Annotated in this window: 48 protein-coding genes (1 of these 48 running past the window's edge); 25 read left to right on the forward strand and 23 right to left on the reverse strand. The window is 70.9% G+C overall.

All coding sequences use genetic code 11. The features are described 5' to 3' along the window. Positions 1-131 precede the first annotated feature (131 nt). On the reverse strand, positions 132-977 hold the full coding sequence (locus ACIHFD_RS12860) for a glutamate ABC transporter substrate-binding protein (protein WP_363967561.1): 846 nt from the start codon (positions 975-977) through the stop codon (positions 132-134). A gap of 33 nt (positions 978-1,010) precedes the next feature. Next, positions 1,011-1,766, reverse strand: a complete 756-nt coding sequence (locus tag ACIHFD_RS12865; protein WP_192791054.1) for an amino acid ABC transporter ATP-binding protein — start codon at positions 1,764-1,766, stop codon at positions 1,011-1,013. A gap of 137 nt (positions 1,767-1,903) precedes the next feature. Between ACIHFD_RS12865 and miaB the strand changes: the two genes are divergently transcribed. The 5 genes from miaB to ACIHFD_RS12890 all read left to right on the forward strand — a co-directional run bounded on the left by miaB (position 1,904) and on the right by ACIHFD_RS12890 (position 6,225). After that, positions 1,904-3,400, forward strand: a complete 1,497-nt coding sequence (miaB, locus tag ACIHFD_RS12870; RefSeq protein WP_397366970.1) for a tRNA (N6-isopentenyl adenosine(37)-C2)-methylthiotransferase MiaB — start codon at positions 1,904-1,906, stop codon at positions 3,398-3,400. A gap of 76 nt (positions 3,401-3,476) precedes the next feature. Next, a complete protein-coding gene (locus ACIHFD_RS12875) occupies positions 3,477-3,740 on the forward strand; it encodes a hypothetical protein (RefSeq protein WP_397366971.1) in 264 nt (87 codons plus the stop codon). Positions 3,741-4,196: 456 nt separating this feature from the next. Further along, positions 4,197-4,733 (forward strand): hypothetical protein, encoded by a 537-nt coding sequence (locus ACIHFD_RS12880; RefSeq protein WP_397366973.1) that lies wholly within the window; start codon positions 4,197-4,199, stop codon positions 4,731-4,733. A gap of 81 nt (positions 4,734-4,814) precedes the next feature. After that, positions 4,815-5,549: an isocitrate lyase/phosphoenolpyruvate mutase family protein gene (locus ACIHFD_RS12885; RefSeq protein ID WP_355201727.1), complete on the forward strand. Its 735-nt coding sequence runs from the start codon at positions 4,815-4,817 to the stop codon at positions 5,547-5,549. Positions 5,550-5,574: 25 nt separating this feature from the next. After that, positions 5,575-6,225 (forward strand): hypothetical protein, encoded by a 651-nt coding sequence (locus tag ACIHFD_RS12890; RefSeq protein ID WP_397366974.1) that lies wholly within the window; start codon positions 5,575-5,577, stop codon positions 6,223-6,225. On the opposite strand, the gene ACIHFD_RS12895 is transcribed toward ACIHFD_RS12890, so the two are convergent. Continuing rightward, positions 6,201-7,115 carry a ribonuclease Z gene (locus tag ACIHFD_RS12895; RefSeq protein WP_355201731.1) on the reverse strand — a complete coding sequence of 305 codons (915 nt, stop codon included), beginning with the start codon at positions 7,113-7,115 and terminating at the stop codon, positions 6,201-6,203. The genes ACIHFD_RS12890 and ACIHFD_RS12895 overlap by 25 nt on opposite strands. Between ACIHFD_RS12895 and ACIHFD_RS12900 the strand changes: the two genes are divergently transcribed. The 6 genes from ACIHFD_RS12900 to ACIHFD_RS12925 all read left to right on the forward strand — a co-directional run bounded on the left by ACIHFD_RS12900 (position 7,114) and on the right by ACIHFD_RS12925 (position 13,322). Continuing rightward, the gene (locus ACIHFD_RS12900; protein ID WP_397366975.1) at positions 7,114-7,626 is read left to right on the forward strand and encodes a methylated-DNA--[protein]-cysteine S-methyltransferase; all 513 of its coding nucleotides are present in this window, start codon (positions 7,114-7,116) and stop codon (positions 7,624-7,626) included. The two genes, ACIHFD_RS12895 and ACIHFD_RS12900, sit on opposite strands and share 2 nt — an antisense overlap. A 13-nt stretch (positions 7,627-7,639) precedes the next feature. Continuing rightward, positions 7,640-8,545 (forward strand): tRNA (adenosine(37)-N6)-dimethylallyltransferase MiaA, encoded by a 906-nt coding sequence (gene miaA, locus ACIHFD_RS12905; RefSeq protein ID WP_397366976.1) that lies wholly within the window; start codon positions 7,640-7,642, stop codon positions 8,543-8,545. Positions 8,546-8,554: 9 nt separating this feature from the next. Continuing rightward, positions 8,555-9,367, forward strand: coding sequence for a diaminopimelate epimerase (gene dapF, locus ACIHFD_RS12910; protein ID WP_397366977.1), 813 nt, complete (start codon positions 8,555-8,557; stop codon positions 9,365-9,367). A gap of 49 nt (positions 9,368-9,416) precedes the next feature. Continuing rightward, positions 9,417-10,172 (forward strand): hypothetical protein, encoded by a 756-nt coding sequence (locus ACIHFD_RS12915; protein ID WP_397366978.1) that lies wholly within the window; start codon positions 9,417-9,419, stop codon positions 10,170-10,172. Between the two features lie 19 nt (positions 10,173-10,191). Further along, complete coding sequence (locus ACIHFD_RS12920; RefSeq protein WP_397366979.1) at positions 10,192-12,468, forward strand: tetratricopeptide repeat protein; 2,277 nt, start codon at positions 10,192-10,194, stop codon at positions 12,466-12,468. A gap of 95 nt (positions 12,469-12,563) precedes the next feature. Then, entirely contained in the window at positions 12,564-13,322 is a 759-nt protein-coding gene (locus ACIHFD_RS12925; protein ID WP_363967538.1) for a glucose 1-dehydrogenase, read from the forward strand. 9 nt (positions 13,323-13,331) lie between these two features. On the opposite strand, the gene ACIHFD_RS12930 is transcribed toward ACIHFD_RS12925, so the two are convergent. Further along, positions 13,332-13,775, reverse strand: a complete 444-nt coding sequence (locus tag ACIHFD_RS12930) for a hypothetical protein (RefSeq protein WP_397366981.1) — start codon at positions 13,773-13,775, stop codon at positions 13,332-13,334. A 94-nt stretch (positions 13,776-13,869) separates the two neighbouring features. Here ACIHFD_RS12930 and ACIHFD_RS12935 point away from each other — a divergent pair, with 94 nt between their 5' ends. From ACIHFD_RS12935 to ACIHFD_RS12945, 3 genes are read left to right on the forward strand one after another with little or no spacing between them, the layout of a single operon-like run. Further along, on the forward strand, positions 13,870-14,550 hold the full coding sequence (locus ACIHFD_RS12935) for a response regulator transcription factor (RefSeq protein ID WP_397366982.1): 681 nt from the start codon (positions 13,870-13,872) through the stop codon (positions 14,548-14,550). Positions 14,551-14,590: 40 nt separating this feature from the next. Further along, positions 14,591-15,829 carry an ATP-binding protein gene (locus ACIHFD_RS12940; protein ID WP_397366983.1) on the forward strand — a complete coding sequence of 413 codons (1,239 nt, stop codon included), beginning with the start codon at positions 14,591-14,593 and terminating at the stop codon, positions 15,827-15,829. Positions 15,830-15,864: 35 nt separating this feature from the next. Continuing rightward, complete coding sequence (locus ACIHFD_RS12945; protein ID WP_397366984.1) at positions 15,865-16,191, forward strand: PepSY domain-containing protein; 327 nt, start codon at positions 15,865-15,867, stop codon at positions 16,189-16,191. A gap of 55 nt (positions 16,192-16,246) precedes the next feature. Here ACIHFD_RS12945 and ACIHFD_RS12950 read toward each other — a convergent pair whose 3' ends face one another. Continuing rightward, positions 16,247-17,035, reverse strand: coding sequence for an endonuclease/exonuclease/phosphatase family protein (locus ACIHFD_RS12950; RefSeq protein WP_397366985.1), 789 nt, complete (start codon positions 17,033-17,035; stop codon positions 16,247-16,249). 42 nt (positions 17,036-17,077) lie between these two features. After that, positions 17,078-17,758: an HNH endonuclease family protein gene (locus ACIHFD_RS12955; RefSeq protein ID WP_397366986.1), complete on the reverse strand. Its 681-nt coding sequence runs from the start codon at positions 17,756-17,758 to the stop codon at positions 17,078-17,080. 176 nt (positions 17,759-17,934) lie between these two features. Here ACIHFD_RS12955 and ACIHFD_RS12960 point away from each other — a divergent pair, with 176 nt between their 5' ends. Then, entirely contained in the window at positions 17,935-18,921 is a 987-nt protein-coding gene (locus ACIHFD_RS12960) for a helix-turn-helix domain-containing protein (RefSeq protein WP_350724860.1), read from the forward strand. A gap of 1 nt (position 18,922) precedes the next feature. On the opposite strand, the gene ACIHFD_RS12965 is transcribed toward ACIHFD_RS12960, so the two are convergent. From ACIHFD_RS12965 to aceB, 7 genes are read right to left on the reverse strand one after another with little or no spacing between them, the layout of a single operon-like run. Continuing rightward, entirely contained in the window at positions 18,923-20,824 is a 1,902-nt protein-coding gene (locus tag ACIHFD_RS12965) for a hypothetical protein (protein ID WP_397366988.1), read from the reverse strand. 58 nt (positions 20,825-20,882) lie between these two features. Beyond that, entirely contained in the window at positions 20,883-21,095 is a 213-nt protein-coding gene (locus tag ACIHFD_RS12970) for a DUF2277 domain-containing protein (RefSeq protein WP_350724864.1), read from the reverse strand. A gap of 19 nt (positions 21,096-21,114) precedes the next feature. Next, entirely contained in the window at positions 21,115-21,867 is a 753-nt protein-coding gene (locus ACIHFD_RS12975) for an IclR family transcriptional regulator (RefSeq protein ID WP_397366989.1), read from the reverse strand. Beyond that, complete coding sequence (locus ACIHFD_RS12980) at positions 21,864-23,066, reverse strand: (Fe-S)-binding protein (protein ID WP_397366990.1); 1,203 nt, start codon at positions 23,064-23,066, stop codon at positions 21,864-21,866. The genes ACIHFD_RS12975 and ACIHFD_RS12980 overlap by 4 nt, the downstream gene beginning before the upstream one ends. A gap of 1 nt (position 23,067) precedes the next feature. Then, complete coding sequence (locus tag ACIHFD_RS12985) at positions 23,068-24,243, reverse strand: FAD-binding oxidoreductase (RefSeq protein WP_397366991.1); 1,176 nt, start codon at positions 24,241-24,243, stop codon at positions 23,068-23,070. Beyond that, entirely contained in the window at positions 24,243-25,679 is a 1,437-nt protein-coding gene (locus tag ACIHFD_RS12990) for an FAD-linked oxidase C-terminal domain-containing protein (RefSeq protein WP_397367212.1), read from the reverse strand. The genes ACIHFD_RS12985 and ACIHFD_RS12990 overlap by 1 nt, the downstream gene beginning before the upstream one ends. A gap of 27 nt (positions 25,680-25,706) precedes the next feature. After that, the gene (gene aceB, locus ACIHFD_RS12995) at positions 25,707-27,284 is read right to left on the reverse strand and encodes a malate synthase A (protein ID WP_397366992.1); all 1,578 of its coding nucleotides are present in this window, start codon (positions 27,282-27,284) and stop codon (positions 25,707-25,709) included. A gap of 153 nt (positions 27,285-27,437) precedes the next feature. Here aceB and ACIHFD_RS13000 point away from each other — a divergent pair, with 153 nt between their 5' ends. The 7 genes from ACIHFD_RS13000 (at position 27,438) to holA (ending at position 38,607) form a co-directional block, all read left to right on the forward strand. Then, entirely contained in the window at positions 27,438-28,130 is a 693-nt protein-coding gene (locus tag ACIHFD_RS13000) for a DUF4097 family beta strand repeat-containing protein (protein ID WP_397366993.1), read from the forward strand. Between the two features lie 84 nt (positions 28,131-28,214). Then, complete coding sequence (gene hflX, locus ACIHFD_RS13005; RefSeq protein WP_397366994.1) at positions 28,215-29,633, forward strand: GTPase HflX; 1,419 nt, start codon at positions 28,215-28,217, stop codon at positions 29,631-29,633. Positions 29,634-30,259: 626 nt separating this feature from the next. Continuing rightward, positions 30,260-31,468 carry an imidazolonepropionase gene (gene hutI, locus ACIHFD_RS13010; RefSeq protein WP_350724877.1) on the forward strand — a complete coding sequence of 403 codons (1,209 nt, stop codon included), beginning with the start codon at positions 30,260-30,262 and terminating at the stop codon, positions 31,466-31,468. Between the two features lie 14 nt (positions 31,469-31,482). Beyond that, positions 31,483-32,295: a DegV family protein gene (locus ACIHFD_RS13015; protein WP_397366996.1), complete on the forward strand. Its 813-nt coding sequence runs from the start codon at positions 31,483-31,485 to the stop codon at positions 32,293-32,295. 1,353 nt (positions 32,296-33,648) lie between these two features. Next, on the forward strand, positions 33,649-34,062 hold the full coding sequence (locus tag ACIHFD_RS13020; RefSeq protein WP_397366997.1) for a helix-hairpin-helix domain-containing protein: 414 nt from the start codon (positions 33,649-33,651) through the stop codon (positions 34,060-34,062). Between the two features lie 838 nt (positions 34,063-34,900). Continuing rightward, positions 34,901-37,321: a ComEC/Rec2 family competence protein gene (locus ACIHFD_RS13025; protein ID WP_397366998.1), complete on the forward strand. Its 2,421-nt coding sequence runs from the start codon at positions 34,901-34,903 to the stop codon at positions 37,319-37,321. Positions 37,322-37,635: 314 nt separating this feature from the next. Beyond that, on the forward strand, positions 37,636-38,607 hold the full coding sequence (gene holA / locus ACIHFD_RS13030) for a DNA polymerase III subunit delta (protein ID WP_397366999.1): 972 nt from the start codon (positions 37,636-37,638) through the stop codon (positions 38,605-38,607). A 430-nt stretch (positions 38,608-39,037) separates the two neighbouring features. On the opposite strand, the gene ACIHFD_RS13035 is transcribed toward holA, so the two are convergent. After that, positions 39,038-40,582 carry a serine hydrolase domain-containing protein gene (locus ACIHFD_RS13035; protein ID WP_397367000.1) on the reverse strand — a complete coding sequence of 515 codons (1,545 nt, stop codon included), beginning with the start codon at positions 40,580-40,582 and terminating at the stop codon, positions 39,038-39,040. 215 nt (positions 40,583-40,797) lie between these two features. Further along, a complete protein-coding gene (locus ACIHFD_RS13040; protein ID WP_397367002.1) occupies positions 40,798-41,847 on the reverse strand; it encodes an FAD-dependent monooxygenase in 1,050 nt (349 codons plus the stop codon). Positions 41,848-41,908: 61 nt separating this feature from the next. On the opposite strand from ACIHFD_RS13040, the gene ACIHFD_RS13045 reads away from it, so the two are divergent. Continuing rightward, a complete protein-coding gene (locus ACIHFD_RS13045) occupies positions 41,909-44,698 on the forward strand; it encodes a tetratricopeptide repeat protein (RefSeq protein ID WP_397367003.1) in 2,790 nt (929 codons plus the stop codon). 175 nt (positions 44,699-44,873) lie between these two features. Here ACIHFD_RS13045 and ACIHFD_RS13050 read toward each other — a convergent pair whose 3' ends face one another. The 7 genes from ACIHFD_RS13050 to ACIHFD_RS13080 form a co-directional block, all read right to left on the reverse strand. Then, positions 44,874-46,004 (reverse strand): epoxide hydrolase family protein, encoded by a 1,131-nt coding sequence (locus ACIHFD_RS13050; RefSeq protein ID WP_397367005.1) that lies wholly within the window; start codon positions 46,002-46,004, stop codon positions 44,874-44,876. Positions 46,005-46,091: 87 nt separating this feature from the next. Next, entirely contained in the window at positions 46,092-46,784 is a 693-nt protein-coding gene (locus ACIHFD_RS13055; protein WP_350724889.1) for an ABC transporter ATP-binding protein, read from the reverse strand. Next, the gene (locus tag ACIHFD_RS13060; RefSeq protein WP_192791084.1) at positions 46,777-47,694 is read right to left on the reverse strand and encodes an ABC transporter ATP-binding protein; all 918 of its coding nucleotides are present in this window, start codon (positions 47,692-47,694) and stop codon (positions 46,777-46,779) included. The genes ACIHFD_RS13055 and ACIHFD_RS13060 overlap by 8 nt, the downstream gene beginning before the upstream one ends. Next, positions 47,691-50,255, reverse strand: a complete 2,565-nt coding sequence (locus ACIHFD_RS13065; protein WP_397367006.1) for an FtsX-like permease family protein — start codon at positions 50,253-50,255, stop codon at positions 47,691-47,693. Before ACIHFD_RS13065 ends, ACIHFD_RS13060 begins: the two co-directional genes overlap by 4 nt. After that, positions 50,252-53,305: an FtsX-like permease family protein gene (locus ACIHFD_RS13070; protein WP_397367008.1), complete on the reverse strand. Its 3,054-nt coding sequence runs from the start codon at positions 53,303-53,305 to the stop codon at positions 50,252-50,254. Before ACIHFD_RS13070 ends, ACIHFD_RS13065 begins: the two co-directional genes overlap by 4 nt. A gap of 195 nt (positions 53,306-53,500) precedes the next feature. Continuing rightward, on the reverse strand, positions 53,501-53,773 hold the full coding sequence (rpsT, locus tag ACIHFD_RS13075; protein WP_364240069.1) for a 30S ribosomal protein S20: 273 nt from the start codon (positions 53,771-53,773) through the stop codon (positions 53,501-53,503). Between the two features lie 172 nt (positions 53,774-53,945). Further along, complete coding sequence (locus ACIHFD_RS13080) at positions 53,946-54,938, reverse strand: hypothetical protein (RefSeq protein ID WP_397367009.1); 993 nt, start codon at positions 54,936-54,938, stop codon at positions 53,946-53,948. 56 nt (positions 54,939-54,994) lie between these two features. On the opposite strand from ACIHFD_RS13080, the gene lepA reads away from it, so the two are divergent. Both lepA and ACIHFD_RS13090 read left to right on the forward strand, forming a co-directional pair. Beyond that, complete coding sequence (lepA, locus tag ACIHFD_RS13085) at positions 54,995-56,821, forward strand: translation elongation factor 4 (RefSeq protein WP_397367011.1); 1,827 nt, start codon at positions 54,995-54,997, stop codon at positions 56,819-56,821. A gap of 31 nt (positions 56,822-56,852) precedes the next feature. After that, positions 56,853-57,344, forward strand: coding sequence for a GNAT family N-acetyltransferase (locus ACIHFD_RS13090; protein WP_397367012.1), 492 nt, complete (start codon positions 56,853-56,855; stop codon positions 57,342-57,344). 5 nt (positions 57,345-57,349) lie between these two features. Here the strand turns inward: ACIHFD_RS13090 and ACIHFD_RS13095 are convergent, their stop codons facing one another. Next, positions 57,350-57,671, reverse strand: partial view of a DUF6297 family protein gene (locus ACIHFD_RS13095; protein WP_397367013.1) — the 3' portion only. Its footprint extends 1,160 nt past the window's final position; 322 of the gene's 1,482 nt are visible here — the last part of the coding sequence; the start codon falls outside the window, past its right edge — the gene reads right to left on this strand; it ends in the stop codon at positions 57,350-57,352.

Genomic DNA, 57,671 nt, shown 5'->3' on the forward strand with positions numbered 1-57,671 from the left:
TATGTTTTTTTTTGTTTTTTGACTCTCTTCAGCCGGTGGGGGGGGGGGTCTTTTAATATATCTGCTGGTGCTTCGTGCACGCGGTCGTGGGGGGGGGGGGGGGGGGCCCCCCCCCCCCGCCTCTGGCATGATCAGCTGCAACCCTCGGCGGGCGGTGCCGCCTCCGACAACTTCAGGCCCTGAATGCCGCCGAACCACTTCTCCAGCAGCTGCTTCATGGTGCCGTTGTCCCAGAGCGCCTTCACGGCGGTGTTGACGGCCTCACACGTCTTGGTGTCGCCCTTCTTCAGGCCGACGCCGTACTTCTCGTCCGTGAAGCCCTGGCCGAGCACCTTGAAGTTGCCGCCGGCCTGCTTGGCGAAGCCCGCCAGGATCAGGTCGTCGGTGGTGACGGCGTCGAGGTTGCTGCCGGTCAGCTTCTGCACGCACTCGGAGTAGTTGGCCGCGTCGACGGTGGTGGCGTCGATGTCGAGCTTGCCGTCCGGGGGCGGGTCGGTGATCCGCTTGTACGAGTTGGAGCCGGCCGCCTTGCAGATCTTCTTGCCCTTGAGGTCCTGCGGCGCGTTGATCGCGGTGTCGTCCTTGCGGACCATCACGTCCTGGTGGGCGACGACGTAGGGGCCGCCGAAGGTGACCTTGCCCTTGCGCTCCTCGGTGATGGAGTACGTGGCGAAGATGATGTCGACCGTGCCGTTCTGGAGGAACGGCTCGCGGTTGGACGAGGCCGACTCCTTCCAGTTGATCTGCGGGTCCTTGCCACCGTTGATCTGCTTCAGCACGGCCTTGGCCACGTCGACGTCGAAGCCCTCGGGCCCGTTGGCCGCCTTCAGGCCCAGGCTCGGCTGGTCCCACTTGGTGCCGACGACGATCGTGCCGCCGTCCTTGACCTTGTCCACCACGCTGGCGTAAGTCTTGCTCCCGCCGCCGCAAGCGGTCAGACCGGCGGCGAGTGCCGCAATTGAGAGCACTGCTCCCATATGACGCATGTGCATGTATACCTGCCTCAATGATCAGTGCGTGAGGATCTTGGAAAGAAAGTCACGCGCCCGGTCGGTCTGCGCGTTGGTGAAGAACTCGTCGGGGGTGTTCTCCTCCACGATCTGGCCGTCGGCCATGAAAACCACCCTATTGGCGGCCCTCCGGGCGAAGCCCATCTCGTGGGTGACGACCATCATGGTCATCCCGTCGCGAGCCAGCCCGATCATGACATCGAGCACCTCCTGCACCATCTCGGGGTCCAGAGCGGAGGTCGGCTCGTCGAACAGGATCATCTTCGGCTCCATGGCCAGCGCCCTGGCGATGGCGACACGCTGCTGCTGCCCGCCGGAGAGCTGGGCCGGATACTTGTCCGCCTGCGCCGCGATGCCCACGCGCTCGAGCAGTTCCATCGCCCGCTTGTTGGCCGCGTCCTTCGAGACGCCGCGCACCTTGAGGGGGCCGAGCGTGACGTTGTCACGGATGGTCTTGTGAGCGAACAGGTTGAACGACTGGAAGACCATGCCGACTTCGGAGCGCAGCTTCGCCAGCCCCTTGCCCTCCTGGGGGAGCACCTGGCCGTCAAAGATGATCTGCCCCTCGCTGATCGTCTCCAGACGGTTGATCGTGCGGCAGAGCGTGGACTTGCCGCCGCCCGAGGGACCGATAACGACCAGCACCTCGCCGCGGGAGACGGTCAGGTTTATGTCCTTCAGGACGTGCAACGCCCCAAAGTGTTTGTTGACGTTCTCCAACCGTACGAGTGGAGCGTCGTTACCGTTCTCCGTCATGGGTCAAACCGTAGAGTGTTCCAGAGCGCTGGTTACTAACCAAGCGGTACCGATCCGATCACATCATGCCACCAAGCTGGCCTTTTAGCCCAGCCGGGACTATGCGGAGCCGGACAGCGACTACCCTTGAACGTGCCATGACTGTGACCCAGGAGGGCGCCCGCACATACGAAGTGCGCACATACGGGTGCCAGATGAACGTGCACGACTCCGAGCGGCTGTCCGGTCTGCTGGAGGACGCCGGCTACGTGCCCGCCACCGAGGGCGAGACCGCCGACGTCGTCGTGTTCAACACGTGCGCCGTGCGGGAGAATGCCGACAACCGCCTCTACGGCAACCTCGGCCATCTCCGGCCCGCCAAGGTGAGCAACCCGCGCATGCAGATCGCGGTGGGCGGCTGCCTGGCGCAGAAGGACCAGGGCGAGATCGTCCGCAAGGCGCCGTGGGTCGACGTGGTCTTCGGCACCCACAACATCGGCTCGCTGCCGGTGCTGCTGGAGCGGGCCCGCATCGAGGGCGAGGCGCAGGTCGAGCTGAAGGAGTCGCTGGAGGTCTTCCCCTCCACGCTGCCCACCAAGCGCGAGTCCGCCTACGCCGCCTGGGTGTCCATCTCGGTCGGCTGCAACAACACGTGCACCTTCTGCATCGTGCCGTCGCTGCGCGGCAAGGAGAAGGACCGCCGCCCCGGCGACATCCTCGCCGAGGTCCAGACGCTGGTCGACCAGGGTGTGCTCGAGGTCACGCTGCTGGGCCAGAACGTCAACACCTACGGCGTCGAGTTCGGCGACCGCCTGGCCTTCGGCAAGCTCCTGCGCTCGTGCGGCACCATCGACGGCCTGGAGCGCGTGCGCTTCACCTCGCCCCACCCGGCGGCCTTCACCGACGACGTCATCGCCGCCATGGCCGAGACGCCCAATGTCATGCACCAGCTCCACATGCCCCTGCAGTCGGGCTCCTCGCGCCTCCTGCGCGCGATGCGCCGCTCCTACCGGGCGGAGCGCTACCTCGGCATCATCGAGCGGGTGCGCGCGGCCATGCCCGACGCGGCCATCTCGACCGACATCATCGTCGGCTTCCCGGGGGAGACCGAAGAGGACTTCCAGGGCACGCTCGACGTGGTCCGCGAGAGCCGCTTCGCCAACGCCTTCACCTTCCAGTACTCCATCCGCCCCGGCACCCCGGCGGCCACCATGCCCGACCAGGTGCCCAAGGAGGTCGTGCAGGAGCGCTACGAGCGGCTCGTGGCCCTGCAGGAGGAGATCTCCTGGGAGGAGAACAAGAAGCAGGTGGGGCGCACGCTGGAGGTGCTGGTCGCCGAGGGCGAGGGTCGCAAGGACGACGCCACCCGCCGCCTGTCGGGCCGCGCCGCCGACAACCGCCTGGTCCACTTCGCGGTCGGCGCCGAGACGCCGCGGCCCGGTGACATGGTCACGGTCGAGGTCACGTACGCGGCCCCGCACCACCTGGTGGCCGACGGTCCGGCGGCGACGGTCCGGCGCACGAGGGCCGGCGACGCCTGGGAGGCCCGCCAGGTCGGCGCGAAGCCCGCGCCGGGGGTTCTGCTGGGCATGCCCACCATCGGCCGCCCGGCCCCTGCCCCCGCCGCCCCTTCCGGAGCCTGCTCGGCGCACTGAACGCCGCCCTGGGCCCGGTCAGTGGGCGAGGCGGTTGAGGTAGGCGTAGCAGGGCTCGCGGCGGAAGTCGTGGAACGTGGCGCAGGGATCGGCCCCTCCCGAGATCGCCGGCGGCGGGTCCGCGCGCCGGTCCGGCTCCGGGGCGGAGCGCACCTCGGGCGGTGCCTGGGGCGTGGGTGAGCTCGCCGGTGGCGGCACGGCCACCTCGTTCCGGGGTGGCGCCGAGCGCTTCGGGGCCGTTCTCGCGGGCGGTGGCGTCGTGGCGACCGAGGCGGGAGGCCGGGTCGTGGGGGCGAGCCGGTCCGGGACGGGCGCCGGAGGGGGCGGCGGGTCGCCGTAGACCGAGGCCAGCGGGCCCGGGTCGAGGGACGGGACGGCGTAGAGCGAGGCCAGGGGATCCGCCGTGACCGGCGCACCGGGTGAGGGAACGACCTGGACCCATGAGAGCTCCTGGAACGATCCATGCGATTGATCCGGGCTCGCTGTCGCGGAAGGAGAATTCGATCTTGGGGTAAGCGCGCTTTTCTGATCGAATTCGGGTGGGCTTTGCGCGGGCGGTTCGGCGGAGTTGGTAAATGCCAGGAATATGCCCGCGATCGCGGTCGCGAGCACCCCGGCGACACCGGCGACCGGTGCGAGGTGGGCACGGCGACCTGGGTAAACGGATCCACGGGGGGACATGTCGTGATTCCTTTGTGATTGGTGTGCGAGCATTCATCCGTTGCGGCTAGTGTGGTCCATCACCCGCGGAAGCCGGTTAGCTTTCGCCGATACGACCGCAGGGAGCTGTACCACCATGCGAGATCCGATCGAGCCGGATCGTCACGAGATCCTGTCCGGGCCCGGGGACACCCGCTCGGCGGACAAACCCCCGAAGCGCACGAAGAAGACCATCGCCATCGCCGCTTCGGCGCTCGTTGCCGTGCTCGCGGCGGGCGGCGTCGGCTACATGCTGGCCGCGAACCCCGCCGGCACCGTCCAGCCGGGCGGCGCCCGTCCCGCGCCCGCCCAGAGCACCGCGGGGAACGACGACCTCGGTGGCGACGACGACGCCACCATGGGCGACGTCACCACCGACGCCCCCGAGGGCGACCCGGCGGCCGACGCCCCCGACGACGGCAGCGTGGGCGACGCCGCCCCCGACCTGGGCACGGGCGACGAGCCCACCGGCAGCGACCGCGGCACGGACTCCTCCACGGGCGGCAAGCGGCCCGCCACGACGTCCCCCGCCAAGCCGGGCCCCACCAAGTCGGCGCAGCCGTCCGACGGCGACAACCCCGCCGACGGTCCGGCGGGCGAGCTCAGCGGCCAGTGCTCCAAGAGCGGGTGCTGATCCGGCCTGGTCAAGTGGCTCGGCGGTTATCGGTGGCATTGGACCTACGGCGGGAGCCGCCTCGGTCCGTAGAGTCGCACCATGACGACTGACAGAGCCTCCGCCCTGCGCGCGCTGCACGTGCCGGGAGACCCCGTGATCCTGCCGAACGTCTGGGACGCCGCCTCCGCCCTGGCCGTGCGGGAGGCCGGGTTCCCCGCCGTGGCCACCAGCAGCGCCGCCGTCGCCCGGGTCCTGGGGTACGAGGACGGCGAGCGGACGCCGGTCGGCGAGATGATGGCGGCCGTCGCCCGCATCGCCAGGGTCGTGGACGCGCCCGTCACCGCCGACATCGAGCGCGGCTACGGGCTCAAGCCCGCCGAGCTGGTCGAACGCCTGCTCGCCACCGGAGCCGTGGGCTGCAACCTGGAGGACTCCGGCGCCGGCGGGCTGATCGATCCCGGCGAGCAGGCCGACTTCCTGGCCGAGGTCCGCGCCGCGGCGGGTCAGGCGCTGGTGATCAACGCGAGGGTCGACACCTACCTGCTCGGCCCGAAGACGCGCGAGGCGGCGCTGGAGCGCGGGCGGCGGTATCTGGCGGCGGGGGCCGACTGCGTCTACCCGATCGGGCTGGCCGACGAGGACGAGATCCGGGCACTGGTGAGCGAGCTGGGCGGGCCGGTGAACGTCTACGTCCGGCCCGGCGCCGCGGAGCCGGCCCGGCTGGCCGAGCTCGGCGTGGCCCGGATCAGCTTCGGCAGCGGGCTGCACCAAGCTGTGCACGTCTACGCCCAGGGTCTGTTCGCGAAGGTCAGGGCAGGTCGCAGTCCGTACTGAGCGGGCTGCCGCGTACGCTTGCCCCGTGCTTGTCGCCGCGGCCGTCTGCCCGCCCACTCCGCTGATCACCCTCCAGCTCGACGAGCTCCGCTCGGCCTGTCACACGGCGATCGCCGCGCTCCACGACGCCCGTCCCGACGCGCTGATCGTGGTGGGCGGCGCGGACACCGCGGCCGCTTACGGAGGGCAGGCGGCGGGCACCCTCCGCCCGTGGGGGATCGACGTCACGGCCGGCGGCGCGGACCCCGTGCTCCCGCTGTCCCTGACCGTGGGCCGCTGGCTGCTGGGCGACCGTGCCCCGGACGGCTTCCGGTCCGTCGCGCTCGACGCGCCGAGCGCCGAATGCCTCCTGTTGGGCGAAATACTAGGAAAAATCGCGCAAAAGGTGGCGTTGCTGGTCATGGCCGATGGCTCCGCCTGCCTCAGCCCGAGGGCTCCCGGCAAGTACGACGAGGCCGCGGGCCCGTACAACCACCTGATCGCGAACGCCGTCGCCCAGGCCGACCCCGGCGCCCTCGCCGCCCTCGACCCCGCGCAGGCGGACCGGCTGTGGGTCGGTGGGCGGGCCGCCCTCCAGGTGCTGGCCGGCGCGGCCGGCACGCAGAGGTACGAGGGCCGCCTGCTCATGGAGACGGCCCCGTACGGCGTCGGCTACGTCGCCGGCCTGTGGACCTGACGCTTCGGCACCGGGATCTTCATCAGGTCGCGGGCGAGCACGACCTCCCCGTCGAAGTGCCGGCGCACCTCCGCCACGAAGGCGGGCTCGTCGGCGAACCCGTAGCGCTCGGAGAAGTGCGTCAACACCAGCCGCCGCACCCCCGCGTCCGCCGCCACCAGCCCCGCCTCGAACGCCGTCAGATGCCCGTACTCCTTGGCCAGCGCGCTCTCCGACGACAGGAATGTGCACTCGATCACCAGCAGGTCCACGCCCGAGGCCAGCTCGAACACGGTGTCGCAGAGCCGCGTGTCCATGACGAACGCCGCGCTCTGCCCCGGCCTGGGCACGCTGCACTGGTCGAGCGTGACCCCGCGCACGGAGCCGGTGCGCTGGAGCTCGCCGACCTCCGGGCCGCGGATGCCGTACGCGGCCAGCCGGTCGGGCAGCATCGTGCGGCCGGCCGGCTCCTGGACGCGGTAGCCGTACGACTCGACCGGGTGGGACAGGCGGCGCGCGGTCAGCGCGCCGACGGTGGCCAGGTCGCCGGAGAGCGGGTGCTCGGAGATCACCGAGGTGTCGGCGAAGGCGGCGGCGTGGCGGAGCCTGCGCCAGTATTCGGTGCCGGAGCCGGGGAAGACGGCGCGCACCGGATGCCTGACCCTGTCACGCGCGATGCGCTGCACGACCCCGGGCACGCCCAGGCAGTGGTCGCCGTGGAAGTGCGTGACGCAGATCCAGTGCACGTCGTTCGCGCTCACCCCGGCGTGCAGCATCTGCCGCTGCGTGCCCTCGCCTGGGTCGAAAAGGAAGCCTTGTCCATCCCAGCGCAGAAGGTAACCGTTGTGGTTACGGTGTCGGGTAGGAACCGCGCTGGAAGTGCCCAGCACCACCAACTCACGTGAGGACATGATGACCACAGTCGCCTTCGCCGAAGTGCCGACGCCGGTCGGGCCGTTCGTGCTGGCCGTCACCGAGGTCGGGCTCGTCGCGTCGGGCTGGAGGTCCCGGCCGCGGCTGGACGAGCGGCTCGCCCTGGCTGAAGTCCATGATTCGGATCGTACGGCCTTCGTGGTCTCCGAGCTGAATGCTTATTTCGCCGGTGAGCTGAAGACCTTCGAGACGCCGGTGGACTGGCGGCTGATGTCCGGCTCGCGGCTGCGGGTGCTCCAGACGCTGCACAGGGTCCCGTACGGCACCGCCGTCACGTACGGCGAACTGGCCACGCGCAGCGGCTCCAGCGTGCCCGCCCGCGGCATCGGCTCGATCATGGGCTCCAACCCCATCCCCATCATCGTGCCCTGCCACCGCGTGATCGCGGGCAACGGCCTGGGCGGGTTCAGCGGCGGCGAGGGCGTGGAGACCAAGCGCCGGCTGCTCACCCACGAGGGGTACCTGCAGCCGACACTCCTCGATCTCTAGCAAACTTGTTCTCGTGCGTCAGCAGCCAGTCATCGCCGTCGTGGGCCCCACGGCGGCCGGAAAGTCCGACCTCGCCGTGGACATCGCGCTCCGCCTCGGAGGCGAGTGCGTCAACGCCGACTCCATGCAGCTCTACCGCGGCATGGACATCGGCACGGCCAAGCTCACCCCCGCCGAGCAGCGCGGCGTCCCGCACCACCTGCTGGACGTCTGGGACGTCACGGTCACGGCCAGCGTGGCCGAATACCAGAAGCTGGCCAGGGAGGTCATCGACTCCGTCGCGGTGCCCGTGCTGGTCGGCGGCAGCGGCCTGTACGTGCGGGCGGCCATCGACGAGCTGGAGTTCCCCGGCACCGACCCGGAGATCAGGGCCAGGCTGGAGGGCGAGCTGGCCGAGCGCGGCCCCGCCCCGCTCTACGAGCGCCTGCGCGACCTCGACCCGGTGGCCGCGGCGGCGATCCTGCCGAGCAACGGCCGCCGCATCGTCCGCGCACTGGAGGTGATCGAGCACTCCGGCCGCCCGTTCTCGGCCACCATGCCCGGCTACGACGCCGTATACCCGAGCGTGCAGATCGGCCTCGAGGTGCCCAGGCCGGAGCTGGACGAGCGGATCGCGCTCAGGGTCGAGCGCATGTGGCGGGCGGGCCTGGTCGAGGAGGTGCGGGGGCTGCTCGGGCAGGGCCTGGCCGAGGGCCGGACGGCGAGCCGTGCCCTCGGATACGCCCAGGTCATCCGCTTCCTGGAGGGGGAGTGGAGCGAGGAGCAGGCGATCGAGGAGACCGTCAGGACCACCAGGCGCTTCGCCCGCCGCCAGGAGTCGTGGTTCCGCCGCGATCCCCGGGTGCGCTGGCTGCCGTACGACGCGCCTGATCTGCTTGAGAGGTCCCTGGCGCTGATCTCCGCAAACCCGTTCGCATAAGCTTGCAAGATGCGGTTTCTTAAGGGGCACGGCACCGAGAACGACTTCGTCATCCTTCCCGACCCTGGCGGAGAGGCAGGCGTGACCGCCTCGCTCGTCGCCAAGATCTGCGACAGGAGAGCCGGCATAGGGGCTGACGGCGTGCTGGTGGTGACGCGCACCAAGGAGAGCCCTGAGGTGGCCGAGCACGCCGCCGTGGCCGAGTGGTTCATGGACTACCGCAACGCCGACGGCAGCGTGGCCGAGATGTGCGGCAACGGCGTGCGCGTGTTCGCCCGCTACCTGCTCGACGAGGGTCTGGAGAAGCCCGGCGAGTTCATGCTGGCCACCAGGGGCGGCGTACGCAGGGTCCGCGTCGAGCCCAACGGCGACATCACCGTCGACATGGGCAAGCCCGTCGTGCGCGGCGAGAGCTGGGCCACCGTCGGCGGCCAGGAATACACGGGGCTCCACGTCGACATGGGCAACCCCCACCTGGCCTGCGCCATCGGCGACCCCGTCGTCCAGCTCGACCTCCACTACCAGCCGGGCTTCGACCCCGGCGTCTTCCCCACCGGGGTCAACATCGAGCTGTTCAACCCCGTCGGCGTCAGCCGCGCGGTCATGCGCGTCCACGAGCGCGGCTGCGGCGAGACCCGCTCCTGCGGCACCGGCACGGTGGCCACGGCGGTCGCCGCCGCGGCCCTGTCGGGCGAGACCACCGGCACCTGGACGATCGAGGTGCCCGGCGGCACGCTGACCGTCGTCCTGGACGAGGAGACGAGCTACCTTTCCGGCCCCGCGGTCATCGTGGCCAGGGGCGAGCTGATGCTTGCAGAATAATGTTCTCTTGAGGGATGCTGGGTCCACTTCGCGAACTGAGAGGTGGACCATGGCTGACCCACGCACCACCGCGAGGCAGGTCAAAGCGGCGATCGGCCAGTACGGCGGCGGGTTCATGATCTCCAGAGAGGCCAAGGCCGTCTGCGAGGAGTACGGCCTCGGCGCCCGCGAGTTCTACTTCCGGGGGCGCTGCGGCGTGCTCGGCGAATGCGACGCCGACGTCGTCAATTCGGTCGTCGTTTTCTTCCCGCCCGACCACGTCGAGGAGAGCTGGAACGGCGGCCGCAAGCTCCCCGTCGACCAGGCCGTCGAGCTGTACGCCGAGGTCTGCGGGGCCTGGGGGCGGCGCAAGCTGGGCGGCTACGAGGGCTGCGCGCGGCTCGCGGAGCTGCTCCAGCCGGTCGTCGATGCCGCCCCGTGCGCGGGCGTCCCGCTGTTCGCGGGCTGGCGGGCCGTGCCGCTGCCCGACGACCCGCCCGCGCGGGCCGTACAGCTCATGCACGTCGTACGCGAGCTGCGCGGCGGACTGCACGCCAACGCCGTGATCGCGGCCGGCCTGCACCCGCTGGAGGCCACGCTCGCGAGCGGCCACGACGCGACCCCGTTCGGGACCACCACGGGAGAGATGATCGCCAAGTTCTTCCAGTGGCCGGAGCCGTACGCCACGCCGGGCCCGGGGGTCGTGGCGCGCCGCGCCGCGGTGGAGGAGACGACGGACGACCTGATGGCATCGGCATTTTCGGTCCTTGACAGCAGCGAAACGGACGAGCTGATCGGCCTTCTGCGTTTTGGGGACGCTCGTTGACCTGGCAGACTGGCTCCCCATGGACGTGGACATCTGGGCCTGGGTCGGCGAAACCCAGCAGCAGCTTTCCGAGGCGGGCAACGTTGGCCTCGCCATGGCGCTGGGAGACCTCCCCGCACAGGCCTACGAGGGCCGATATCCGCAGCTCGACGTCATGGCCCCGGCCATCGCGCAGCAGGCCGAGGCCCTTGAGCTGCCCTGGCTCGAGTTCTACGCCCGCTACTGGCATCTGATCGGCCGCATCGGCGACCGGGCGCAGGGCGCGGTCGCCGTGGACGACGCGCAGCAGCTGCTGGCGTTCGCCCAGCGCGAAGACGTACGTGAGTGCCCGGCCGCCCCGGCGGCCGTCGAGGCCCTCGCCATCGCCTGGGCCAACACCGACGGCCCCGGCTACGCGAGCGAGCGCCTGGAGGCGCTGGGGGCGCACATCGAGGGCATGAGCCCGGAGAAGCCCGCCTTCACGGGCCTGGTCACCGAATACGTCGCCGCGCTCATCGACGCCGGCAAGGCGGGCGAGGCCGTGACCTACGCCGAGTCCGCCGTCGAGCGGCTGCGGGTCGCGGGCCGCGAGGCGAGCTGGGAGCTCGGCGCCGAGAGCGCCCGCGCGCTGCTCGCCGCGGGCCGCGCCGAGGACGCCCTCAACGCGCTGCAGGCCGCGGCCGAGTTCCAGGCCGACGACCCGGTGGCCAAGGAGCACCGCGACGGCGTGCGCCGGGCCCTGATCCTCGCCACGCTCGGCCGCACCGCCGAGGCCGTGGACGCGCTGCCCGACCTCGACGTGGTCGGCGAGCACCCGCGCGTGTTCGTGGAGTGGTCGCAGGCGGTCAGCAAGCTGGCCGGCTCGTCCCAGATCACCAACACCTGGCAGCTCGGCCGCGTGCTGCGCCAGTGGATCGACTACTTCGGCATGATGGGCGGCTACCGCGCCCGCGTCGAGCTCGCGCTGGTCGCCGGCGACCTGGCCATCGCCAGGCAGGGCGTGTGGCAGGCCAGGCTGCTGGCCGACCTGACCGAGTCCGCCGCCGCCGAGCTGCGCGAGACCGAGGGTGTCGCCGACCGGGTCGCCGCTCTGCGGGCCGCCGCCGACGCCACCTCCGAGCCCGAGGCCCCGGGCCCGCTCGACGAGCGCGTCGGCCTCTTCGACGCCGCCGACGGCTTCAACGCCGACCCCGAGCGGTGGGTCGGCTGGCTGGCGCCGCTGTCCGGGGAGGACCTGGAGGCCACCCGCCGCCACACCACCACGCTCGGCTTCCTCGGCTACCCGGCCACCGGCGCCGACATCTACTGGAAGATGCTGGTCGACACCGGCGACATCGCCGGCGCCGACTCCGACGACGTGGCCTACCTGACCACGCTGCTCGTCGAGGCCCGCCAGGACGAGCGGCTGGAGCAGATGGCCGCGATGCTGCCGCACGCCGCCCAGCACCTCACGCTGGCCCGGCTGCACAGCGCCCGCGAGCGCTGGGAGGAGACGGTCGAGGCCGCCGAGCACGCCGTCGCGGCCGGCGCCGGGATCGAGGCCCGCCGCCTGCTGTCCGGCGCCGCCCAGCAGCTCGACGCCAACTCCAGGGCCGCGGAGGTGCTGCTGGAGGTGATCGACGAGCTCGCCGACGAGGACGTCTGGCGCATGATCGTCATGGCCACCTCGGCGGAGGACTGGGACACCGTACGCAAGGGCGCGGCCAAGATCGGCATGCCGATCAAGTCCAAGGAGGGCCCGATCGAGGAGGAGATGGGCCTCATCCGGCTCATCCTCCCCGCGCCCGACGGCGGCCAGCGCCAGGTGCTGTCCATCCGCACCGGCCCCGCCACGGCCCGGCTCGCCCTGCCGCAGCCGCGCGGCATGGACTACAACGCCGGCGACCTGGTCGTCTTCGACCCGCAGCTGCTGGAGCCGGTGCCCGACGACCCGCAGGAGCAGCAGAACTTCGTGCCGCCGTTCGCCGCGGTGCGCATCCTGCGGCCCGGCGGCTACACCAGCTACTTCTTCGACGGCGCCGCGCCGAGCGAGGAGGACTGGGCGGAGTTCACCGAGGTCATGGCCGAGCGCGGCTGGCCCATGTGGGTCTACAGCGACGAGAACTACACCATCACCCACCCGAGCTCGGGCGAGGCGCTGCCCGGGGTGTTCGGCTGGGTCGCGGTCCCGCCGAACGTGTCGGCCTCCGAGGTCGACGCGCTGCTCGACGACGCCACGGAGCGGTGGGTGCACCCGCTGGCCTGGCTCGACCTGGCCCGCGAGATCGACGTCGAGGTCGAGCGGCACGAGCGGATCGTCAAGGAATACGGCCTCTGACGGCTGCGTCCCGGGCCCCGGAAGGGCATCACCCGCGCGTGGTGCCCTTCCCCGGGAAGCGGCGCGTGTAGCTGAGCGGGAAGGCGGGATGTGACGTGCTGGAGCGGTTCGCGCTCGACGGCAAGGTGGCCATCGTCACCGGCGCCTCCTCGGGGCTGGGTGTCGCGTTCGCCCGCGGTCTCGCGGAGGCCGGCGCCGACGTCGTGATCGGGGCCCGGCGTGCCGACCGCCTGGAGGAGACGCAGCGGCTGGTCGAGGAGACCGGCCGCCGGTGCCTGGCCGTGCAGACGGACGTGGCGCGCCCGGAGGACTGCGACGCGCTGGTGGCCGCCGCCGTCGATGCCATGGGCGCCGTGGACGTGCTGATCAACAACGCCGGCATCGGCACCGCCGTGCCCGCGCTGCGGGAGACGCCCGAGGAGTTCCGGCAGGTCATCGACGTCAACCTGCTCGGCACCTACTGGATGGCCCAGGCATGCGCACGCGTGATGCGGCCCGGCTCGTCGATCGTGAACATCGGCAGCATCCTCGGCGAGACCACGGCCGGCCTGCCCCAGGCCGCCTACAGCGCCTCGAAGGCGGCGATCATCGGCCTCACCCGGGACCTCGCGCAGCAGTGGACCGGCCGGCGCGGCATCCGGGTCAACTGCCTGGAGCCGGGGTTCTTCCACTCGGAGATGACCGAGCAGTTCAAGCCTGGCTACGTGGAGGCGGTCGTCGAGTCCAGGGTGGTGATGAAGCGGCCGGGCGATCCGGCGGAGCTGGTGGCCGCGGCGGTCTTCCTGGCCGGCGACGCGGCCTCGTACATCACCGGGGTGACGCTTCCGGTGGACGGCGGAGTCCTGCTCACCTGACGCAGGCGGCTACGAGCCGAAGCTGGTCACCGGCCGGCCGGCCGAGCACTCGATCTTGAGCTCGACCTCCGCCCCCTCCTCCGGCTCGAACTCCACCTTGGCCTTGCGGGCGGGCCCCGGCTCGACCTGGTCCACCGAGTAGTTCTGGGCCGGGCTCCACGAGCGCAGCGTGACCAGGTCGCCCTCGCACGAGGCGATCACGGTGCCGCCCGCGGTGCGGATCAGCTTGCCCTGGGCCGTCTGCTGCGGCGTCCCCGCCGTCGGGGTGGCGTCGCCGGCCAGGGTGCCGGTGGCGCGCTGGGTGGCGGTGTTCAGGGCGGCGCGGACCTCGGCCGGGCTGAGCACGTGGCCGGAGTCGCCGGTGAGGCCGGTGCCGAGCAGGGTGAGCACCGCCACGGCCGCGCCGGTCGCGGCGACGGCGGTGGCGGCCCAGGCCAGCACGAGTCTCTTCATGGTCGACAACCATCCCCCATGTACGGCTAACGCCAGGTTAAGGCGGTGCTAAGGCTGCTCGGGGCATCGTCATCGACCGTTTACGTTCTTGTATATGGCTGACATCCTGCTCATCGAGGACGACGTGGCGATCCGTACGGCGCTCAGCCGCGGCCTGCGCGAGCTCGGTCACGCCGTCTCCTCGTCCCCGACGGCGCTGGACGGGCTGCGGCTGGCCGTGCAGGACCGTCCCGACCTGATCGTGCTCGACCTGGGCCTGCCGGATCTGGACGGGGTGGAGCTGCTGCGGATGTTGCGGGCGGTCAGCAGGGTGCCGGTCATCGTGGCGACCGCGCGCGACGGGGACGCCGAGATGGTGCCGGTCCTGGACGCGGGGGCCGACGACTATGTGGTCAAGCCGTACAGCGCGGCCCAGCTCGACGCGCGGGTCCGGGCCGTCCTGCGGAGGGCCGGGGGGTCGGCGCCGGAGCCGGCGCTGGCGGTGGGGGCGTTGCGGGTGGACCCGCGGGCGCGTACGGCCACGCTCGACGGGACGGCGCTGGATCTGACGCCGCGCGAGTTCGACGTGCTGCACTATCTGGCCGCGCGGCCCGGCGAGGTGGTGACCAAGCGGGAGCTGCTGACGGAGGTGTGGCAGCTGCCGTACGGGGGCGCGGACAAGACCGTGGACGTGCACCTGTCGTGGCTGCGCAGGAAGCTGGGCGAGACGGCCGCGGAGCCCCGCTACCTGCACACCGTGCGCGGGGTCGGCGTCAAGCTGGTCGAGCCGTCATGACACAGATGACGGCGGCCGTAGGGACGTGGAGGGGGCGGGCGTGAGGCGGTGGCTGGCGTTGCTGGTGGCGGCCACGACGTCCCTCGTGCTGATCGCGTTGCTGGTGCCGATGGCGCTGCTCATCCGGGCCGTGGCCGAGAACGGCGCGATGGGCAGGGCGACCGCCGCAGCGGAGTCCGTGGCGGTCGCGGTGGGCACGCCCGACCTGGAGCTGGCGATGGCGCAGGTGCCGCGTCCGGTGACGGTGTTCCTGCCGGACGGGCGCACGGTGGGCGTGGCGGCGGCCCGTACCGACGCGGTGCGCCTGGCCGCGACCGGGCGCAGCGTCACCGCCGTGACCTCCGGCGGCAGGGAGGTGCTGGTCTCCGCGCAGTCGTCCGGGGGGACGGCGGTGATCAGGGTGTTCGTGCCGGACGCGGAGCTGACGAAGGGCGTGCGCGAGGCGTGGCTCGGGCTGCTCGTGCTGGGGATCGTCCTGGTGGTGCTGGGGATCGTGCTGGCGGACCGGCTGGCGCTGGCCGTCACGCGGCCGGTGGCCGGGCTGGCCCGGGTCTCGCACCGGCTGGCCGGGGGCGACCTGACGGCTCGGGCGGAGCCGGGCGGGCCGCCTGAGGTGCGTTCGGTGGCGCTGGCGCTCAACCATCTGGCGGGGCGGATCGACGAGCTGCTGGTGGCGGAGCGGGAGTCGGTGGCCGACCTGTCGCACCGGTTGCGTACCCCTTTGACCGGCCTCAGGCTGGACGCCGAGTCCTTGCGGGACCCGGAGGAGGCGGCACGGGTGCAGGCCCGCGTGGACGCCCTGGAACGGGCGGTGAGCGCCGTCATCACGGACGCGCGGCGCCGCTCGGCCGGGCGCGCGTCGTGCGACGCGGCGGCGGTCGTGGGGGAGCGGGTGCGGTTCTGGTCGGTGCTGGCGGAGGACCAGTGCCGCGAGGTGTCGATCTCGCTGCCCGACGGGCCGCTGCCCGTCGCGGTGAGCGCCGAGGAGCTCGCGGCCTGCGTGGACGCCCTGCTCGGCAATGTCTTCGCGCACACCCCGGAAGGGGCCTCCATGGCGGTACGGCTCACGCCGCACCCGTCGGGGGCCGTGCTGGCGGTTGAGGACTCGGGGCCGGGCTTCGACCCGGAGCTGCTGGAACGGGGCAACAGCGGGGGCGGTTCGACCGGCCTCGGCCTCGACATCGCCCGCCGTACCGCCGAGTCCTCGGGCGGCCACCTGGCCGTCTCCACGCCAGAAGGGGGCGGCGCGCGGGTGGAGATGGTCTTAACCGGTGCTTAGCGCGCGATTATCGGCGATCGCGATTTCGTGGAGTCATGCAGATCACGAAGAAGTTCATCGTCGTCGGTGCCGGGATCGTCACGCTGGTCGCGGGCGGGGGCGTCGCCTTCGCCGCCACCACGTCCACGGCCGCCGCGCCCAAGGTCACGGCCGAGCAGGCCATGGAGATCGCGCACAAGGAGGTGGCCGGGGCCTGGGTCAGCGAGATCGACTACCAGCGCAGGGGTACGCGGCCCGACGCGTGGGAGGTCGAGCTGACCAAGGGCACGGAACGGCACGAACTGGACGTGGACGCGGCCACCGGCAAGGTCATCAAGCACCAGACGGACAGGGACGACGACCACGGCCACGACGACGACTGACCGCATCCCCCAACGGCCACCGGCCCACCGCACGCGGCGGTGGGCCTTCCGGCCGTCAGCGGGTCATTTTCATGACGACCGGACGGTGGTCGGACAGGGTGCTCGACAGGACGGAGCCGCTCGTGGTGGTGACGCCCTTGGTGTAGATGTAGTCGATGCGCGCGTCCCCGTGGGTCGGCTGGTTGGCGTACCTGGCGCCGGTGTCCACCCAGCCCGCGCTCACGAACTTCTTCGACAGCGCGTCCGTCGGCGGCGCGTTGAAGTCGCCGGTGAGGATCAGCGGGGACCGGTTGGCGAGGTAATTACGCACCTTGTCCGCCTGGGCCTCGCGGCGGGCCACCGAGGTGGCCGACAGGCCGGGGGACAGGTGGGTGGTGAACACCGTGATCGTCGAGCCGCCGCCGAGGTCGAGCTTGGCTCCGGCCATGGAGCGGTTGACCGGGCAGGTCTCGAAGTCGCTGATCGGGATCGTCACGCGCTCGAGGATCTTGAACGAGGACAGGATCGCGTTGCCCGCCTTGCCGGGCTGCGGATCGTCGCAGGGGCCGGGGTTGTCGCCCGCGCCGAAGTGGGCGTTGGCCGTGATGTCCCAGCCGAGCTCGTCGGCTAACTGCTTGACCTGGTCGGCCTCCGGCTTGCGATGGATCTCCTGCACGGTCACGATGTTGGCGCCGCTGCCGCGGATCACTGTGGCGATGGCCTTCATGTCGGCGGTGTCGCCCGCGACGTTCCAGTCGAGGACCACGAGGTTCGTCGTGGCGTGCGCCGGGACAGGCAGGGCGGTGGAGGCGAGCACCGTGAAAGCCGCGGCCATCATCACTTTGATCCGTTTTGTCGCATGCATGCCGTCGGATCTTACGGACCGCGTGACTGTTCGTATAGATCTTCAACAGCTCGACAGGATGCTCTCCATGGCGTCCTTCTCCGCCGAGGTCACCCAGACGGCGTACTTCGTCTTCACGTCGATCTGGCGGGCGATGTAGGTGCACCGGTACGACTTGACCGGCGGCAGCCAGGTGGCGGCGTCGGAGTCGCTCTTCTGGCCGTTGAGCGGGCCGTCGACGGCCATGAGGTTCAGCGGGTCGTTGGCGAACTCCTTGCGCTTGTCCGCCGCCCACTGCTGCGCGCCCTTCTGCCAGGCGTCCGACAGCGGGATCACATGGTCGATCTGGACGGCGGTGCTGGTGTCCTGGCCGCGCTTGAAGTTGATCGTCTTGCCGCTGTACGGGTCGTGCAGCGTGCCGCTCAGCACGATGCAGTCGTGGGTCCCGGCCTTGAACTTCTCGTCCACCAGGTCCCGCTTGAGTATGTCGTTACGGGTGTCGCAACCGTTGTGGTCGACGTCCGACCACGCCGGGCCGAACTTGTCCCGGTCGAACCCCGTCTTCGGAGCGCGGCCCTTGACGGTTAACTTGGCGAGCTTCTTGCGGGCGTCCGAGACGGACACCGAGTCGGACTTGCCCGCCTTGTCGGTGCCGGCCGAGGACTGCCCCTGCAGCCCGCCACAGCCCGCCAGCACCGCCACCGTGGCCGCACCGGCCATGAACGCCCGAACCCGCCGCCCCACGCCCACTCCCCAGACTTCGCCGAACCTTCGTAAAGTCTAGGTCAAGTGCCCATAAAAGGCCCTATCACGCGTCCAGGGTGCCACTTCACCGTTTTGCCGTGGATAGGGCCCTGTGCACCTCCGGGCAAGGCTGCCTTAATCTGAACGTGGATCATGGCATGTCGGAAAGAGGGGACATGGCGCAGCGGCGCTTGCTGGAGGGACTCGGCGTCACCGTCGCCGAGGAGACCGCCTACCGCGCGCTGCTCAGGCACGGACCGGCGACGCTGAGCCAGCTCGCGGCCGAGACCGGCTCGTCCGCCGCGGCCATCCGCCGCATGCTGCCCAGGCTGGAGGACCTAGGCCTCATCTCCCGGGTGGCCGGCCGGCCGCTGCGGCTGATCGCCACTCCGCCGAACGTCGCCATCGACATCCTCGTCGCGCGCCGCCAGGAGGAGATCGCGCACAGCAGGGCCGCCGCCGCGCTGCTGGCCACCGAGGTCGCCGAGCGCAACGGGCCGCACCCGGAGGAGGTGCTGGAGGTGGTGAGCGGGCGCGACGCCGTGGCCCGGCGCTATCTCCAGCTGGAGCGCAACGCCACGCGGGAGATGCTCGTGCTGGTGCATCCGCCGTACGCGGTGGATGTCAGCGACGACCGGGAGAACCGCAGGCGGGCGGCCCGTCAGGGGGCGCCGATCCGCGGCATCTACGGTCCGCAGGCGTTCGAGCACCCCGGCATGCTGGCCCACACGCGGCGGGCCATCGCCGACGGCGAGCAGGCCAGGCTCGGGCAGGTGCCGGTCAAGCTGGCCATCGCCGACGCCCGCACGGCCATCCTGCCCCTGGTCTCCGACGAGGACCAGGCCGTGGAGAGCGCGCTCGTGGTGCACCCGTCCGCGCTGCTGGACGCGCTGGTGGGGCTGTTCGAGACGCTGTGGCGGGCCGCCGTGCCGCTCCGCCTGACCGCCGCGGACGGCCTGGAGCCCGAGGTGTGGCCGCGCACCCCCGACACGGAGGTGCTGGCGCTGCTGGCGGCCGGGATGAAGGACGACGCCATCGCCCGGCAACTGGGGCTCAGCCCGCGTACGGTGCAGCGCCGGGTCCAGATGCTGTGCGAGCGCCTGGACGCCAGGACCCGCTTCCACGCGGGCTTCCTCGCCGCCCAGCACCGCCTGCTCGAATGATCTAGGCCTCCGCGCTCAGAGCTGTCTTCGTCAGCTCCGCCTGGCGCTGGATCTGCCCCAGGACGACGGGGTTCACCCCCTTGGCCTGGAACGTGGCGACCATCTGGTCCATCACCGCGTTCGCCCGGTCCAGGTCCCCCTGCCGCGCCTCGGCCCTGGCCAGGCGGCGCATCACCAGGTTCAGGGTGATGTTGTCGATGCTCGCGTCACGGGCGACCTGGCTGAGGTGCTCGATGCCCTGCTTGGGATCCGGCGGCCGGACGCGCAGCCGCTTGCCCGCCGTCACCGCCTTGAACTCGCGCTCGGCGTTCAGCCCCTTGACCATGCGGGCGTAGACGGCCAGCGGGTGGGCGCCGTACCGGTCGATGACCTCGTCCAGGGCCTCGTTGCCCGAGCGTAGCGCGGGCGAGTCGGAGCCGAGCAGCGAGAACAGCTGCCCCTGCTCCTCGCCCAGCATCAGCTCGGCCACCTGGTGGTCGTCGCGGCTGACCGGGAAGCGCACCCTGACCAGGCACGCGGGGGAGACGATGCGGGAGCCGTCCGCGGCGATGTACTGGGCGCGCACGTGGTACTCGCCGGGCTGCTGGAAGTAGTGCCCGTCGCGGCCGTGCCCGATGTACGCGCTGCGGTACATGGCCGGGTTGCCCTCGTCCAGCCGGATCTCCGGCGAGGCGTCCACGCAGTGCCGCATCATCGGCCGGTACAGCACGGTCCTGCCGCCCGGCTGCGTGATCGACACCTGGGTGAACTCGGTGTCGGGGTGCAGATGGCCGTGCGTGACACGGGGCTCGCCGGCGCAGGACAGCTTGAACTCGACCACGACGGGCTCGCCCAGCTCGAACGACTCCTTGGCGCGCAGCTCCAGCCGCAGCCCGGAGCGGTCCTCGACGGGCTGCTCGAACGGCGCGATCTCGGCGGCGCCGGTGCCGAACGCGTTCGCGCCCATGGCCACGTCGCGGTAGAAGCCGTGGCGCAGGTGGATCAGCTCCGGGTCCGTGAAGTGGAACGGGAAGGCGGCCCAGTAGCCTGGCTCGCCGCCCGGGCGGTAGTTCTGCACGTAGTTCATCCACGACAGATCGCCGAAGCCGCCGTCGGGGCCCAGCGGCTGGGGCGGGGTGCCGAGGTTCTTCTGCCAGGAGTGCAGCAGGTTGAAGGCGTGCCCGAGCTCGTGCACGTACGTACGCAGCTGCGCCCGCTGCGCCTGCGGCGTGGCCCCCTTGATCACGTCGTAGAACACCGCGGACCCCTGCCGCTGGTGCGCGTCGTTGTAGTCGAACATGATCCCCCGGTAGCCGCCCACGTGCTTGCTGGCCACCAGCAGCCACACGCGCCAGGCCGGCGCGTCGCCGAACCCGCTGAACTGCTGCGTCATCGCGTGATGCAGCTCGGCGTCGTCCCACGCCAGGTCCGCGCCCGACCCGTCCACCGGGATCACCCCCGGCCGGGCGAGGGTCAGCTCGATGCCCGCCTCCGCGTACGCCGCCGGCACGCTCAGCTCCCTGGCCGGCGAGCCGCCCGGCCCCGGCAGCGTGCTGGTCCGGTACGACACGAACGGCACGGTCCCGATCACGGAGTCCTGCTCCAGCAGCACGCTGCGGAAGTACGGAGACGCGAAGGCCACCTGGTACGTGCGCCCCGCGACCTCGGCCGTGCCCGACCCGTCGGCGATCGTGACGCTCACGTCCTTCGCCGGAGTGTCGAACGTGAAGACCCCGCGCCCCTGGATCCGGGACTCCTGCACGGTGGGCGCGTTGACCACGAACGAGCCCGCGTAGGAGGTCGTCGCGCCCGCCACGGTGAACAGGTCGCCGCTCACCCGCCCGGTGGGCCTGGTCCCGTCGACGTCGACCCGGAGCGCCAGCTGCGAGTCGCCGTCCTGTCCCTGGTACAGCCCGCTGATCATGGGCGCTCCCTCGCTCGGGGCCTACACGAGGGAACACTTCACCGACCGCGGGTGCCTGTCAACGCGATCCGCGAACTTGGAGAGCTCCGAGCAACTCCTCCGACGCCTTGGTGATCGTCTCCACCGCCCGCTCGAACGCCTCGGCGTTGTGCGCGGCGGGCGCGCGGAAGCCGGAGATCTTCCTGACGTACTGCAACGCCGCCGCCCGCACGTCCTCCTCGGTGACGCTCTCGGTGAACGGGGGGCGCAGGGTTTTGATGCTTCTACACATGCCCTTACCGTAACTTCGTTCAGCGTGCGTCGACCGCCGGGCCGAGCTCGTTGCCGAAGTCGAGCGCGATCTTGCGCATGCCCTCGGCCAGGTCGTCGCGGTCGATCGCGTCGATCCGCTCGGCGGGCCCGGAGACCGACATCGCGGCCACCACCCGCTCGCCGTCCCACACGGGCACGGCCAGGCAGTGCACGCCGAGCTCCTCCTCGCCCAGGTCCATGGCGTAACCCTGCGCCCGGACGAGCTCGAGCTCGACCAGCATGGCCGTCAGGTCAGTGATCGTGTTGGGGGTGCGGCGGGGCATGCCGGTGCGCTCGAAGACGGCCACCGCCTCGGCCGCGGGCCGCCCGGCCAGCAGCGCCTTGCCCACGGCCGTGCTGTGCGGCAGCACCCGCCGGCCCACCTCGGCGAACATCCGCAGCCTGCGCGGCGAGGGCACCTGCGCCACGTAGACGACGAAGTCGCCTTCGAGCACGGCCAGGTTGGCGGTCTCGCCGGACAGCTCGACCATCTTGGTCAGGTACGGCTGCGCCCATACGCCCACCATGCTCTCGGCGATGCCGCCCAGCCGCACGAGGCCGCCGCCCAGGGCGTACCTCTTGTCGGATTCCTGGCGCACGTAGCCGCGGGCGAGCAGGGTGCGCAGCAGCCGGTGGATGGTCCCGTACGGCAGGCCGGTCCTGGCGGCGATCTCCGACAGGCCCGCCTCACCTCCGTGCTCGGCCAGCGCCTCCAGCACGTCCAGCGCCCGCTCCACCGACTGAACACTCATAGGGCGACCCCGCGCAGCGACGCGTCGAGCACCTCGGCCGTGTGGGCCACCCTGATGTCCGAGCCGGCGCGCCGCATGGCCGCGGCGATCTGCATCGTGCAGCCGGGGTTGGCCGAGACCAGCAGCTCGGCGCCGGTCGTGGCGACCGCGCCGGCCTTCCTGTCGCCGAGGTCGCGGGCGGCGTCCGGCTGGAAGATGTTGTACGTGCCCGCCGACCCGCAGCAGATGGCCGACTCGGGGATCTCGCGGACCACCAGGTCGGGGATGCCGCTCAGCAGCTCGCGCGGCTGGGCGCGCACGCCCTGGGCGTGGGCCAGGTGGCAGGCGTCGTGGTAGGCGACGGTGAGCGGCAGCGGGTGCCGCTTGGCCACGGGCCCCAGCTCGGCGAGGTACTCCGACAGATCGACCACCCTGAATCCCGGCTCGCGCCCGAGCAGCTCGCCGTACTCCTTCATCGACGAGCCGCAGCCGGCCGCGTTCACCACGACGGTGTCCACCCCGGCCCTCTCGAACGTCCTGACCGTGCGGCGCGCCAGCCGCCTGGCCTGGTCCTCGCGCCCGGAGTGCACGCTGAGCGCCCCGCAGCAGCCCTGACCGCGCGGGATGACCACGTCGCAGCCCTCCAGGGAGAGCACCCGGGCGGTGGCCGCGTTCACCTGGGGGAAGAACTCGCCCTGCACGCATCCGGTGAGCATGCCCACCACGGCCCGGCGCTCGCCCCTGGCCCTGACGACGCGCGGCATCCGCTGCCGGTGCTCGACGCGCGGCGCGAGCGCGGCCATGGCGCCGAGGCTCGGATTGGCCCTGGCGAGGAACGGCGCCATGCGCTCGGCCAGCCACATCCCCGGCCGCAGCAGCCGCAGCCTGCGTGGATAGGGGAACAGGCTGAACACGATCCCGCGCACGGCCCGCTCCTGCGGGTCCCGCACGTGCGTGCGCTCCACCTCGGCCCTGGTCTGCTCGATCAGGCGGTCGTACCGGACCCCGGACGGGCAGGCCGTGACGCACGCCATGCACCCCAGGCAGGCGTCGAAGTGCCCGGCCATCTCCGGGGTGACCGGGGTGCCCTCGACGTGCTGCTTCATCAGGTGGATGCGTCCGCGCGGCGAGTCCATCTCCTCGCCCCACAGCACGTACGTCGGGCACGTGGGGAGGCAGAACCCGCAGTGCACGCAGTCGTTGATCAGCTCCGGGTCCATGTCAAATGCCTCCCAAGAACCGGCCGGGAGACATCCTGCGCCCGGGGTCGAACCGTTCCTTGACCCGCCGCATCAACGGCAGCCCGCTCACCTGCCCCCACCTGTCGACGCCCTCGTACGGCGTGGCCAGCACGTTCAGCCGCCCGCCCAGCGCCTCGATCCGCCCGCGCAGCAGGGTGACGGCCGCCGCCAGCTCCTCCTCCGAGACCTCGTCCCAGAGCTCCAGGTACGCTCGCCCCGCCGCGGCCGACCCGCGGAAGGCGAACCCGGCCTCCCCGGCGGCGGCCAGCGCCCCGGCCGCGCGCGCGGGCGGGAACCGGGCCTCCAGCAGCACGTCGTCCCTGAGGATCAGCCCCCACCACTCCGGAGCCTCGGCCGTGACCGTGCCCTCGCCCAGCACCTCGCGCAGCGCCAGCGCGCGCTGCTCGGCCGCCGAGCCCTCCACGAGTACCGCGACCGTCGCCTCCTTGCCGTCGGGGCAGTCGATCTCCACGGCGGACGGCTCGGCCTGGGAGGAGGTCAGGCGGAGCAGCACGTCGTCGGCAGGTTCGGTGGTCGCCACGAGCCAGCGCCGCTCCACGGGCAGCGGGTGCAGCCGGAACGTGGCCTCCGCGATCACGCCGAGCGTGCCCTGCGAGCCGGTGAAGAGCTTGCCGAGGTCGTAGCCCGCGACGTTCTTGACCACCCGGCCGCCGGACCTGGCGACGGTCCCGTCGGGCAGCACGACCGTGATGCCGATGAGCAGGTCGCGGGCGGTGCCGTACCGGAAGGCGCGCGGGCCCGCCGTCGCGGTGGCGAGCGTGCCGCCGACCGTGGTGTGCTCCCTGAACGGCGGGTCGAGCGCCAGCTCCTGGCCCTGCTCGGCGAGCGCGGCGGCCAGCGCGTCCATGGTCAGCCCGGCCTGCGCGCGCACGACGAGGTCGCCGGCGGCGTGCTCGATGAGGGAGTTCATGCAGCACAGGTCGATGAGCACGTCGCAACGCTCGGGCGGGGCGCCCCAGTGCAGCTTCGTGCCGCCGCCCGCGGGCACCGCCGCCAGGTCCTGCTCGGCGCAGGCCCGCAGCACGGCCGAGATCTCCTCGACCGTCTCGGGCAGGGCGACCCAGCGGGGCTGCACGCCGTTGACGGCGTCGTCGGCGTCCGCCTGCCTGATGGTCACCCCCGTGTCGGCCAGCATCAGAACTGCTCCGCCTTCCCCGACTCCACCAGCGGGTGCACGCCCTTGCGCGCTCCCGGCACCTCGCCGCACAGGCGCGGGGTGGGGAACACCTTGCCCGGGTTCGACAGGCCGCGGGGGTCGAACGCGCACCGGACGAGTTGCATGGTGTCCAGGTCGTCCGCGCTGAACATCTTCGGCATATAGCGGGATTTATCCACCCCGACTCCGTGCTCGCCCGTGATCGAGCCGCCGTGCTCGATGCACAGGTCGAGGATCGCCCCGGAGACCACCTCGGCCCGCTCGCCGGCCCCCGGCTCCGCGTCGTCGAACAGCACGAGCGGGTGCAGGTTGCCGTCCCCCGCGTGGAAGACGTTCGCGACCCTGATGCCGTGCTCGTGCGAGAGCCGGTCGATGGCCGCCAGCACGCCGGGCAGGGACGTACGCGGCACCACGCCGTCCTGCACGATGTAGGCCGGGCTGATGCGCCCGACTGCGGCGAACGCCGACTTGCGGCCCTTCCAGATCGCCGCCCGCTCGTCCGGGCCGGCGGCCACCCGCAGCTCGAAGGCGCCCGAACAGATCTCCGTGAGCCGGGCGAACTGCTCGTCCACCTCCGCCCGCGGGCCGTCCAGCTCCACGATCAGCACGGCGCCCGCGCCCTCGGGGTAACGGCAGGCGACGGCGGCCTCGGCCGCCTCGATGGCCAGCGCGTCCATCATCTCGATCGCGGCGGGCACGATGCCCGCGCCGATGATCGCCGAGACGGCCTGGCCGCCCTGCTCGATGCTCTCGAACGCGGCCAGCACCGTGGTCACGGCCTCCGGCGCGCGGCTGAGGCGTACCGTGATCTTGGTGGCGATGCCCAGGGTGCCCTCGGAGCCGATGAACGCGCCCAGCAGGTCGTAGCCGGGGTCCATGCGGTCGAGCGTGACCAGGTCGCCGTCGGGGGTGACGATCTCGCAGGCCTCGACGTGGTTGACCGTGAAGCCGTACTTGAGGCAGTGGGCGCCGCCGGAGTTCTCGGCGACGTTGCCGCCGATGGAGCAGACCTGCTGGCTGGAGGGATCGGGCGCGTAGTAGTAGCCCCGGTCGCGCACGGCCTCGGTGATGGCCAGGTTGGTGACGCCGGGCTCGACGACCGCCCGGCGGTTGTCCAGGTCGATCTCCAGGATCCCGCGCATCTTGGAGGTGACGATGAGCACGCCGTCCTCGCGGGGGAGCGCGCCCCCCGACAGGCCGGTGCCCGAGCCCCGGGCCACGAAGGGCACGCCGAAGTCGTTGCACACGCGTACCACGCGGGCGACCTGCTCGGCCGTGTCGGGCAGCACGACCACGCCGGGGGTCGCCCGGTGGTAGGTGAGGCCGTCGCACTCGTACGTGCGCAGGCGTACCGGATCGGTGATCACCGAGTCATGGGGCAGCAGCGAGCGCAGGGCCGCTGTCAGCGTTTCCAGCACCCGATCCCCCTCTTTTTCCTAGTTCTACGGCATTTGAGCATAGGCGGGAAGCGTCAGGAACTCGGCGAAGTCGTCGTCCAGCGCCACCTGCTTGAACAGCGCGGTCGCCTGACCGTACAGCTTCTCGTCGTGGCCGGGCTCCTCGGCGATACTGGCGAGCTCCTCCGCGATGATCTGCTCGACCAGTTCCTTCGTCACCTGGGCGCCCGTGTCGGCGAGCGTGATGTCGTTGTGGATCCACTGCCAGATCTGCGAGCGCGAGATCTCGGCGGTGGCGGCGTCCTCCATGAGGTTGTGGATCGCCACCGCGCCCAGGCCGCCCATCCAGGCGGCGAGGTAGCGCAGCGCCACGTCCACGTTGTTGCGCAGCCCGGTCTCGGTGATCTCGCCCGGGGTCTCGGAGACGGCCAGCAGCTCGGCCGCGGTCACGTTGACGTCCTCCCGCAGCCGGTCGAGCTGGTTGGGCCGCGACCCCAGCACGCCGTCGAACACCTCACGGCACACCGGCACCAGGTCGGGGTGCGCCACCCACGAGCCGTCGAAGCCGTCGCCCGACTCGCGCGTCTTGTCCGCCCGCACCTTCTCCAGCGCCACGGCGTTCACCTCGGGGTCGCGCCGCGAGGGGATGAAGGCCGCCATCCCGCCGATGGCGTGCGCGCCGCGCTTGTGGCAGGTGCGCACCAGCAGCTCGGTGTACGCGCGCATGAACGGGGCCGTCATCGTGACCGCGTTCCGCTCGGGCAGCAGGAACTCGCGGCCCCGGGTCCGGAACTTCTTGATCACGCTGAACAGGTAGTCCCAGCGGCCCGCGTTGAGGCCCGCCGAGTGGTCGCGGAGCTCGTACAGGATCTCCTCCATCTCGAACGCGGCCGGGTAGGTCTCGATGAGGACGGTCGCCCTGATCGTGCCGTGCGGGATGCCGAGGAGCTCCTGAGCCCTGGTGAACACGTCGTTCCAGAGCCGCGCCTCCAGATGGGACTCCATCTTGGGCAGGTAGAAGTACGGCCCCTTGCCCTTGTCGATCTGCCGCTGGGCGCAGTGGAAGAAGTAGAGCCCGAAGTCGAACAGCGAGCCCGAGACCGGCTGCCCGTCCACCTGCGCGTGCTTCTCGTCCAGGTGCCAGCCGCGCGGGCGCACGACGACCGTGGCCAGCTCGTCGTCGGGCCTGAGCGCGTACGACTTGCCGCCGGTCTCGAAGTCGATCGCGCGGTCGAGCGCGTCGCGCAGGTTGAGGTGGCCGCTCACGCAGTTCTCCCAGAGCGGCGAGTTGGCGTCCTCGAAGTCGGCCAGCCAGACCTTGGCGCCGGAGTTGAGCGCGTTGATGGTCATCTTCTTGTCGACCGGGCCGGTGATCTCCACCCGGCGGTCCTCCAGGCCGGGCGCGGGCGGCGCGACCTGCCAGTCGGCCTCCCTGACCTGTTTCGTCTCCGGCAGGAAGTCGAGCAGGCCGCCCGCGGACAGCTCCGCCTGCCGCGCCTGACGGGCCTCCAGCAGCTCCAGCCGCCTGGCGCCGAACTCCCCCTGGAGAGTCGCCACGAAATCGAGCGCCTCAGGAGTGAGGATCTCGTCGAACCGGTCGAGCATCGGGCCGGTGATCTCCATGGGGTGCCTTTCCGCTTCGTGGAAAATGACTTCTGGATTGTGGAAGTGAAGTTACTCCCCTGGTAGTCCCGGGTCAAAGGTTGGGGTTCCTTCGGGGAGTCGTCGGGGGCATCCCCGATGTGGCCGGGGTTCTTCCCGGACAGGATTGGGGGCATGAAGACCATCGCGATCGCGGGCGGGCTGCTGGCCTCCGCGCTGATGTTGACGGGGTGCGGGATGGCGAGCATCGCCGGCCCGAGCAGCGAGGAGACCGCGTCGTACGAGGTGACGGACAAGGTCGTCAGGCTGCAGGTCAAGAGTGGCGCGGGCGATACCGAGGTGACCGAGACCGGCGGCAGCGCCGTACGCGTCACCGAGACGCTGCGCTGGCGCGGCGACGACAAGCCGAAGCCGGAGCACAGCGTCGAGGGCGACGCGCTGCGCCTCTCGTACGACTGCCCGTCGAGCCTGGGCAGCTGCAGCGTCGACTACAAGATCGAGATCCCCAAAGGGCTGACCGTCGACCTGGACAACGGCTCGGGCAACGTCACGCTCAGGGGCCTGACCGGGGAGCTCGGCATACACGTCGGCTCCGGCGACCTCGACGCCGCGGAGCTGGCGGGCAAGAAGGTCGTCGCGGAGGCGGGGTCCGGGAACATCGAGCTCAAGTACACCGCCGTGCCCGGCAGCGCCGATCTGCAGGCCGGCTCCGGGGACATCGTGCTCCGCGTGCCCGACGGGGCCTACGACGTGAAGACCCAGGTGGGGTCCGGCGACGCGAACGTCTCGGTCAAGAAGGACAGCTCCTCGCCCCACAAGATCTCGCTCAAGGCCGGATCCGGCGACGTCACGGTGGCTGCCGGATAAGGGGGTGATTGTGGCGGGGGTGTCGTGCCACCATCGTGGGAAGACACCGAGGTGTCCAGACGTTCCCTAATAGAGATGACACGAATGCACGATTACACCGCGCTCGACCTCGACGAGTTCGAGACCGGCGACATGGACCTCGAGGAGCGCCAGGCGCTGCGCCGCGTGGCGGGCCTCTCCACCGAACTCCAGGATGTCTCCGAGGTCGAGTACCGGCAGCTGCGGCTGGAGCGGGTCGTCCTCGTCGGCGTCTGGACGTCAGGCACAGTGGACGACGCGGAAAACTCCCTGCTGGAGCTCAAGCTCCTGGCCGAGACGGCTGGGTCGCAGGTGCTCGACGGCCTCATCCAGCGCCGCCAGAAGCCGGATCCGGCCACCTACATCGGCTCGGGCAAGGCGCTCGAGCTGCGCGACGTGGTCGAGTCGACCGGCGCCGACACCGTGATCTGCGACGGCGAGCTGACCCCCGGCCAGCTCCGCCAGCTCGAGGAGACGGTCAAGGTCAAGGTCATCGACCGCACCGCGCTGATCCTCGACATCTTCGCCCAGCACGCCAAGAGTCGCGAGGGCAAGGCCCAGGTCGAGCTGGCACAGCTCCAATACCTGCTGCCCCGCCTGCGCGGCTGGGGTGGCAACCTGTCCAGGCAGGTCGGCGGTCGCGCCGCGGGCGGCGTCGGCATCGGCGGCCGTGGCCCCGGTGAGACCAAGATCGAGCTCGACCGGCGCCGCATCCGCGAGCGCATGGCCAAGCTGCGCCGCCAGATCGGCGGCATGTCCACCTCGCGCGACACCATGCGTTACCAGCGCCAGCGGCGCGAGGTCCCCGCCGTGGCCATCGCCGGCTACACCAACGCGGGCAAGTCCTCGCTGCTCAACCGCGTCACGGGAGCCGGGGTGCTGGTGGAGGACGCGCTGTTCGCCACCCTCGACCCGACCGTACGCCGGGCGCGCACGGCCGAAGGCCGGCTCTTCACGATCGCCGACACCGTGGGCTTCGTGCGGCACCTGCCGCACCAGCTCGTCGAGGCGTTCCGTTCGACGCTGGAGGAGGTCGCCGAGGCCGACCTGATCCTGCACGTGGTGGACGGCTCCCACCCCGACCCCGAGGGCCAGCTGGCCGCCGTGCGCGAGGTGCTCGCCGACATCGAGGGCGCCTCCGGGATCCGCGAGATCGTCGTGATCAACAAGGCCGACGCGGCCGAGCAGGACGTGATCGACCGGATCATGCGGCGCGAGCGCGACTGCGTCGTGGTGTCGGCGCGGACCGGCCGTGGCATTCCCGAGCTGATGGCGGTCATCGAGCGGGAGCTGCCCCGGCTGGACCACGAGATCCAGTTGCTGGTGCCGTACAACAGGGGAGACCTGATCTCCCGGGCCCACAAGGAGGGCGAGGTGCTCTCCGTGGAGCACGTGGAGGACGGCACGATCCTGCACGCCCGGGTGCTGCCCAGTCTGTGGCAGGAGCTCGAGCGGGTCGGCAAGCCCGTGGAGCGGGTCTTCTAACCCTCCGGTCACCCCCCGGTTCCGTCGTTGCGGCCGGGCGACTCCCACACAAGCGGTACGGTGGGGTCGCCCGGCCGAGCACGTCCGGGCGGGACTGCCGTGACAGTCGGCGAACGATGACACCGGTCGGGCGCGACGGCGGCGTGTGGCAGGCTGGAACGTCGGCGGCGAACGTTACGTTGTGGGGTGGCCCTCGCCGCAAAGCGCTCATGGCTACCCAAAAGCGGCAGTGGTCCCCGAACCCTGGGATTGCTAGAATCGGCCAGACCCCTTACGCGGTCGGGTTTCTAGGGTTGGGTCTAGGTTTCGGATGATGACTCTTGTGATCAAAGTCGTCAACGGGGGCCTTGGGGACGAGGTGGGGCTGGGTGACAGCTGGGATCAGTGGTCTTTCTTCCGAATAACCCTGTACAGCAAGCCCAGCTGTGAAATAACGTAACTGAACTGAAATCGCCGGATCATGACTCTGGCGATACGGTCACCGCACAACTCGATGCGGATGAGAGCAGGAGACCCCCCATGTCGTCCGGACCCGGAGCGGACTCAGTGGGCGCGGCACAGCCCCTGAGCTGTGCGCTGCGCCCATGCCGGTGCGCGGGTGGGGGCTCACGCAGGGCGGTGATGCGGTGACCGTTCGACTGCTGACCAACATCGGCCGCCTGTGGACCGGTAACGAGGTCCTCAGCAACGCCGCCATCCTCGTGCACAACGACCGCATCGCGTGGGTCGGGCGCGCGCCCGACCTCCCGCAGAGCGTCCCCGGAGTCGTCGACGACATCGTCGACGTCGACCACGTCGAAAACCTCGGCGGCGCGCTCGTCACGCCCGGTCTCATCGACGCCCACACCCACCCCGTCTACGCCGGCAACCGCTACGCCGAGCTGGCCATCCGCACCGGCGGCTCCAGCGCCGCCTCGATCACCGCGGCGGGCGGCGGCGTGGGCTCCACGGTCACCGTGACCCGCGGCACCGACCCGTGGACCCTGTGCAACGGCGTGCGCGAGCGGCTGCGGGGCTGGCTGCTCAGCGGCACCACCACGGTCGAGGCCAAGACCGGCTACCACCTCACCCGCGACGGCGAGCTGGCCGACGTGCGGCTCCTGCGCGAGCTGGAGAAGGAGCCGATGATGCCGCGGGTGCACGTCACCTTCCTGGCGGCGCACGTGGTGCCACCCGAATACTTCGGCCGCCAGCGCGAATACGTCGAGGCCGTGGGCGCCTGGTGCGCCGACGCCGCCGCGGCGGGCGCCGACAGCGTCGACGTCTACTGCGACGAGGGCCACTTCACCACCGAGGAGTCCCGCTGGGTGCTGGCCTCGGGCCGCAACGTCGGGCTCCTGCCGCGCATCCACGCCGGCATCTTCAGCCGCCGCGGCGCCGTCCAGCTGGCCGCCGAGCTCGGCTGCGCCTCCGCCGACGGGCTGCACCACATGTCGGACGAGGACATCGCGATCATGTCCCGCTACGGCGTGCCCGCCGTCGTCTGCCCGGCCACGGCCCTGCAGCGCGGCCACCTCCCGCCGGTCCGTCAGATGATCAAGCACGGCGTCCAGATCGCCCTCGGCAGCGACCACAACCCCGGCTTCTGCGGCATCACCTCGATGTCCCTGGTCATCGCCATGGCGGTGTCGGCGTTCGGGATGAGCGTCAACGACGCCCTGCGCGCGGCCACCCTCGGCGGCGCCACCGTCCTGGGCGCTCCCGACCGCGGTGTCCTGGCGCCGGGCCGGCTGGCCGACATCGTGCAGTGGGACGCCGACCACGAGGGCGCCTTCGCCTGGTCCTTCGGTCTCAAGCCGCGCCGCGTGTGGCGGGGTGGGACGCCGGTCCAGTAGTTACGCTCGGGGTTATGCCGCCCTCGGTCGCCGTGGTCACCGACTCGACCGCCTACCTACCTGCCGTGCCGGGTGTCACGGTCGTCCCCGTCCAGGTGATCGCCGGCGGGGTCTCGTACGACGAGCCGCTGTTCACCGGCGACCTCACCACGGCCGCCACCTCCCGCCCCGCCCCGGAGAGCTTCGTCTCCTGCTACGCCTCCCTGGCGGCCGCGGGCGCGACAGGAATCATCTCGATCCACGTTTCCCGCGATATGTCCGGCATCGCCGATTCCGCCCAGACTGCCGCGTCCGATGCGCCCGTGCCCGTGGAAGTGATCGACAGCCGCTCGATCGCCATGGGCCTCGGCTACCCGGTCCTGGCCGCCGCCCGCGCCGCCGCTCGCGGAGCCGCCCTGGAGACGGTGACGGCGGCGGCCCGCCGCTGCATGGAGACCACCCGGACGTTCTTCTACGTGGACACCCTCGACGCCTTACGACGCAGCGGCCGCATCGGCACCGCCGCCTCCCTCGTTGGCTCGGCCCTCATGATCAAGCCACTGCTCCACATCGTGGACGGCCGCATCTCGCTCCTGGAGAAGGTCCGCACGTCCTCCCGCGCCATCGCCCGCCTGGAGGACCTCGCCGTCCACGCTGCGGGCGAGGGGCCTGTGGAGGTGGCCGTCCAGCACCTCGGGGCGAGCGACCGCGCCGAGGCTCTGGCAGAACGCCTGCCGAAGCGGCTGGCCGGGCTGGTGGAGCTGCGGGTGGTGGAGGTGGGGGCAGTGATCGGCGTCCACGTGGGGCCCGGCATGCTGGGCCTCACGGTCACATCCGGCACCCCCTGACCCTTTGCCGAGGCCACACGCACACCACCTTGCCTGAGGGACCGATACCCCCAGTCACCCAGCAGGCCCCTCACCCCTTGAAGCCCAGCAGAACCCTCAGTCCTGCGCCATCCACTCAGACCTCTTCGGCCTGCATCCCTGAGCAGCGCCCTCGGCCTTCAGCGGCGCAGCGCGCCCTCGGCCTTCAGCGGCGCAGCAGCACCCTCAGCCATCAGATGCCCAGCGGGCCCCTTAACTCTCCGAGGCCCAGCAGGACCCTTAACTCCGTGGCCCGGCATGGCTCTTCGGCCCTGACGACCAGCAGGCCCCTCGGCCTTCCGACGCCGAGCATGGCCCTCAGTCTGCGCCCCAGCATGGCCCTCACCCCAGCAACGCCCGGCACCTTCAGCCCTGCGATGCCTGGCAGAGCCGTTCGGCCCTGAGGCGGCCGAGCGCGCCCCTCCAGCCCGGCAACCCCCAGCACAACAGCCCCCCAGCCCTGCGACGCTCAGCATGACCCTTCAGCCTCTTGCGCAGTCCTTCAGTCCCCCCGCCCCCTGCCCGCATCCTCCTGAGCGCGATCCTCAACTTGCTTACGTGCACGCTCACCTTGATCACGCCGACCTGGTTGTCCACACCCCCTTCGCTCATCTCCCGCCCTATCCCCAGAACACGGTTCGGGACCTCCCCGAGAACCGCTGAGGATCTACGTTCTCAGCCGTGCGAACCCCCGACCCCACGGCGGAGCGGACCATAGCCGAGTCCCGGCTACGGTCGATCACCGCGCCGACCCGCCGCTCCCGCCGCTCTCTCGGTCGGCTCACTGGCGCCATGACCGAGCCAACGGCCGGGGCCCAGGCGCGGAACCACGCCTCAGCACACCAACCCGGACAGCCTTCAGCCGAGCCCTGTGAGGGAGAAGCTTGGGACGATGCCGCCCTCACCACCCTGCGCCAGGGAAGCCGCTGGGAGGGCCCTGCACCCGCAGCATCAGGCGAGGGCGAGGAAAGCCGCTGGAACGACACTCCCGCAAGAACGCCTCCAGAGGGACATGACCATGATGATGCCGTCACCTCACGCGCATCCCACCAAATCCCCAACCAACGATCAAACGCATCACCACCACCCGACCAAAAGCGCGGACCCGCCCCCGTACCACCCACCTTCCAGGCATTCCGCGCAGCCCTCACCTCCCAGGCCCCAGCCCTCGACCCAGGCAAGCCCGGCCTCCGAGTCCTGCTGGCCTTGGGAGCCCTCGCCGCAGCCGTAGCAGCGTTCTTCCTCTGGCGCTCCCAGCCTTCACCGGAGCCGTTGCCGCCTCCCACCCCGATCTCACACCCACCGAGGTCGCCGTCCCCGACCGCCGTCGCCAAGGTGACCGTCCACGTCACCGGCAAGATCCGCAAACCGGGCGTCTACCTACTCCCCACAGGCGCCCGAGTCACGGACGCGGTGGCAGCGGCCGGAGGAGTGTCCCGCGGCGCCTCCACAGGCGCACTCAACCTCGCCAGACGCCTGATCGACGGCGAACAGATAGTCGTAGGCACCCCCGCCGGCCAGGCAACCCCAGCCTCACCCATCACAGACCCGGCCACCACCGTGCTCGACCTCAACTCCGCCACAACCGACCAACTCGAACAACTCCCAGGAGTGGGCGAAGTCCTGGCAGCCCGCATAGCCCAGTTCCGAGACACCCACGGCGGCTTCACCACCGTCGAACAACTACGCGAGGTGACCGGCATAGGCCCACGAAAGTACGACGAACTCAAGCCAAAGGTCCGCGTCTGACATGGCCACCCCGCGTACCGACCACACCCGCCCAACACCCTCAAGCCGAGACAACACCAACTCTCCACTCGACAGCGCCCGGTCTGCCGACAGCGCCCGGCCTACCGAGGGAGCCAGCACGAACACCGGAGCCACTCGCCCCGATCCCGACACTGCCCAGCGTGAACACACCTGGCCCCTCATCCTCCCCGCACTGGCCGCCTGGGCAAGTGCCTTGGTCCTACTCGGCTGCTCCGCCCGCACAGCCCTGATCGTCACCCTGTCCACAGTCCTGACCGCTGCAGCCGTAGCCTGGCCCGCCCGACCCATACTGCGGCGCACCCGCCTCCCATCCCAGCAAGCACCCACCACCCGAACCACCCAACACAGGGACCCGGTCACCCAGTACGAGGACTCGACCGCCCGGCACGAGGATCCGGCCACCCGGTGCGAGGACTGGGCCGCCAAGCGCGGGAACGTGGCCGCCCAGCACCTCGCCAGCCGCATCTGGCCCTGGCCCACCCACTCCCCGATCTTGCTGACGAGTCTGGCCAGCAAGCTCGCCAAGCTCACGAATCGGCGTCCGTGGTCCACGGTTGGACGTTCACAGTCGCCCACCAACACCGACCACCCTGCATGGGATCCACCCTCCCCACCCGTGCGGACGTGGCGAGAACCTTGTCTCCCTTCCGACCAGACCGACCAGCATCGGAGCCCGCACCCCCAACGAGATGCACGGCGACCACCTCCCCCCACCCCCTGGCGCAACATCACCATTGCCACCCTCATCTGCGCGGCCGCTGCCTCAGCGTCGATCGCCCTCAGAGTCCACGCCCTGACCACCGGCCCAACAGCCGACTTGGCCAAGAAGAACACCTCTATCAAGGCCCAGATCGCCCTAACGGACGACCCCAAGCGCAGACAAAGCAGAAGCGGTCACTTCAACCAAGAGAGCTACGTGACCCCGGCCACCCTGGAGATCATCCAAACACCCGGCAACCGCCAGGCCGTCAACGTCCCCATCACCGTCTTCGCCAACGGACACGACTGGAGCGCACTGCTCCCCAGTCAGCACGTAGAAGTGACCGGCCGCCTGGCCAAGCCAACCCCAGGCGACCTCGTCGCAGCCATCCTCCTGGTGCAAGGTCCGCCACGAGTCCTGACACCCCCGTCCATGCTCCAAACAGCCGCGGGCAGCCTCAGATCGGGCCTACGAGCCGCCGCCGCCACCCTCCCCGCCGACCAGCAAGGCCTCCTGCCGGGTTTGGTCGTCGGCGACGTCTCACGCATGGATCCTCAAGTGTCGTCCGACCTCAAGGAGGCCGGCCTGAGCCACTTGAACGCCGTAAGCGGAGCAAACCTCGCAATCGTGGCAGGCGCCGCCCTCGCCCTCTCCCGCCTCATCGGGCTCTCCCTCCCGGTGAGGGCTGTCTTCGCTGCCATCGCGATGCTCGCGTTCGCCGTGGTCGCCCGCCCCTCGCCAAGCGTTCTACGCGCCCTCCTGATGGGCCTTGCCGCCGCCATTGCACTGGGCACAGGCCGAGCAAAGGACGGCCTCGCGGCCCTGTCGGCAACGGTCCTCCTCCTGGTGCTGTTCGCCCCAGAACTATCCCGTTCGTACGGCTTCGCCCTCTCGGTAGCCGCCACGGCCGGAATCCTCATCCTCGCCCCATGCTGGCGCGACCGCCTGTCACCCCCAAAAACCGAGGACGACACCGACAATCAGAACAACACAAAACACAGTAAGCACCCTGATCGTGACCCACAGGATGAGCTAGGTCTGCGGCGACAACACACCCCCCGCCCGGACCACAGCCTGCATGCGGATGGAAGCCTGCACCCGGACGGAAGTCCGCACCCGGACCGAATCGTGGGCCCCGACCCCGTCCTGCATCAGGACCAAAGCCTGTGCCCCGACCGAAGCCTGTGCCCGGACTTCGTCGGGCAGCCTAACGACAGCCTGCATCCAGACAACAGCCTGCGCCCGAATGCTGATCTCCAGTCGGAGCGGGCTCTGCCGTCGACGCCGGGGGGCGGCTTCAGGGTGCCGTATCGGTGGCCGCGCTGGATGGCTGAGGCAGTTGTCGTGCCGGTGGCCGCGCAGGTGGCGGTGACGCCCATTCTGGTGCTGATGTCGGGGCAGTTGACGCCCGTCGCCGTGATCGCCAACCTGCTCGTCGCCCCGGCGGTGGCCCCTGCGACGTTGCTCGGTTTCGGCGCCGCCCTGGTGGCGCCCGTATGGCCTGGCGGCGCGGAGCTTCTCGTCGTCCCGGCCGGTTACGCAGTCGGGTGGATCATCATCGTCGCCCGCTGGGCAGTGAACCTGCCTTTCGCCACCGTGCCGTGGCCAGGCGGGCTCCCGGGATTGGGGTTGCTGCTGCTCGCGGTGGCGATCGCCGTGCCGATCCTGCGGCGCAGGGCATGGAGGGCTGCGGCGGTGACCGTGGCCGGGGCGGCTTTGGCCGCCGTACTGGTGATCCGGCCCATCGTCGGCTCCTGGCCGCCCAAAGGGTGGTTGATGGTGATGTGTGACGTTGGGCAGGGGGACGGGCTCGTCGTGGCGGCGGGGCCGGGAAGAGGGATCGTGGTCGACACCGGGCCTGATCCGATCGTCATGGATCGGTGCCTGCGCAGGATCGGCGTCGACGACGTACCCCTCCTGATTCTCACCCATCCGCACGCCGACCATGTGAACGGCCTCCCCGGTGTACTCCGCGACCGGCGCGTCGGCGCCGTGGTCGTCAGCCCACAGCCCACGAACGCGCGAGCCATCGCGCATCTCTCGGCCACGCTGGCACGCCGTGGGATACCGGAATGGACGGCCTCACCCGGAACTCGGTGGCGCTTCGGCCCGTCAGAGCTGACCGTGCTGGGTCCCGATCCCACCTTGGGCGAGATGAGTGGGCAAGGGGAGGGTAGCGCGATCAACAACTCCAGCGTGGTCGTCCACGTACGCTGGCGGTCCGGATCCGTTCTGCTCAGCGGTGATCTGGAGACGGAGGCGCAGGATGAGCTGTTGCGCCGGACTGCGGTACGGGCCGACATCCTCAAGACCCCGCACCATGGGTCCAACCGGCAATCCCCGGCCTTCTTGTCGGCTGTCGGCGCACGGGCGGCCTTGATCAGTGTGGGCGCCGACAACGACTACGGCCATCCCGCCTTGTCCACGCTTGCCATCCTGCGTCGGCTGGGAGCCAGCGTCTACCGGACCGACCAGTCCGGCGACCTTGCCATCGTGGAGCGGGAGGGGCGGATGGCAGTGGTTCCCCGCGGCCCGTAGCCCCGCGGCCCGTGGCTCCGCGGCCCGTGGCTCCGCGGCCCGTGGCTCCGCGGCCCGTAGCCCCGCGGCCCGTAGCCCCTCAGCCCGTGCCCCTCAGCCCGTGCCCCTCAGCCCGTGCCCCCAGCTCGTGGCACCGTGGCAGGGACGAGCTGCGGGGGATCGTGCCTAAGGGCTGCGGGCCGGGTCTGAGGAGTGCGGGCCGGGCCTGATGGCTGCGGTGCGGGCCGGAGCTGCCAAGGGCGTCAGGGGCCGACGGCGTGTACGGGTGTGCTCCGAGTACCGGGTTGTCGGTGACGCATGGCATGCTGCCTGACATGGCGGGAACCGATCCAGCACCTGTGACCCTGGTCCTCGGTGATGAGGAGCTGCTGGCCGAACGGGCGGTGAGCAGTGTCGTCGCGGCGGCGCGGGCCGGCGACCCGCAAGCCGAGGTGCAAGACCTCATGGGCGGGAAGGTCGCGGTCGGTGAGCTGACGCAGCTGACCTCTCCGTCGCTCTTCGGCGATCGTTCCGTGGTGGTGATCCGGTCGGCTCAGGATCTTTCCAAGGACGTCATCACCGAGGTCGTCACCTATGCCAAGCGGCCCTCCGACGACACCGTGCTCGTCCTGTCGCACCCGGGCGGGGTGAAGGGGAAGGCGCTGGTCGACGGGGTGAAGAAGGCCGGGGCTACGGTGGTCACGGTCAACAAGGTCACCAAGGCGGGGGAGCGGCTGGACTTCATCAAGGGGGAGTTCAAGCGGGCCGGGCGGGGCATCTCCGGGGACGCGGCTCAGGCGTTGCTCGACGCCGTGGGCAATGACCTGCGGGAGCTGGCGGCGGCGTGCAGCCAGCTGGTGTTCGACACGGAGGACAAGACGATCAGCGCGGCCGCCGTGGCCCGCTATCACAAGGGCCGGGCCGAGGTCACCGGGTTCAACGTGGCCGACTCCGCTGTCGAGGGCCGATTGGCCGACGCGCTGGAGCAACTGCGGTGGGCTCTAGGCACCGGGGTCGCGCCCGTACTGCTGGTGAGTGCGCTGGCCGGGGGCTTGCGGTCGCTGGCCAAGGTCGGCAGTGCACCGCGCAACCTCCGAGGCGGGCAGTTGGCCAGCCATGTCGGCATGCCGCCGTGGAAAGTCGATCGGGTGAAGCGGCAGCTGAACGGGTGGGGGCCTGAAGGGCTGTCCAGGGCGATCCAGGCTGTGGCGGGTGCGGATGAGCAGGTCAAGGGTGGGGGAGCGGACCCGGCGTACGCGTTGGAGCATGCGGTGCAGGTGATCGTGGCCAGCCGCACGGGGCGGTAGCCGACAGTCGATGCCCTACCCTGGCCTCCGGCAGGCGCCAGGCCGTGGAGGTCCAGATGGGCCAGCTGTACCGACGCAGTCGTTGCTGTCGATGAGCTTGAGGCATTGCCCGAGGTCGAGGGCGTTGATGCGGGTGTCCTGGTCGTGTCGACGAGCAGGCACCCCCCGGCCGACTTCGTCCCTGACGGGTTCGTCGACCGGTTGTGCGTGCCCGGCCCGGCCTGCGCGCATGTGGACGGCCGCATTCTGGACATCCTGTTCCCTGGGCCTGAGACGTGTCCGGCCTGCGCGCAGGTGGATCGGCCACTCCGAGCTGAGTGAGCTCGGTGTGGCCGGTTGGTGATCTGCCTGATGCGCGTCCGTAGGAAGTTCACCCTCGAAGGGGTACGGGTCTGAGGGCTCGGCCCGTCGACCGAGCCGGCTCGGCCCGTCAGCCCGCGGCCTGCCCGCCGCCGAACACCTCCTGGACGAGCCGCTGTGTCGCCTGCTGGAACGCCGCTGCCATGGACAGCGCGGCGTCGTCCACGTAGTTCAGCGTGGCGGTCAAGGTCTTGCTGCCATCAGGCGTGCTGTACATCAGCGCCGCGTGACCCGCCATGCCGCCGTTGTGGGTGATGACGGTGCCGCCGCCGTCGGTCTTCTGCACGAACACGCCCAGGCCGTAGCCGGCCTTGGGCTCCGGCGTGCACATGTCGGCCAGCAGCTCGGCCGGCAGCAGCCTCCCGCCCACCAGCGCGGAGATGAACGTGTGCAGGTCGCGGGTGGTCGAGATCATGTCACCGCCGCTGGAGATCCAGGACGGGTTCTGGCGGGTGACGTCGATCGTCTTCTGCTCGCCGGCGTCCTCGTACCGGTAGTAGGCGTGCGCGTGCGGCTCGGGGATCTCCGTCTCGGTGCTCGGTGCCACGGTGCCCGACAGCCCGAGCGGTCCCAGGATCAGCCGCCGCATCTCCTCGGCGTACGAGCGGCCGGTGACCTTCTCGATCAGCAGCCTGGCCAGCACGTAGTTGGTGTTGGAGTAGCTCCAGTCGGTCCCCGGCTCGAACCGCGCCGGCTTGGACAACGCCAGCCGTACCAGCTCCTCCGGCCGGTAGGTCTTGAACCGGTTGTCCACCCACTCCTTGCCCGAGGGGGTGGCGGGAATCCCCGGCACGTACGTCCCGTCGGCGTCGAAATCGCCGGTGACGTTGAACACCCCGCTGGTGTGCTGAAGCAGCATCCGCACTGTGATCCGCCGATCCAGCCCGAACTCGGGCAGGTAGTCATCCGCGGGAGTGTCCAGCCCGATCCTGCCCTCGCCCACCAGTTGCAGCACCACGGTCGCGATGAAGGTCTTGGTGTTGCTGCCGATCCGGACGTGCCCGTCGATCGGCGGCGCGGCGGTCTCGCCGAGCCTGCTGACTCCGGCGCTGCCGACCCACTCGCCCTGCTCGTCGTGGACCCGCAGCGTCACCCCGACAAAACCGGAATCGACCATCTCCTGGATGACCTTCTGCAGCTCCGGGCGATCCTGGCCGGCAGTCGCCGTCGGCAGGGCCCCGCTGCCCCCGGCGGCCATCTCGGGCGTGGCCGAAGCGGCGTCGAGCGCTGCGGTGATCTTGCGGGCCATGTCGGCCAGGGTGGGGCTGGGCTCGCCCCGGTGGGTCCCGGCGGCGGCTTCGATGGCGACGATGACGGTGCTGCGGAAGTTGTCGGCCTCGGCCGGATCCTGCTGCTTGAGCAGGCTCATGGATGCGGTCAGGGCCGGCAGCACCTGGTCGGCGAGGGCAGCGACGGACTTGCCGTACTTGATGCCGTTGGGCGCCTTGGCGAGCACGTGTCCGACGGGGCCGGTGGCGGAGGTCAGGGCGATGGAGCCCTCGGTGGCGACCTTGTGGGCCGAGCCGGCGGCGCCGGCGGCGGACATCAGCGAGACGGCGCCCCACGCGGCGATCCGCAGGGTGGTCTTGTCCTGGTCGGTAAGGGGGATGGACATGGGGTGTGCTCCTTCAGATCTGTTACGAAATTCGATTGAACGGACGGCAAGTGTCGGGTCGCCCGAGGAGATCGCACCCGGCCTTGAGAACGCGGTCGCTGAACCGTTCATGGCGTTCACCATCGCGGACCGCTCTGATACCGATCCGTTGCTGTCCTTACGTCGCCGCTGACACGACACCGCATGGGCGATGTCGGCGGCCACGTTCCGTCCCGTCAGGCGCCGAACATCTTCGCTACCTGCGTGCCCTTGGACTGGTTCTCGGTGATGTAGGGGCGGAGCCGGCGCTCGTAGGCAGGGAATGCGACGGTGTGGTCGCCCGCCGCCTCCACCAGGCGAGTCGTCAGCAGGTGGGCGCCGATCACGGCCTGGGAGGTGCCCATGCCCGCCGTCGGTGCCGCGCAGTATCCGGCGTCGCCGACCAGGACGACGCGGCCGTGTGACCAGCGGTCCATGACGATCTGGCAGGCAGAGGAGAAGTAGAAGTCCGGAGCCAGCCGCATCTCCTCCAGCAGTTGCGGCACCTCCCACCCCACGCCGGCGAAGCGCTCGCGGACCAGGCGTTCCTGCGTGCCGCGGTCGAGCCTGTCGATGTCGGGGGAGTCGGTGGCGACCGACAGGCTCACGGTCATCCTGTCGGGGTTGCCGGAGCTGAATACGTAGACGGCCCTGCCTGGCACGCTGTACAGCAGGCCCTCGTGGTCGAGCCCCAGCCGGTTGGCTGTGGTGTAGCCGACGCCCGACATGCCCAGATGCTGCACGAAGCCGCGGTGGGGGCCGAAGACGTGGCGGCGCACGTTGGAGTAGACCCCGTCGGCCCCGATCACCAGGTCGAATCTGCCCCCGGCCGCCCTTTCGAATTCGACGTTGACGCCGTCCTCGTCCTGACCGATCGCGGTGATCGAGTCGTCGAAGACGTAGGAGACGTCGTCGGCGGTGATGCTGTGCAGGATGCGCGTCACATCGGGTTTGAGCAGCTCCAGGTCGCCGGCGAACGTCTCCGCGGGCAGCTCACCGGTTGGCTTCCCGTCGCCGTCGACCAGTGTGATCGCGCCCATCCCCGTGGCATGATCGCGCATCTGCGACAGCACGCCCATGCGGTCCAGTACGTCGATGGCGTCGCCGCGGAAGTCGACCGCGTATCCGGTGCCGCGCAGCGCGGCGGCGCGCTCCACCACGGTCACCGCGTAGCCCTGCCGATGCAGCCAGTACGCCAGCGACATGCCCGCGACACCCGCACCCGAGATCAGCACTTCTCCGCTCATATGCACTCCTATCTGAGATCTGGGAAAAATGCTGATCGATAGCGTTGATACATTCGCCCATATGACCTCTATGCGCTTCTCACTCCTGGGCCCGGTAGAGGTCAGCGCCGGAGGGCACACGCTGGGCGGAGCGCCGCGGCATCGCGCGATGCTGGCCTACCTCCTGCTGAACGCGGGAAGCACAGTGAGCACGGACCGGCTGATCGAGGCGATGTGGGGGCCGACCCCACCAGAGACGGCCAAGGCACAGGTCCAGGCGTCGGTGATGGCGATCCGCCGGATGCTGCGCGCGGCGCAGGCCGAGGACATCGTGCAGACGCGTCCCGCCGGCTATGCCGCGGTGACGGAGCCGGGTCAGGTGGACGTCCATGAGTTCAGGCGGCTGGCCGCGGGCGACAGAGACGAGATCCGCCAGGCGCTCGGGCTCTGGCGAGGGCAGGCGCTGGCCGACGTGCAGGCCGACTACGTGTCCGCCACCCGGGCTCTGCTGGAGGAGCAGCGGCTGACGGCCTTGGAACGGCTGGCGGAGCTGGAACTCGAGGCCGGGCGGCATGCCGTACTGCTCGATGAGCTCGCCGCGGAAGTGATCAACCACCCGCTGAGGGAGTGCCTGCGCGGGCAGTACATGCTGGCGCTGCACCGATCGGGACGGCAGGCGGAGGCGCTGGCGGCCGCGCGCGACTACCGGACGACGCTGGCCGAGCAGCAGGGGCTGGACCCCAGCCGGGAGTTCGCAGCCGTCGAAGAGGCGGTGTTGAGAGATGACCGGCACGCACTGATGAGTTTCCTGCCGTACGACGTGCCCGATTTCGCCGGGCGGGAAGCCGAGCTCGAGCGGCTCACCAGGCTGCCCGATGGGGTGAGCGTGGTCGCGATCGACGGCATGGCGGGCATCGGCAAGACCACGCTGGCCGTACACGCGGGACACCTGCTCGCCGAGCGCTTCCCCGACGGCGGGCTCTTCGTCGATCTGCAGGCCCACACCGCGGGCCGCGATCCCGTCGATCCCGGCGAGGCGCTGGAGATTTTGCTGCGCCAGCTCGGCGTGCCCGCGGAGCGCATACCGCCAGGAACCTCAGAACGTGCCGCGCTGTGGCGCGCCGAGCTGTCGGGGCTGCGCGCCCTGGTCGTCATCGACAACGCCGCCGACACCCAGCACGTCCGGCCGCTGCTGCCCGGCGGTTCGGGCAGCATGGCCGTGATCACCAGCCGGCGGAGGCTGACCGACCTGGACGGCGCCCCCGCCATCTCCGTCGACGTGCTCTCGGAGCGTGACGCGGTCGAGCTGTTCACCGGCGTCGTCGGGCCGCGCGCGTGGGAGGAGCCGACCGCCGTCGCCGAGGTTCTGCGCCTGTGCGGGTTCCTGCCGCTGGCCGTGCGAATCGCCGCCGCGCGGCTGCGCCACCGCCCCCGGTGGACGGTGGACTACCTCGCCGTACGGCTGCGCGACCAGAGCCGCCGCCTGGCCGAACTGGCCACCGCGGAACGGGGCGTCGCGGCCGCCTTCGCCCTGTCATACGAGCAACTGAGCCCCGACCACCGCCGCATGTTCCGCCTGCTCGGCCTCCACCCCGGCCAGGACGTCGACGCCTACGCGGCCGCCGCGCTCACCGACCTGACCGTCACGCGTGCCGAGTCGCTCCTGGAGGACCTGCTCGACGCCCACATGCTCATCCAGCAGGAACCGGGTCGCTACACCTTCCACGACCTGCTGCGCGACCACGCCAGGTCAGCGGCCGGTCTGGAGGAGCGGGACGACTCCAGAAAGGCTGCCCTGACCAGGCTCTTCGCCTTCTACACCCACGTCACGGACTTGGCCGCCGACCTCACGTACCCGGACAAGGTGCTCCCGATTCCGCGCGAGCCCGCGCCAGGCCTGGAGATCCCGGCCCTGTCCGATCGCGCCGACGCCGCGGCCTGGCTGGACGCGGAGCTGCCCGTTCTCTTGGCCGTCGGCGCGCACGCGGCGGAACGCGACTGGCACACGCACGCCTTCTTCCTGTCCACGACCCTGTTTCCCTTCCTCGAGGAACGCGGCCGCCGCGGCGCCGCACTCACCCTCCACCTCCAAACCCTTTCAGCGGTACGGCGGGCAGCCGACCTGCGGAGCGAGGGCCGCACCCTCGCCGACCTGGCCAGAACCCACCACGCCCTGGGGAACGTGGCCCAGGCCGCCCAGTACGGCCGTGAGGCGATCACCACCTGCCGGGCGGCCGGCGACCCGGAGGGCGAAGCGGTGGGACATCACTTCCTGGGCCACTCGCTCGAACGCCAAGACGACTTTCATGGCGCCCAGGAGCACTATCAACAGGCACTGGAACTCTTCCAGGCGGCGGACAACCGCGTCGGCACGGGGGTCCTCCTGACGGACATGGGCGAGATCCACAGGCACCTGGGCAAGCCCGACCTGGCCCGCGACTATCTGGAGCAGGCCCAGCGGATCAACCACGAGATCGGCAGCCCGACAAGCCTCTGGAACACCCAGCTCGCCCTCGGCAACCTCCACAGTGCCGAAGGCGAGCACGACGCCGCTCGCCGCGCCCTCGAGCACGCTTACGCGATCAGCCGCGACCTGGGCCCGCATCTGCAGGCCGAGACCCTCAACGCCCTGGGCGCCGCCGCAGGAGCCATGGGCGACCACAATCAGGCTCTCATCGATCACGACGCCGCACTCGCCCTGGCGACGGAGATCGACGACCTCAACGAAGCCGCCCACGGCCACCTCGGCCTGGCCAAGGCACGTTACGCACTCGGCCACACCGCCCTGGCCCGCACTCACGCCCAGTCGGCACTCCTCCTGCTCGAAGGACTCGGCAACCCCGCCGCCGACGCCGCCAGAGCCCTCCTGTGACCGCATCGCCTATCGCTGAAGCCATGATGAAGCGGTGAACCGTGGACCGCTGGGGCTGCTGCCCCGCCACCGTCCGCACTCACGATGACGCCGATCCCGTCGCCGGCCGCCTCGCGACCGACAGCGCGCAGCGCTTCGACCCTTTCCCGCTGCTGCGGGCTCTGGACGCGGGCGGTCAGAGTGTTGGGCGGAGGGGGCGGAAGAACGTTGTGAGCTCCTCCTGCATCAGCGCAGGCTCCTCCAGGGCCAGGAAATGGCCACCGCGGCCGGGTTCGCTCCAGTGGCGGAGGTCGGTGCAGGCGCGTTCGGCGATCGAGCGGGGGATGTCGGACAGGACCGGTTCGTGGCTGAGGGTGATGGCTGTCGGCACCGTGATGGGCGGGCGGGGGGTGTTGTGGGCCCAGTCGTAGTACTGCCTGAACGACGTGCCGATCGAGCCGGTCGCCCAGTACAGCGTCAGGATCGTGAGCAGGGTGTCGCGGTCGAAGCGGGACTCCAGGTCGCCGTGGCAGTCGCTCCAATCCCGGTATTTGTCGACTATCCAGGCGGCGAGTCCGGCGGGTGAGTCGATCAGGGCGGCTGCGATGGTGTCGGGCCGGGTTCCCATGATGGCGCTGTAGCCGCCGTCGAGCTCGTCGTAGGCCTCCTCGGCCGCCACGAACGCCTGCTCCTCCGCCGACATCGGCGGGTCGTCGAACGACGCGGGGAACGGGGGATGGATCAGATGAATGCCGATCACCTTCTCCGGGTAAAGCGCGGCCAGCCATTGGGTGGCCCCCCCGCCGATGTCGCCGCCGAACGCGGCGTACCGGTCGTACCCCAGGGTGTCGGTCATCAACGTGTGCAGCATTCGCGCCATCGCGGCCCGGGTGAGCGGCTCCGACGGCAGATCGGAGTAGAGGAAGCCCGGCATGGACGGGATGACGACGTCGAACGCGTCGGCCGGGTCGCCGCCGTGGCGGGCGGGATCGGCGAGGCGGGCCGCCAGGGGGAGCATCTCCAGGAAGCTGCTCGGCCATCCGTGGCAGAGGAGGAGGGGCATGGGCGCGGGACCGACTCCGGCGATCCGGACGAAATGCAGGCCCCGCTCGCGGTGGTGCGGCAGCGCGTTGAGCTCGGCCTCCCGGGCGCGGTAGTCGAACTCCTCCGCCCAGTACGTCACCAGTTCCCGCAGGTACGTGGGGTCGGCTCCGGCCTGCCAGGCATTGGCGCCGGTGCGGTCCGTGAACCTGGTCGCGCGCAGTCGAGCTCGCAGGTCGTCCAGCACGTCGCCGGGTACCTCGATGCGGAACGGCGAAAGAGTCACGCATATCTCCGATCAGCTGAAATATCCCACTGGCCTACCACCGGTCGGCGATCCGGATCAACCGGATTATCGGCTCAGTGGAGTGAGTCAGGTGAGGGCGGGTTCGTGGATGATGCCGTCGTTGATCTCCAGGACCCGGTCGGCCAGCGTGATCAAGCTGGGGTCATGGGTGGCGACCAGGGCCGTGACCCCCTCACTCCGTACGACTGCCCGCAGCAGCTCCATGATCTGCCGCCCGGTCTGCGAGTCCAGCTGCCCCGTGGGCTCGTCGGCCACCAGCAGCCGGGGCCGGTTCGCCAGGGACCTGGCGATGGCGACCCGCTGCCGCTGCCCCCCGGACAGCTCGTACGGCCGCTGGTTGGCGTGCTGCTCCAACCCCACCAACGCCAGCAGAAGACGTACGCGAGCCTCGCGCTCCTCCGTCGGTGTCCGGAGCAGCCGCATCGGCACCCCCACGTTCTCCGCCGCGGACAGCACCGGGATCAGCCCGAACGACTGGAACACGAATCCCACCACGTCGCGGCGCAGGGCCAGCAGGTCGTCCTCGGACATGGCGGTGACCTCGTGCCCGGCGACCACCACCCGTCCGGCGTCCGGTTTGTCCAGGCCGCCGATCTGGTTGAGCAGGGTCGTCTTCCCGGACCCCGACCGCCCGCGGACCGCGACGAGCTCGCCCGGGAACACCGAGAACGACACCTCCCGCAGCGCCACGACCTCCTTGGGCCCGGTCCGGTAGACCTTGCGCAGCCCTTCCACCACGACCAGGGGCGAGTCAGTCATCAGAGGGCTCCTCCCGGGCGGGCCACACGCCGATGTGGTCGGATTCGAGCTCGAGGCGCACCCGCCGCTCCATCTCGAGCGCGTTCATGAAGTCGCGCGGCAGCTGCAGCCGCCCGACCCGGTCCAGCACGGCGTACTCCTCGGCGACGATCTGCCCCTCGGCGCCCTCGCGCCGCAGCGTCTCGCTGCTGGTACGCCCGTCGCGAATGCCCACTGTACGGTCCACCTGCTCCGACACCAGCGGGTCGTGCGTCACGACGACCACGGTCACCCCCAGCTCCCTGTTGGCCTTGCGCAGCGCGTCGAACACCTGCTCCGACGTCTCGCTGTCCAGCTCGCCGGTGGGTTCGTCGGCGAGGATGAGCTGCGGGGAGTTGGCGAGCGCGACGGCGATGGCGACCCGCTGCTGCTCGCCGCCCGACATTTCGGGAATCTTGCGGTCTGCGCAGTACCCGACGCCCAGCAACTCCAGCAGCTCCAGCGCGCGGCCCCCGCGGCGACCGGCCAGCTTCATCGGCAGCTCGACGTTCTCCCTGGCGGAGAGGTACGGCAGCAGGTTGCGCGCGGTCTGCTGCCAGATGAAGCCCACCACGGACCGCCGGTACCGCAGCCGGTCGCGGGCGTTCATCGACAGCAGGTCCATCCCCGCCACCCTGGCCACCCCGGCCGTCGGCACGTCCAGCCCGGACAGCACGTTGAGCAGGGTCGACTTGCCCGACCCCGAGGCGCCCACGATGGCCACCAGCTCGCCCTTGTCGATCACCAGGTCGAGCCCCTGCAGCGCGACGACCTCCACGCCCTCGGTCTTGTAGATGCGTACGAGGTTGTCGCACACGATGTGCGCGTCGCCGCCGAACGCGGCCTTCTCCCGCGTGGCCCTGGCTTCCAGCTCGGACAGGGTCGGGTTCATGAGAGATCCCCCACTCGAAGGACGGCGCCGAGGTTGCGGCGGCGGCTGATGGCGGTGTGCGCGTACGCGCCGAGCACGGCGACGGCGGTGAGCCCGCCCGCCAGCAGCACAGGAACGAACAGGTCGAGCGAGTAGTCGCCGACCGGCAGGTCCCCGGCGTACGACGACAGGTCCACGCCGGCCCCTAGCGCGTACGGCAGGCCGAGGCCCAGGCCGAGCCCGACCAGGGCGGTGATGAGGATCATGGGCAGGATCTCCAGCACGGTCAGCCGCTGCGCCTGCCGGTCCGACAGTCCGAGCGTGCGCAGGAACGACACCGCGCTGGCGCGCTCGGCGGCGCCGATGACGAGCGCCAGCACGACGGCGACGAGCGCGTACGAGCCGAGCGCCACCGTCACCACGACCAGGGTCCAGCGCACGGTGCTGGTGAGCGGGTCGTCCTGGATGGCGCTCAGCGCCCCCTCCTGCGACTCCACGGTCGCGGACGGGACCAGCCGCGCCAGCACGTCAGGGGAGACGTCGCCCTTGATCAGCAGGGTGTTCGGGGCAGGCCGGGTCAGCACGCTCAGCGGCACGACCATGAACTTCCTCGAGGTGAAGAAACTGGGCACCGACTCGACCACGCCCCGCGTGGCGAGCTTCACCCGCGACTGCCACCCGATCTCGAACGTCCCCCGTCCCCGCAGCTCCGGGGAGACCAGCGCGCCGTCGGACAGCGGGGGCACGCTGATCGGGGCGCCGTCCAGGATCCGGCGCCACTGCGCCACGTCCACGGCGAGCGCCTCGGCCCGCTCCGCGCCGTACCCGACCTGCACCCGCCCGGTCTGCGCGATCAGCACCTGCTCGACGCCGGGCGTCGCCCGCACGCGGTCGATCGAGGCGGCGGGGATCTCGAAGTCCGACGTCACCTTGATCGGCGCGCCCACCTGCTGCCAGGACGCCAGCCGCTGCGTGTCCGCGATCCCGCCGGAGATCACTGCGGCGAACACCGACACGCCCAGCGCGGGCAGCAGGATCAGCACGGGCAGCACGCCGGCGGAGCGCGCCCTGGCCGCCCTGGTCAGTCCGAGGAACGGCACGGCCGCCCGCCCGCGCGCGGCCAGCCGTACGAACAGCCGCAAGGGGTACGGATAGCAGCGCAAGGTGATCAACGCCGCCGCCAGCGTCAGCCCGACGGGCACCAGGAGCAGGAACGGATCCTGCGAGGCGCCACGGGCCCGCAGCAGGTACGCGCCGATCAGGGCGAGCACCACGACCAGCACCTCCAGCGTGACCCGCCGGGCGGAGGGCCGACCGGCGGACACGTCGTCGCGGCGCTCGTGCAGCGGCGTCCGATGGGCCAGGGCCAGCCGTACCCCGGCGAACCCGACGGCCGCCACGACCACGACCAAGGGCCCCAGGTGCACGATGGGCAGCGCGGGCCCGGGCACCAGGAACGACAGCCCGTACCCGGCCAGCGCGGCGGGCAGCACCGCGACGCCGGTCAGCAGCGCCCCGGTCCCGGCCACCTGCCGCAGCGACCCGCCCCGCGCCCGCGCCAGGGACAGCGTGTGATCGAGCCGGTTGCCCAGCAGCAGCACGACCAGCGCGATCACGCCGAGCGCCACCGCCAGCAGCCCGCCGAGCACCAGGTACATCACGGTCTGCGCGGTGGCCACCTCGGCGAGGAAGTCGCCGAGCAGCTTGGAGAGCCCGGTGTCCAGGTGGTACGGGCTGGCCGTCGACTGGAGCGCGGCCACCCGCCCGAACTCGGCGACCGCCGCCTGGAGGTCGGGCGCGGCCAGCGCGCTCGCGCCACGGGCGTCGATCGGCAGGACCCAGTGGTAGGACAGGTTGCGTCCCTCGCCGCTGAGCGCGGTCAGTCCCTCGTCGGGGATCAGCGTCGTGACGTGCTTCTCGAACTCGTCGCTGCCCGGCGTCTCCGTCTTGAGGACCTGCAGGAGGTCGACGTTGTGGGACCAGTAGCGGTCACGGGGGTCGTTGGCCTTGAAAGCGCCGACGATCTTCAGGGCGGCGTAGTCGTTCTCGCCGACCATCTTGGTCTGGCCCACCTGGTAGCCCAGCTCGGGCAGGGCCTCCGCGACGATCCCCACCTCGAAGACCGGGATCGTCGCGCCCTCGTACCGCATGGTCGAGGGCTTGCCGGGCGCCCGCCCCTGCACCCAGTCCACGCGCCGGTCCGCGTCGGAGAGCCAGCCCAGGTTCATGTGGGTATGGCCACGGGTCCCGGTCACGGGCGTCAAGGTGGTCTTGGCGCTCATGTGGCCCGCGCCGGTCGCCAGCGGGCGCAGCGCCGGCGGCAGGATCTGGCGCCAGCGGCGGTCGCGGGCGTCGAACTGGCCGCGTTCGTGCAGGTCTTCCTCGGACGAACGCGACTCCACGGACACCGTCAGGTCGGCCTGCACCGCGGGGGCGGCGACCAGCGAACGGCGCAGCGCCTCGTCGAACGACGCCTGCATCGCCCTGGGCAGCCCCGCGACCAGCAGGCAGGCGCTCAGCGCCAGCACGAAGAGCACGGCCATCGCGCCCAGGTGCACGCGGGCGAGCAGGGCGATCCTCACCGTTCCTCCACGAGTTGCCCGTTTTGCCCGCGCAGGCGGCGGGCCAGCCCGGCCACGATGGCGATCAGCACCGCGGCCACCAGCGCCAGCATCGCCGCGGTGGCCGCCCACGGGATGTCGAGCACGACGCCGGGGGTGACGGCCGAGGCCTGCCCGGTCAGGACGATGTGCGGCACGACCAGCGCGCCGACGACCACGGCGAGCCCGGTGCCCGCGACGAGCGACAGCCCGATGACGAAGGCCTGCTCGACCGCCAGCACCCCGAACACCTGCCGGGAGCTCACCCCGAGCGCCCGCAGGATCGCGAACTCGCCCATGCGCTCCCGGGCCGCGACGGTCGCGTTCACCAGGAAACCGAGCGTCGCGAAGACCAGCGCCGCCGCGAACCCGAGCATCAGCGCCCCCTGCAACCCGCTGGCCAGGGGGTCGTCCCGCAGCTCGGCCGCCAGCCTGCGCTGGTCGAGCGCGGTCACGTCCCACTCGGGCCGCGTCTGGAGCGCCTTCACCGCAGGCGCGGTATCACCGGCCGCGAGCCACCATTCGGTGGCGGGCCTGGGCAGCTGCGCCGCGGCCAGCTCGTACGTCTGCAGCGTCCCCCAGTCGGCGAGCACGGCCTTCTGCCCCGCGGGGGTGGTCGGCATGCTGTCCACGACGCCCACCACCTTCACCTGGAGCACCCTGCGGTCGATGCTGGCCGGCCCGACCTGGCCGACGGCCAGCTTGAGCGAGGCGGCCAGGTCGGCGGTGAGCACCACCGGCAGCGGTCCGGGCTTCGGCAGCGGCGCGAGGCCGGCGACCGCGGGCCGCGTCACCTTCATGGACACCGGCGGCGTCGCCACCTCGCGGCCGTCGGCGCTGAGGCCGGTCAGGGTCAGGTTCGCGGGGGTCTGGGGGGTGCCCGCGACGAGTCCGCGCAGCGACAGCGGGTACGTGATCTTCCCGGTACGCCCGGCCAGCGCCCGGAGGTCGACGTCGATCCGGTTCTCGCCCTTGCGCAGCACGCCCAGCGACACGTCGCGCCACACGCCGAGCGCGTCGGAGAGCACCAGCCGCAGCGGCAGCTCGCCGTCCGCCTCCGCCCGCAGCGTGAGCGCCGACGGCTGCCCGGGAAGGTCCAGCTTGCCCGCCCGGTCTCCCACCAGCGCTCGCGACATCTCCCCGACCGGTTGCGCGGACAGGTCGGCACGCAGGTGGAACAGCTCGCCGAGCTTGCCCGCGTCCAGGCCGAGCAGCAGCGCGCTCTCGCCGCTCACCTCGGTCTGACCGCGAAATCCCGGCGAGTACGCCGTGACCCCGGGCAGCGCGGTGAACGCCGTCCCGCGCCCGAGCGCCCCCAGCTCCGGCCCGTCAGGGGGACCGGACAGCCGAAGGTCGGCCCCGGCCTGGTGGCGGGCCTGGTCGACCTGCGAGGCCCGCCAGGTGGACGCCGTGGCCATGGACACGATGCCGATCGCGATGGCCATGGTCAGCAGCAGCGCCGGGCCCGCGTACTTGAGCGGTCGCCTGCTCACCTGCCAGGCCCCGAGCGCGGGGGCGAGTGCCGGCCGCCTGGACGTCACCCGCTCGGCCAGCTTCGAGACGCGCGGCACCAGCCGCAGCCCCAGCATGCCGCCCGTGAGCAGGGCCAGGGCCGGCCCGGAGATGATCAGCGGGTCGATGCCGAGCCCGCCCGCGGCCGTCGCGGTCACCGGCGCGCCGTAGCGCTGGAGCTGCCAGATCGCCAGCCCGGCCACGACCAGCAGCGCCAGGTCGGCGCCCGCCCGCTCGATCAGCCCGCGCCCGCCGCCGCGCCCGCGCGCCGCCTGCTCCTCCACGTACGTGCGCCGCGCGCCCGCCAGCGCCGGCAGCACCAGCAGGGCGGCCGCGGCCAGGGCCACGCCGAACGACACGAGGAACGTGCCCAGATCGGCCGAGGGCGCCAGCCGTACCCCTGAGGCCCTGATCCAGGGCAGCAGGTTGACCAGCGCGAGCAGCGGCGGGCCCAGGAACGGCGCGACCACCGCGCACGGCACCGCCACCAGCAGCGCCTCGCCGCCCGCCAGCGCGGCCAGCCGCACCGTGCCCGCGCCGCGCGAGCGCAGCAGCGCCACCTCCATGCGGCGGTGGTCGGCGAGCAGGCGGGCGGTGAGCATCAGCGCGTACGCGGCCAGCAACAGCAGCTGCAGCACCGGGATCAGCATCGTGGAGCGCGCGACCAGGGACGCGGTGTCGAGCTGGGTCAGGATCTCGGGCAGGCGGCTGGCGGCCACGCAACTGCCGCAGCCGTCCGCCTTCAGCCGCTCGCCCAGCCGGTCGATCGCTCCGGCCAGCGGGCGCAGCTGGGCGGGGGTGAGCGTGCGCAGGTCGGGTACGGCGGTCCAGGTCGCGTTCACGCTGGTGGCGAAGCGGGCGACGAACGTCTCGCGCGGCACCATCAGCGGCCCGTACGTGGTGAACTCGCCGCGCTCCACACCCCGGCTGAGCAGCTGCTCACCCGCCCACCGCTCGCCGAACGGGTCGTTGAGCTGGAACACGCCCACGATGCGGACCGTGACCGGCCGCGGGTCGAGGCGACCCTTCGTGGTGAACTCCTGCCCCGCCTTCAGCCCGGTCGCCGAGGCCGCCGACAGCGAGATCGCGGCTTCCACCCGGTCCCCGCCGGCGTGCGGCCAGGAGCCCGAGACGAGCCTGGCGTGCTGGTCGAGCCCGTCGTAACTGCCGAACCTGAGCAGCTCGGGCCGCTCCTGGGCGTCCTGGCCCGGCATGACGTAGGAGTCGGAGCGGAAGCTGGTGGTGATGGCGGGCGGGCGTGCGTAGGCCTTGGCGAACTCGGCGCGTACCGACCGGTCGAACTTCGGGAACGTCTCGGCCGTCACGGGGGCGCTGACGGTGGCGGCGGTCTGGCGGTACGAGGCCGTCTCCATCGTCCTGCGGACACCGGCGTCCGCGATGGAGGAGGCGTACATGGTCAGCGCGACCAGCGTGGTCGTGGCCAGGAGGATCGAGCCGAAGGCGGCCAGGAGGAGCAGCGGCTCGCTGAGCGCACGTTTGACGACCAACGGCCCCCGCATGTGTCCCCCTTCGCCCGTTTTAGTGCACCTTCGGGCAGGTTCGGGCAGCGGGGCAAGGCGATCTTTGGAACGGTGACGTACCCGATACGGGCGTGTGATATCGAAACTGTGACAAAAGGGTGCGAAAACGAGAACGCCGCACCCCCGGAGGGAGTGCGGCGTTTCCTGTGCCAGGCGTTCTGCCTGGCGGCCGGCTTACTTGGCGGCGGCCAGCGCCGCGGCCTGCTTGGCGATCGCGGACTTGCGGTTGGCGGCCTGGTTCCTGTGGATGACGCCCTTGCTGACGGCCTTGTCGAGCTGGCGGGCAGCGGCCCGCTGCAGCACGGCGGCCTGCTCGGTGTCGCCCTGCTCGGCGGCCTCGCGGAACTTGCGGACGGCCGTCTTCAGAGAGGACTTGACCGCCTTGTTGCGCAGGCGAGCCTTCTCGTTCTGCTTGTTGCGCTTGATCTGGGACTTGATGTTCGCCACGAAGAAGCCTCGGTGAAAGTCTGAGTGATGGATGGGGCGCGCGGGCTCGAGAGAGGGCGCGCCACACGCAGTTGAACAGGATACCAATAACTCAGGTCGGCTCTCAAATCAACGCGTACTTGAGCATCGGCGTTTCGGATGCTCGGCGCTCGCTCGGCGCGGGAACCCTACGTTAGCCGATCATCCACCGTGTGGCGTACTCGTGCCAGTCCTCCTCCGTGGCGGCGAAGTCCACGTAGAGGGCCAGGCCGAAGCGCTCGCGGCGGCCGTGCTCCGACAGCGCGAGCCGGGCGCCCTCGGCGGCCATGGCGACGCTCTCGGCGTCGTCGAGCCAGGGCACGCCGTGGTCGTGGTAGGCCGGAGCGCCGATGTAGAGGGCCTTGTCGGCGGGCACCAGGTCCAGGGCCAGCCCGGCCTGGCGGGCGACGTGGCCGCCGTAGAGGGACTGCAGGGGGGTGAAGGAGTCGTACGTCATGACGGCGACCTGGTCCACGCGGTCCACGACCTGCTTGAAGTAGCCCTGGGACCAGTACTTGTCGTGCGACAGCAGGGCCCTGGCGGTCAGGCGCAGGCCCGGGTACGGCTCGATCTGCGGGGTGGAGGTGGACAGCAGGCCGGTGTGCCGGCGGGTGCGTTCCAGCAGCTCCAGGAACTCGGTGTCGCCGTCGCCGATCGGCTCGAAGTTGTAGTGGATGCCGTCGTACCCCTGTTTCATGATGGCGGCGACGCCGGACAGGACGTTCTCGCGGGACTTGGGGTCGTCGAGGTCGAGGCCGTTCTTGACGGACTGGCCGAGCCAGGCGGAGATGCGGACCGCGGGGAGGCGCTCGCGTAACCACTTCACGAAATTTCCGGCGTTGGGGTATTTGTCTGGGCTTAGGGTGCCGTCCCAGTTGAAAGGGCCGGAGTGGACGTACACGTCCTTGATCCCCGTGGCGCGCAGCCGTACCGCCAGCTGCTCGACGTCGCGCTCCGTGCGGCGGCCGTCCACCCACGCGTGGCCCAGCCAGAGCGCGTCGTTGCCCGTGCTCTTCGCCCAGGCCGCCGGTGCACCGGTAAACTGGAGGCGGAGCGCGGCGGCGAGGAGGCCGACCAGCGCGACCACGATGGCCAAGGCAAGCGTGAGCAGGCGCAGGCCGCGGCGGATGACGGTTCGGGCAGTCACCCGGGCATGTCACCATGAAAGACTGCTTGACCTCAACCCTGTCGAAACGGACTTCGGTGCGCACTCAGCCTGGCCAGACCGACCCCGCGTTGATCCGCAACTTCTGCATCATCGCGCACATCGACCATGGCAAGTCAACCCTTGCCGACCGGATGCTGCAGATCACCGGCGTGGTCGACGACCGCTCCATGCGCGCTCAATACCTCGACAGGATGGACATCGAGCGCGAACGGGGCATCACGATCAAGTCGCAGGCCGTGCGGCTGCCGTGGGACGGTCACGTGCTCAACATGATCGACACGCCCGGCCACGTCGACTTCACCTATGAGGTGTCCAGGTCGCTGCAGGCGTGCGAGGGCGCGATCCTGCTGGTCGACGCGGCCCAGGGCATCGAGGCGCAGACGCTGGCCAACCTCTACCTGGCCATGAACGCCGACCTGCACATCATCCCCGTCCTCAACAAGATCGACCTGCCGGCGGCGCAGCCGGAGAAGTTCGCCGAGGAGCTGGCGGGGCTGATCGGCTGCGACCCGTCCGACGTGCTCCGGGTGTCCGGCAAGACCGGCGAGGGCGTCCGCGAGCTGCTCGACCACGTGGTCCGCGAGATCCCCGCCCCCGTGGGCGACGCCGACGCGGCGGCCCGGGCGCTGATCTTCGACTCCGTCTACGACACCTACCGCGGCGTCGTCACGTACGTGCGGGTCGTGGACGGCCACCTGAGCAAGCGCGAGCGCATCCTCATGATGTCCACCGCCGCCACCCACGAGACGCTCGAGATCGGCGTCATCTCGCCCGAGCCCAAGGTCTCCGAGCGGGGGCTGGGCGTCGGCGAGGTGGGCTACCTGATCACCGGCGTCAAGGACGTGCGCCAGTCGCGCGTGGGTGACACGGTCACCTCGTCGGTCAAGCCGGCCCAGGAGATGCTGGCGGGCTACGAGCACCCCAAGCCGATGGTGTTCTCGGGGCTCTATCCGATCGACGGCGACGAATACCCCGAGCTGCGCGAGGCCCTCGACAAGCTGCAGCTCAACGACGCTGCGCTGGTCTACGAGCCGGAGACGTCGGCGGCGCTCGGGTTCGGGTTCCGGGTCGGGTTCCTGGGGCTGCTGCACATGGAGATCGTGCGGGAGCGGCTGGAGCGCGAGTTCGGCCTGTCGCTGATCTCCACGGCGCCCAACGTGGTCTACCGCGTGGTCATGGAGGACGGCAAGGAGCTCACCGTCACCAACCCGTCGGAGTTCCCCACGGGTGGGAAGATCGCGCAGGTCTACGAGCCGGTCACCAAGTCGACGATCCTGGCGCCGTCCGAGTTCATCGGGGCGATCATGGAGATCTGCCAGGGGCGGCGCGGCCAGCTCCTCGGCATGGACTACCTCTCCGAGGACCGGGTCGAGATCCGCTACACGCTGCCGCTGGGCGAGATCATCTTCGACTTCTTCGACCAGCTCAAGTCGCGCACCCGCGGCTACGCCTCGCTCGACTACGAGCCTGCCGGCGAGCAGGAGGCCGAGCTGGTCAAGGTGGACATCCTGCTGCAGGGTGAGCCGGTCGACGCGTTCAGCGCCATCGTCCACAAGGACAAGGCCTACACGTACGGCGTCGACATGGCGAAGAAGCTGCGCGAGCTGATCCCCAGGCAGCAGTTCGAGGTGCCGATCCAGGCCGCCATCGGGGCCCGGGTCATCGCCCGCGAGAACATCCGCGCCATCCGCAAGGACGTCCTGGCCAAGTGCTACGGCGGTGACATCTCCCGTAAGCGGAAGCTGCTGGAGAAGCAGAAGGAAGGCAAGAAGCGGATGAAGATGGTCGGGCGCGTGGAGGTGCCCCAGGAGGCCTTCGTCGCCGCGCTGTCCACCGAGTCGTCCACCGACAAGAAGAAGTAGGGCTTTCGGGGTAGGCGACTACCCTGAAAGCATGGAAGTGGTGCAAACCGCGCGCATGGTCCTTTCGCGGGTCACGCTCGACGATCTGACCGCTGTCCATGAGCTTCACTCCGACCCCCGTACCAACGTGTACAACCCCGGAGGGCCCAGCGTTGACCTGGTGTCCAGCCGCGCCATGCTGGACCTGTGGCTCGCCGACTGGGCCGAGCGCGGCATCGGCTACTGGGCCGCGCGGGCGATCGGCGGGTCGGAGGTGATCGGGTTCGGGGGGCTGCGCCGCGCGATCGTCGGCGGGGACGAGGTGCTGAACCTTTACTACCGGTTCCGGCCGTCCGCCTGGGGCCACGGGTACGCGGGAGAGCTCGTGGAGGCGGCGCTGCGGGTCGGCAAAGGGCTCGGGACCGTCGTCGCGGTCATCCGGCCCGACAACCTGGCGTCGCTGAAGGTGGCGGAGCGGGCGGGCATGCGCAGGGACCGGACGATCCCGTACGGGGGCGTCGAGAGCGTCGTGTACGTGGCCTGAGCGCCCTACCCGCGGTTGCGGGCCACGTACCCCACCAGCACCAGAGCGCCCGCGACGGCCTGAGCCGCCAGGAAGCCGCCCAGCGGGCCCGGCGGGGACAGCAGCGCGGCAACGGCGGGCAGGCACCCGAGCACGGCCAGGTCCGCCCCGGTGAGGGCCCAGCGCAGCGGCCCGGTCGGGATCGCGCCGCCCGGGGTGTCGATGATCGGCATGGAGTGGTCGACCGGACTCCTCCTGGCCATCCGCAGCGCGGCCGCGGCCAGTGCGGGGGCCGCCGGCGGCCCGAACAGCCACCACGCCCCCGGCAGCGCGCCGCCCGCGCTCAGG

The sequence above is a fragment of the Nonomuraea sp. NPDC051941 genome, from assembly GCF_044593615.1.

What these genes read in the sequence shown, in the direction of transcription:
- ACIHFD_RS12860 (WP_363967561.1), bottom strand. Translation starts at nt 977, where the DNA reads ATGGGAGCAGTGCTCTCAATTGCGGCACTCGCCGCCGGTCTGACCGCT.
- ACIHFD_RS12865 (WP_192791054.1), bottom strand. Translation starts at nt 1,766, where the DNA reads ATGACGGAGAACGGTAACGACGCTCCACTCGTACGGTTGGAGAACGTC.
- miaB (WP_397366970.1), top strand. Translation starts at nt 1,904, where the DNA reads ATGACTGTGACCCAGGAGGGCGCCCGCACATACGAAGTGCGCACATAC.
- ACIHFD_RS12880 (WP_397366973.1), top strand. Translation starts at nt 4,197, where the DNA reads ATGCGAGATCCGATCGAGCCGGATCGTCACGAGATCCTGTCCGGGCCC.
- ACIHFD_RS12885 (WP_355201727.1), top strand. Translation starts at nt 4,815, where the DNA reads ATGACGACTGACAGAGCCTCCGCCCTGCGCGCGCTGCACGTGCCGGGA.
- ACIHFD_RS12900 (WP_397366975.1), top strand. Translation starts at nt 7,114, where the DNA reads ATGATGACCACAGTCGCCTTCGCCGAAGTGCCGACGCCGGTCGGGCCG.
- ACIHFD_RS12895 (WP_355201731.1), bottom strand. Translation starts at nt 7,115, where the DNA reads ATGTCCTCACGTGAGTTGGTGGTGCTGGGCACTTCCAGCGCGGTTCCT.
- dapF (WP_397366977.1), top strand. Translation starts at nt 8,555, where the DNA reads ATGCGGTTTCTTAAGGGGCACGGCACCGAGAACGACTTCGTCATCCTT.
- ACIHFD_RS12915 (WP_397366978.1), top strand. Translation starts at nt 9,417, where the DNA reads ATGGCTGACCCACGCACCACCGCGAGGCAGGTCAAAGCGGCGATCGGC.
- ACIHFD_RS12920 (WP_397366979.1), top strand. Translation starts at nt 10,192, where the DNA reads ATGGACGTGGACATCTGGGCCTGGGTCGGCGAAACCCAGCAGCAGCTT.
- ACIHFD_RS12930 (WP_397366981.1), bottom strand. Translation starts at nt 13,775, where the DNA reads ATGAAGAGACTCGTGCTGGCCTGGGCCGCCACCGCCGTCGCCGCGACC.
- ACIHFD_RS12935 (WP_397366982.1), top strand. Translation starts at nt 13,870, where the DNA reads ATGGCTGACATCCTGCTCATCGAGGACGACGTGGCGATCCGTACGGCG.
- ACIHFD_RS12945 (WP_397366984.1), top strand. Translation starts at nt 15,865, where the DNA reads ATGCAGATCACGAAGAAGTTCATCGTCGTCGGTGCCGGGATCGTCACG.
- ACIHFD_RS12950 (WP_397366985.1), bottom strand. Translation starts at nt 17,035, where the DNA reads ATGCATGCGACAAAACGGATCAAAGTGATGATGGCCGCGGCTTTCACG.
- ACIHFD_RS12960 (WP_350724860.1), top strand. Translation starts at nt 17,935, where the DNA reads ATGGCGCAGCGGCGCTTGCTGGAGGGACTCGGCGTCACCGTCGCCGAG.
- ACIHFD_RS12965 (WP_397366988.1), bottom strand. Translation starts at nt 20,824, where the DNA reads ATGATCAGCGGGCTGTACCAGGGACAGGACGGCGACTCGCAGCTGGCG.
- ACIHFD_RS12970 (WP_350724864.1), bottom strand. Translation starts at nt 21,095, where the DNA reads ATGTGTAGAAGCATCAAAACCCTGCGCCCCCCGTTCACCGAGAGCGTC.
- ACIHFD_RS12975 (WP_397366989.1), bottom strand. Translation starts at nt 21,867, where the DNA reads ATGAGTGTTCAGTCGGTGGAGCGGGCGCTGGACGTGCTGGAGGCGCTG.
- ACIHFD_RS12980 (WP_397366990.1), bottom strand. Translation starts at nt 23,066, where the DNA reads ATGGACCCGGAGCTGATCAACGACTGCGTGCACTGCGGGTTCTGCCTC.
- ACIHFD_RS12985 (WP_397366991.1), bottom strand. Translation starts at nt 24,243, where the DNA reads ATGCTGGCCGACACGGGGGTGACCATCAGGCAGGCGGACGCCGACGAC.
- aceB (WP_397366992.1), bottom strand. Translation starts at nt 27,284, where the DNA reads ATGGAGATCACCGGCCCGATGCTCGACCGGTTCGACGAGATCCTCACT.
- ACIHFD_RS13000 (WP_397366993.1), top strand. Translation starts at nt 27,438, where the DNA reads ATGAAGACCATCGCGATCGCGGGCGGGCTGCTGGCCTCCGCGCTGATG.
- hflX (WP_397366994.1), top strand. Translation starts at nt 28,215, where the DNA reads ATGCACGATTACACCGCGCTCGACCTCGACGAGTTCGAGACCGGCGAC.
- ACIHFD_RS13015 (WP_397366996.1), top strand. Translation starts at nt 31,483, where the DNA reads ATGCCGCCCTCGGTCGCCGTGGTCACCGACTCGACCGCCTACCTACCT.
- holA (WP_397366999.1), top strand. Translation starts at nt 37,636, where the DNA reads ATGGCGGGAACCGATCCAGCACCTGTGACCCTGGTCCTCGGTGATGAG.
- ACIHFD_RS13035 (WP_397367000.1), bottom strand. Translation starts at nt 40,582, where the DNA reads ATGTCCATCCCCCTTACCGACCAGGACAAGACCACCCTGCGGATCGCC.
- ACIHFD_RS13040 (WP_397367002.1), bottom strand. Translation starts at nt 41,847, where the DNA reads ATGAGCGGAGAAGTGCTGATCTCGGGTGCGGGTGTCGCGGGCATGTCG.
- ACIHFD_RS13045 (WP_397367003.1), top strand. Translation starts at nt 41,909, where the DNA reads ATGACCTCTATGCGCTTCTCACTCCTGGGCCCGGTAGAGGTCAGCGCC.
- ACIHFD_RS13055 (WP_350724889.1), bottom strand. Translation starts at nt 46,784, where the DNA reads ATGACTGACTCGCCCCTGGTCGTGGTGGAAGGGCTGCGCAAGGTCTAC.
- ACIHFD_RS13060 (WP_192791084.1), bottom strand. Translation starts at nt 47,694, where the DNA reads ATGAACCCGACCCTGTCCGAGCTGGAAGCCAGGGCCACGCGGGAGAAG.
- ACIHFD_RS13070 (WP_397367008.1), bottom strand. Translation starts at nt 53,305, where the DNA reads ATGCGGGGGCCGTTGGTCGTCAAACGTGCGCTCAGCGAGCCGCTGCTC.
- ACIHFD_RS13090 (WP_397367012.1), top strand. Translation starts at nt 56,853, where the DNA reads ATGGAAGTGGTGCAAACCGCGCGCATGGTCCTTTCGCGGGTCACGCTC.